This is a genomic window from Microcella sp., assembly GCF_025808395.1.
Lineage (GTDB): Bacteria > Actinomycetota > Actinomycetes > Actinomycetales > Microbacteriaceae > Microcella.
The window spans coordinates 396,448-452,936 of sequence record NZ_CP075524.1; the positions used below are offsets into that span (position 1 = coordinate 396,448).

The following is a 56,489-nucleotide window of genomic DNA, read 5'->3' on the forward strand; positions in this document are numbered from 1 at the left end:
AACGCCACCTCGCAGCGCACTCGCCACGTGCAGGCGCTCGCGCAGAACGTGCGAGTGCTGCACCCGAAGGCGCTCATGATGGCGCTCACGGGCACGCCACTCATCAACCAGATCGAAGACTTCAGGATGATCTGGAAGTTTCTCGGCTGGATCGATGACAAGAAGCCGTTGGGCCGCTTGATGGCGTCGCTCGAAGACACGGGGCTCACGCCCGCCGATCCCGGGTTCTTCGCTGCTGCGCGTCAGTGCGTCATCGACATGGGCATCGTGCGTCGCAAGAAGGTCGATGTCGCTGCCGATATTCCGGCTCGTCGCATCGCTGACATCCCGGTCGAGCTCGATGACGATGTCGCCCGTTCAATTCGGGCTTCGGAGGAGGCGCTCATCGGCCGCCTGGTCGAGCGCTACCGCCGCGTCGTGGCGGCGCGCGAGGTGCCGCCGATCGGCATCGACCGCGATCTCATCCGTCTCGTCGCTTCGGCTGAGCTCGAAGAGTCGAAGCAGGCTGCGAACGGCGACAACGTGTTCACGATGGTTCGCAAGATCGGTACGGCGAAGGCTGTGCTTGCGGCCGACTACACGGCCCAGTTGGCGCGCAATGTCGGCAAGGTCGTGTTCTTCGCGAAGCACATCGACGTCATGGATGCCGCTGAGGCGCACTTCGCTTCGGTGGGCTTGCGTTCGGTGAGCATTCGCGGCGACCAGTCGCCGAAGGCGCGTCAGGAGGCGATCGACGGCTTCACGAACGACCCCGACGTGAGCGTCATCGTGTGCTCGCTCTCGGCGGCGGGTGTGGGGGTGAATCTGCAGGCGGCGTCGAACGTGGTGCTCGCCGAGCTCTCGTGGACTTCTGCCGAGCAGACGCAGGCGATCGACCGCGTGCACCGCATCGGTCAAGAGCTGCCGGTGACGGCGTGGCGCATTCTGGCTGCGCAGACGATCGACGCGCGCATCGCCGACTTGATCGACGCGAAGGCGGGGCTCGCGGCGCGAGCGCTCGACGGCTCTGACGAGCAGGTGTCGGCTGAAGGAACCGTGCAGGTGCAGGCGCTCATCGCCCTGCTCACCGACGCCCTCGAGCAGCGCGCCGCGGCCTGATCCGCGGTTCGACTGCGGCCTGCTGGGGAGTGTGCTCGCCGGTGCAGGCTCGGTCAGGTGTCGTCGCAGCGATCTGCTTGCAGCAGCGCGACGTGGCGGGCGACCGCCAGACGGTCACCGCTGCGATACGCGGCGGTGCTCCAGTGGATGCTGGGCTCTCGTGGCTCTGAGATCGACCATCGGCGTGCCAGTAGTGCTGTGCCGGGGATGCGCGGCTGGTTGCTCACGACGCACACGTGCAGTCGCCCGTCGTCGCTGAGGTCGCCGAGGGTCAGCGTGGTGGGTTCGCGGCCGCTGTCGAGGGCGTCGTAGTACGCGAGGGCGCTGACGCAGGCGAGTGGTCCGCCGAACCTCCAGGCGAGGCGGTTCACGTCGGGCAGTGACGGGTGGCAGTGCCAGCCCTGCCGCACTGCTTGCAGCGAGCCGTAGTAGCGCAGCAGTTCGAGGTGGGTCTGGTCGACGTGCACTGAGCGCAGTTCTGAAGTCGAGACGATGCCGCCGTGCCGGTGCAGCAGCCGCAGCACGGAGTTCGGAAGAAAGCCGGTACCCCGCGGCGCACCCGAATAGCTGTTCGTCGGACGCCTCTTCGCGCGTCGCTCGCTCACTTCTCGTCGCATCACCACACTCTCGACGAGCGCGTCGTCGCGCGGGCTTCCCTGTCGCCGCACCATGCCGCGCGCACGGCTTCACACCCCCTGGGGAGGAGTCGCCCGTCCGCTCCGCCCGCTGCGCCCGCTCGCTCCGCCCGCTGCGCCCGCTCGCTCCGCCCGCTCCGCCCGCCCGTGTCGCCCGCCTGCGTAGCCCGCCCGCTCCGCCCGCGCCAACCGTCTTCGGAGCAGGGGAGTTCTTCTTTCGCCAGACTCCCGAACTGTAGGACTTGTGCGCCCTCACAGGCCGCCACGTTCCTACAGGTCTGCAGACTCCCGAACTGTAGGAGGTTGACTCGCTGAGGTGGCGCGAGGTTTCTACAGTTCGGGAACGTTTCTGGAGGGAGCACACTCCCGGCGGCGCGGCGCGGCGCGGCGGGGCCGGTCGGGCAGGGCGCGGCGAGTCGGCGCGGGGCCAAGCAGCAGCGCGCCGCGGCGTGAGCCAGACCAAGTCTGGTGCTGCTCGTCATCTGCGAGTACAGTTCACCATCAACACGAACAGTCGGCTACTCGAGCCTGTTCGGGCATCATGCGCGGTTCCTGCTTACCCGAGGGAGTACCCGATGTCCATCAGTTCACGCACGTCTGCCTCGCGGTGGCAGACGATTCTGGCCGCCGTCGGCATCGGGGTGCTCGTCGCCTCAATTGCGGCTCCCGCCCACGCCGACACGGTCGTCATCTGGGATGGCAGCACCGACGACTTCGACCTCGTGGTGACCGCTGACGATCCTGCCGTCGCGTTGTACGCGGTCGACATCACCAACCTCACCGGTGAGACTCAGCACGTGGGGTTCGGTGCCGACCTTCGCGTGCAGGGGGTGACTGAGTACTTCTGGGAAGAGCAGTGGGGGCCCTTCGTGCAGCAGGGGCAGATCGTGCTCGAGCCTGGTCAGTCGTATCGCGAGAGCTTTCTGCCCGGGTGGTCGGGCATGACCTACTCGTTCTTCCGCTCCATCGATAGGCAGCCCGAACTGATCGGCGAGTTCGTCGTCGCGGGTCGCTACCTGCCGTTCGACCTGATCACCGACGATGAAGAGTCGTTCCTGCGGGTGCAAGTCGGTCACCCGGTCATCGTCACACCTGAGGTCGCACGAGCCGGCGAGTCGGTCTGGGTGCAGGCCGAGCTGGGTGACGGGTGGCCCCTGAGCGATGCCGAGGTATGGATCGGCAGCACCGATGATGTCGGCGACGACGACTGGGTGGGTGCGGCCCTCGCCCGTGGAGTCGAGGGCATCGCGACGGTGCTCGTCGACGAGCCCTCGCTCACCGACAAGCTCGAGCTGCTGGGAACACTGCCGGCGGCTTCCGACGCGGTCTCGGGCGCAGTGCTGCTGCCCGACGGGCTCGTCGAGGGCACATACTTCGTGTTCATCGGCGATGCATCCCTCGGGCTGTGGCCCGCAGGGCCCGCATTCACGGCGGGTGGTGAAGACCCCGGCAGTCTCGAGGCAGTGGTGACGATCGAGCATGGCCCGCCCCGCGGCAGCACCGAGCCAGGCACCTCCGTCACCGTCGCTCCGCTCGACCAGTTCGGTTCGACCCCGGTCACCTTCACGTTCGACGAAGTGACCGAAGGGGGCGTCACCACTGTGACCACGTCGACCACTGGCCCCTCGCCGACGTCGTTCACGCTGCTCGGCGGCGCCAACGCCGTGTACTACGACTTGCAGACGACCGCGCAGTTCGTGGGCAGCGTGACGGTCTGCCTGTCATACGATCCGACCGGCCTCAGTGCGGTCGAGCAGAACGCCATCGAGCTGTACCACTTCACGGACGGCGCATGGGTGGTGATCACGACCTCGAGGTCGCCCGGCCTCGTGTGCGGCGAGACCGACTCGTTCTCGCCCTTCGTGCTCGGGCTGCCGCAAGACCCAGACGTCGACGATCCTGATCCCGTCGTGCTGACGGCGAAAGCGCAGTGCATGAAGGGCGGCTGGTCGACGAGCACGCACCCGGTGTTCACGAATCAAGGCCAGTGCGTGAGCTACTTCGCCACGGCGAAAGCCCGGCGATAGCAGCCCCTGACGCAGACTCGCTCAGCGCTTCGCGGCGCGCTCGGGCGAGACGAGGTAGGCGACCGCGGCGAGCGGAATCGGCAACCAGGTGGGTCGGTTGCGCGCCTCGTACATCGCCTCATAGACGGCCTTGTCGAGCTCGAAGGCGTCGAGCAGAGCGCGATGCTCACGAAGGTCGATGCCGCTCGCGCTGATGTATCCGTCGAGAAAAGCCGCGCGGGCATCGTGCGCCCACTCGGCACGAGCGTCTTCTTCGGCTTGAGAGGCGGGGGCGGCGGCGGCCGGGGTGGTGTTGCGCAGGGATCCGACGACGTAGTCGAATGAGCGCAGCATTCCGGCCACGTCGCGCAGCGGAGAATCGACGCGCGTGCGCTCATCAAGGGGGCGAAGAGGCTCACCCTCGAAGTCGACGAGCAACCACTCTCCGCTCGCGCGTCGCAGCACCTGCCCCAAGTGGTAGTCGCCGTGAATGCGCTGCAGCGCCGGCCACGGCGCCTCGCGAGCCGCGTCGTACACGGCCTCGATCTCAGGCCGCAGCTCGCGCAGCTGCGGCACATCAGACATCGCCACCGCGAGGCGCTGATGCCATCCGGCGACGAAGCCCACGATGTCGCCGAGCGTCGCCTCGCGCGACGGCATGCATTGCTGCAGAGCCGTGTGCACCTCTGCGGTGACGACACCGAGCCGCTCGGCATCGGCCGCGAACGAAGAACCCGCCGCCGCGGCCTCGAGAGCCAGGGGCCACCCGTCGCGCACCGCCGTGATGAACTCTTGCGCGAAAGCGATGTGCCCGCTCGCCGGCTCGTCGGAGTGCGTGTGCGAGCCGTGCGGGTCGACCCAGGTGGTCGACAGCGAGCCGAGCATGCGGGGCACAGAACGATTGCCGGCCGCCGTCAGCGCCGACTGCAGCACCACATCGGGGTTCTCGCCCGCGTGCACGAGACGGAACAGCTTCACCACGAGGGGAGCCTCATCACCCTCGTCGAAGATGATCGAGGTGTTCGACTGCTCGCCCGTGTGCACTCGAGACCACAGATCTGAGCGCTGCAACCCCAGTCGAGAGAGAATCTCGCGCGTGTACGCCTCATCGTGGGCGGCGTCGAACAAGTAGTCGCCGTGCTCGTCACGCCCGATGAACGTTCGGCCCGAACCGCGGGGGATCGTCGACCGCAGCACCACCGGCACGTGATACAGCGACGGCGGATTGCTCGCCGTGTCGCGCACCAGCATCACTGCGATGCGGGCGTCGTCGTCGTCGCACTGCCACTCGACGCGGCTCACCTGCACCAGGTGCGGCACGCGGCCCTTGCCCGCGTACCACCTCTGGCGCGACATCCAGTCGGTGAGGCACTCCAGCGTGCTGTGCATTCTTCGACCATACACACGGCCGATGAGCGTTCACTCAAGACCGACGAGACCGCAGAAACCCGTTCATCGTCGCCGTGAGCGCAGCATCCACCGTCATCGCCGCACCATCGATGGCGCGCACCGGCGCGGCGTGCCGCACGCTCGAGACGAGCCACACGGCATCGGCGCCGCGCAGATCGTCGGGCGTGAGCGGCTCGACGATCGCCTCGAGACCCCAGTCGGATGCCGCATGAAACAGGTCATCTTGCGTGGTTCCGGGCAGAATGCCGAACTCGCTCGGCGGAGTCGACAGCCGTTCACCTCGCTTGGCGAGCACCGTCGACGTCGGGCCTTCGAGCACGAGACCGTCGGTCGAGACGAAGATCACATCGTCGGCCCCGCGCCGCTGCGCCTCGCGCACCGCCGCCCGATTGACCGCGTAGGAGAGCGTTTTGGCGCCTGCAAGCAGCCAGGGGCTTGACTGCGCTACGTCGCTGCGGTAACCGCGATCGAGCAGCACCACACCGAGGCCTTCAGTGCGCTCGCGCCTGAAGTCGGGCGACACGGTGCCGTACACCCACCCGGTCGGCAGCGGCTGCCCCTCGATGCCGCGCGACAGCACCGTCTTGATCCACGACTCCTCGTACTCGGCCAGCCGTTCGGCCACCGCGAGAATCGCGTCGCGCCACACTCCTCGATCGGGAGCGGGCAGATCGAGCATGCGCGCGGAGCGCTCGAACCTGCTCAGGTGCGCTTCGAGGGCTTGCGGGTGCCCCGAGGCGACGCTCAGGGTCTCGAAGATGCCGTCACCGCGCGTCGCCGCGACATCCATGACCGCGAGCTGCGGAAGCCCGGCATCGGCCTCGACGAGGTGCGGTGTCGTCTCGGCACCGGAGTGCACGACGAGAAGCAGGTGCTGCGCGAGAGTCATGCGCTGAACGTATACCCGCACTCGTCGTTGCGGCACTCCAGGCTCGGCGGGTCGACGTCGTGAACGACACCGCCCAAGGCGATCTCGCCGCGCAGCGCAGCGCGAATGTGGTGCGGCTCGGGGTAGCCGTAATGTATCGGGAGCGCGCCGTCGGTTCCGCAGTGCGGGCACCGCGCCACTCCCGGCCCAGGGGCGGTGTCGGTCATGTTCTCACTGCACCGCACACCACTGACATTCATTCAGATCAGCGCAAGTCTGAGCGCACCACCGCGATCTCGCCCGTGTTGCGACGGCCGTGACCCACACCCCGCACGCCTCGTGTGTGCGCGCGATTGATGATCACGGCGAGTGCGGCGAGGCTGATGATGAGAGCGGCGATCCCCACGACGTAGATGACGATGCCCATGACGCCGTTGGGGCCGTCTGGCTCGAGGAAGGGGTAGGGGTACCAGCCCGTCAGGTGGCCCCGCGTCAGCGTGATCGCCACCCAGGTGAGCGGAAAGCTCGCCGCGAGCAGCAGCGTCGACCAGCCGATGCGCACGCGGCCCGGGGTCAGCAGCCAGTCGACGGCGATGTAGATCGGAATCCACACGTGCAGCGACTCGTTCGGCCACATCGGCCCGACGTAGCCGTCGGCATTCGGCACGTCACGCAGCAGCAGGTTGTAGACCACGGCCGTCACGAGCGCATACGAGAAGACGCACGCGCGGATCGCCGTGTAGAGCTGAGTGTCGCGCTCGAGCCGCAGGGCCATGACGCCGCCGACGAACAGCACGACGATGTTGATCATCGCCGTCTGAATTGTGAAGAACGCGAAGTAGTGCGTGGGCTCGAAGCGGCCGACCGAGATCTGGTCGGTGATCTGCGTGATCAGGGCTCCGAGCACGACCGCGGCGGCGATGATGCTGAGGACTCCGGCGATGTGCCGAAGCGTCGACAGGCGGGCGGTGGCGGCTTTTTCGCCGAGGGGGGAGGGCGCACTCACTTGCCTCACGCTAGCAAAGGTCGTCGATGCTCACGCATACTTTTTCGCGAGCATCTCTCGTGTGGTGTCGCCGCGGTGGCGGGTGAGATGGGCGGTGCGGAGACACTCCCGAACTGTAGGAGGTCGCCGATGAGCGGGCAAAGCAGCTTCCTACAATTCGGGAACGAATCAGGGGAAGGACCGCTCGCCGGCCCCGACGGCGACGTGCCGAGCGCCGGGCAGCGTGGGACGGCCGGGCGGCGTGCGGCGCCTCCGCGACGCGTGCCGTCGCCCACGCGGCGACTCTCAAGCGGCCTGCTCGTCGCGCTGTGACGCGAGCCCCAGCACGTCGAGCAACCACGCGATCTCGATCGCCCGTTGCCTCCACGCCGAGTAGCGGCCGCTCACTCCGCCGTGCCCGGCCTCCATCTCGCAGCGCAGCAGGGCGTCGGCTCCGACGTCGCGCAGTCGCGCCACCCACTTCGCCGGTTCGACGTAGAGCACGCGCGTGTCGTTGAGGCTCGTCACCGCCAGAATGCGCGGATACCGCTGCTCGACGACGTTCTCATACGGCGAATAGCCCTTCATGTAGGCGTAGACCTCGGGGTCGTGCAGGGGGTCGCCCCACTCATCCCACTCGATCACCGTGAGCGGAAGCTCCGGCATGAGAATGCTCGTCAGCGGGTCGACGAAGGGCACGTCGGCGAGAATGCCGGCGAACAGCTCGGGGGCAAGGTTCGCGACGGCACCCATGAGCAGGCCGCCAGCACTGCCGCCCTCGGCGACGAGGCGGTCGGGTGCCGTCACCCCCGAGTCGACGAGGTGCTGCGCGACGGCGACGAAATCGGTGAAGGTGTTGGTCTTGCTGAGCATCTTGCCGTTCTCGTACCAGGCGCGGCCCAGCTCGCCGCCGCCGCGCACGTGCGCGATCGCGAAGACGACGCCGCGATCGAGCAGCGACAGGCGCGGGATGCTGAAGCCGGGGTCGATCGACGCCTCATAGCTGCCGTAGCCGTACAAGTGCAGTGCGTTCGGCTCAGCAGTGTCGTCCCCGTCGAGCCGCGGCGCCATGCCCTTCTTCCACACGAGCGAGATCGGCACACGCGTGCCGTCGGGCGCCACGGCCCAGTCGCGTCGTTCGGCGTAGTCGGCCGAGCTGTAGCCGCCGAGCACCGGCTGCTGCTTGAGCACGGTGACGGCGGCGGCTCCCTCGTCGAGCCGGGCGACATCGAGGCTCGCCACCGTCGACGGCTCGGTGAAACTCGTGTAGCCGATGCGGAGCGTGGGCTGAGTCCACTCGGGGTTGCCGCGGGCTCCGATCGAGATCAGCTCTGCACTGTCGGCGAGCGGAACGACGATGTCTCTCCACTCGAGCGGGGCACCGGTCAGCCGCGCGATCGCCGTCGCCGGCAGGCCGTCGCGCCGGTAGTCGAGCACCAGAAAGCGCGAGAAGGCGTCGACCCCTTCGACTCTGCGGCCCGGTTCGTGCGCGATGAGGGTGTCGGGGGGCGAGAGGGGAGCATCCACCGGCACCGCCTCGATCTGAAAATCGGGTGCCTCGTGGTTGTGAGTGATGAGCCAGAGGTCGCGGCCGTCGATGCGGGCATGCTCGAGGTCGTATTCGACTCCGGCGCGGCGGGGCCACACCACCTCGAATTCGCCTTCGGGCGTCGACGCGTCGAGCACGCGGGCTTCGCTCGTGATGCTGCTCGATGCTTCGATGACGAGGTAGGCGCGGCTTCGGGTGCGGCCGGCGCCCACCCAGAATCCGTCGTCGGGTTCGTGAAAGACAACGACGTCGTCGGCGGGGTCTGTGCCGACGCGGTGCCGCCACACGGTGTCGGGGCGCCACGACTCGTCGACGGTCGTGTAGAAGACGAACTGGCCGCTGGGGTCGAAGAAGGCTCCGCCGCTGGTCTGCTCGATCGTGTCGGGCAGCGTCTCGCCCGTGGTGAGGTTGCGAATGCGCAGCGTGTAGCGCTCGTCGCCCTCGGTGTCGACGCCGAACAGCAGCCACTCGCCGTCGTCACTGACGTCGAAGGTGCCGAGTGAGAAGAAGTCGTGCCCGGTCGCTTCGACGTTGCTGTCGAACACCACCTGCTCGCCGTCGCGCGGCAGGCTCGGGTCGGGCAGTGGCGGCGGGGGAGCCCACGCAGCCGGGTCGTCGGGGTTCGCCGGGTCGAGGGGCGCCGCGGGTACGCGGCACTGGATGCCGTACTGCAGCCCTTCGACGGTGCGGCCGTAGTACCACCAGTCGCCTTCGCGCACGGGAATACCCATGTCGGTCTCTTGCGTGCGGCTCGTGATCTCACCGACGATCGAGTCGCGCAGGCCGTCGAGGTGCGACATGCGGGCGTCGGCGTAGGCGTTCTCGGCGGTGAGGTGCGCGATGACCTCGGGGTTGTCTTTCTCGCGCAACCACTCATAGGGGTCGAGCACGAGGTCGCCGTGGTGCTCGCGCCGTGTCGGCTGCTGCTTCGGGCGGGGTGCGGCGGGGGTGTCGGGCCGGGCTGCGGGCTGGGCGTCTGGATGCGTGCTGCTGAGGTCGGTGCTCACCTGCCCAGCGTAGGCTTCTCGCACCATGTCTGATTCCCCCCTGGCTGCGAACCCCTATGAGGTGCTGGGGGTGTCGCCGACGGTGTCTGACGAAGAGCTTCGCAAGGCATACCGGGTGGCGCTGCGCAAGGCGCACCCCGACACGGGCGGTTCGGCGAGTCAGTTCGACGCCGTGCAGCGGGCTTGGCAGCGGGTGGGCACGCCGGCGGCGCGCTACGCCTACGATTCGGGGGCGGATGCTGGCTCATCGTCACTCGCCTGGTCGCAGTCGGGCGGCGCTCGTGGGGGCGCCCAACGTTCTCAGGCGCGGCAGCCGGCGAGGTCGCACGGGCACCCCGGCGGCTGGTTTCGCGAGCAGTATCTCGACCACGTGCGCGAGTGGGTGGGTCGGGGGGTTGACCTGCCCGACCCCTTCGATGCGGCGCTCGTGCGGTCTGCGCCGCGGCAGATCAGGCACTTGCTGGCGGCGGCGATCGCCGAAGAACGTTCGGCGGCGGCGCTGGCGACGCTCGGCATGGGGTTCACGGTGTGGCACGACGTGCTCGCCGGCCCCACGCGTGACGACAAGCTCGACCACGTCGTGCTGGGGCCGACCGGCTTGTGGGCGGTGCTCAGTGAAGACTGGGGTGCGCCGGTGTCGGTGAAGCGCGGCGAGGTGATCGGTGAGGGTCTGGCGCCGGGCGAGAAGCCGCTCGCGCTGCTCGGCTCGCGGGCGAGGGTGCTGGCGCGTCAAGCGCGCGTGAAGTTCTCGGCGCTCGTGATCGTGGTCGAAGACGACCAGTCGCCGCAGTCGCTCATCGAGTTGAGCTCGGTGCGCGGAGCCCAGGGGCTGCTCGTGCAGCGCTCGCGCCTGGTCAATGTGATCCGCACGGGTCTGCCCGGGGTGGGGGTCGGCGGCACCGACTTGTTCGAGGTGCGCACGCGCCTGCAGTCGGCGGTGCGGTTCGTGTAGCCGCGGCGCGATAGCCTTGTGAGCGGGGGCCGGTCGCAGTCGTGCGAAGCCCCTGTGAGGGAGTCACGTGGTCGCCGGGTCGGTTTCAGAGGAGTGCATCCACGGTTTCGAGCCGGGCATGTGCGCGAGTTGTTTTCCGCCGGCGCCTCCGGCGGTGCCGCTGCCGGTGAAGCGCACTCCTCGGGTGGCGACGCGCAGTCTGCGCAGCCCGGCGCCGGGCAGCACGGGCAAGGCGGCTGAGGTTCGCCCGCCGAATCTTCCGCACCGCATCTTTCACGTGACGCACGTGAGCAATCTGCCGCTCATTCTCGAGGCGGGCGAGTTGCTGCCGTCGTCGCAGGCTGAGCCTGAGCTGCGGTTGTCGAGTGACATCACGCACGAGCTGCGCGCGAGCGCCCCAGTGTCTGAGGGTGTGTCGGTGCTCGACTGCGTGGCGTTCTCGTTGAGCCCGCTGGCGACGTGGTGGGGCGAGGTGCAAGACGGTGCCGCGGGCCCGACGTGGAGCGATGCGGCGGGGGCCGCATCCACGATCGATTTCGTGGTCTTGGGTGTCGATGTGGCGGCTGTCGCGAATTCGCTCGTGGTCTCTGATGGCGATGCGGCGGCGAAGGTGACGAGGCTGGGTTCTGGCGCTGACGGTCGTGACCGGATGCTCGCGCGAGCCGCAGCGAGCCCTTGGGCTCTGCAGGCCGCTGAGGCGCTGGTGCCCGGCTCGGTGTCGCTCGACCTCGTCGCGCTGGTGGCGGTCGCGAACGACCGCCGCCGCGACGAGGTGCGTGCGCTGCTGAAGTCGGCGGGAGTCTCGGCGAAGGTCGCCGTCTACCCTCCGTGGTTCGTGCCGCAGGTCGGCGAGTAGCTCGTGAACCGAGCATGAGCACACTCTGAGGCGTCGCGGCAAGCCCCTGTCGCCGAGCGACGGCACCCGGCATCGTGGAGGCATGCCTCGTTTTCGCGCACCGTGGAGCGCCCGCCGCAGTCTCGATCGAGTGACGGATGCCGCGGATGATCCGACGCTGGTCGCCCCTCCGGCACGACGGCGCGAGGTGCTGCCGGGCTGGGTGCACCGCGCCGACCGGGCGATCGTGAGGCGGCTCAACGAGGGTCAGTCTCACCCGCGAGTCGACCGGGGTTTACGCATGCTCTCGCGTGCCGCCGACCGCGGGTTGCTGTGGTTCGGCATCGCCTTCTCGCTGTCGGCAGCCGGGCGCTGGCGGGCGGGGATTCGCGGTGTCGCGAGCCTGCTGACCGCGAGCGCGGTGGCCAACCTGGTCGGCAAGCGCATCTTCGGCGGGGAGCGCCCCGACCACACGCTCGTGCCGGTGGTCCGGCGTATTCGTTCGCTGCCGACGTCTCCGTCGTTTCCGTCGGGGCACTCTGCGAGTGCGGCGACGTTCGCTGCGGGGGTCGCCCTTGAGCGCCCGGTGGCGGGGGCCGTGATCGCTCCGGTGGCGGCGGCGGTCGCCTACTCGCGCGTGCACACTGGTGCGCACTGGCCCTCAGACGTGGTGGGCGGCGTGGCGATCGGGCTCGCGGCGGCGGGCGCGTCGACGCTCGTAGCGCGCACCGCGCGCTCGGGCAGGCGTGTGCCGGGGCCGGCGGCCCCGGCCATCCCGCTGCCTGCTCTTCACGAGGGGCGCGGACTGGTCATCATCGTGAACCCGGTTGCGGGTATCGGGGGAGACGTGAGTGGCGAGCTGCGTCGACGGCTGCCCCGCGCGCACATCGTGCGCACGACGCCGAACGCTGACGTGCAGAAGCTGGCGAAGCGTGCCGTGCGGCGTCGCGGGTGGGCGCACGGGGTGCTCGCGGTCGGCGTCGCGGGTGGCGACGGCACGGTGTCGGCGGTGGCGCAGGTGGCGCGTGAGCTCGACCTTCCACTCGCCGTGTTCGCGGCGGGCACACGCAATGCGTTCGCGCGCACGGCGGGGCTCACGACCGTGTCGGATACCGTTGGATCCGTCACGTCAGGATCGGGACTGGTGGTCGACGTGGCGGAGGTGCGCGTCGGGGGAGGGGCGCCCGAGACGGCGCTCAACACGGTGTCGCTCGGGGTGTATCCGCGCCTCGTCGACGAGCGTTCTCGGGCGGCGAAGCGCTTCGGCAAAGCGTGGGGGGCGATCGTGGCGGCGCCGCGCGTGCTGCAGCAGTCTGAGCCGTTCACCGTGGTCATCGACGGGCGCGCGGCGCACGTGTGGTCGGTGTTCGTGGGCGTCAACGACTACGGAACCCGTGAGCAGGGCCCGCTCTGGCGGGGCAGGTTGGATGACGCAACCCTCGACGTGCGCATTCTGCACGCCGGCCGTCGACGCGGTGCGACGCTCGCGTTGCGACGACTGGGCGGTCGACCGCGACGCGACGGTGGTCGTGCGCGCCGGCCGACGCTCGAGAAGTTTCACGCGCGGGAGGTGCGCATCTCGCTGCGCGACCAGACGCGCGAGCCCGGCTACGCCCGCGACGGCGAGGCGACGGTCGAGAAGCTCACCGGCGTGCTCGAGGTGAGCATGCGAGAGCGGGGGTTGCGGGTGTATGCGCCGGTGGAGGTGCCTGGTGGTGGCCGGTGACGGCTGCCGGCCAGGCGCTCGCCGACCGGGCGATGGATGCCCGCGAAGCAGGATGATCCGTGAGGGTCTCTACAAAGCGATCTCCGCTGACGGTACTTCGAGCGTCGCGACGATCGTCAAGGTTGCGCGGGCGCTGAGGTTTGCGATCTCGTTTCACGCCACTGCGTGACCGAACTGGATCAGCCCAGCACTCCTCCCCACTCACCATCAGTGGGTTGTCGAGAGCGCCCTCGAGAAGTTTCCTGTGAGAAGTGACTCGCACCCGGCACACTGCATCGCATGACCGGCGCCTTCCGCACCTACCAGCCCACCGTCACCCGCCCGATCACCGACGACGACCTGCAGACCCCCGAGGCTCAACTCGCACTCGCGCTCGGGCCGGCGATCCGCTGGCAGCTGTGGCTGTTCTTTCCGCCCGACGAGCACGGATTCGGCGGGCTCGCCATGCCCTGCGACGATCTGCCGCGCCGCGCGCCTGCCGATGCGCCAGACATGCTCTTCACCGTCGTCCACGCGGTCGCTGAGCACGCGGGGGCCAGCGAGCTCATCATCGGCCTCGAACGGCGAGGCGGCCCCGACCCCGGCCGCCTCGATCGCGAATGGATGCTCGCCGCAGCCACCGCCGCCGACCGAGCCGGCGTGCGCCTGCGCTCGGTGCTCATCAGCCACACCCGCGGAGTGCGCGAACACGCACCGCCCCCGCCCACGCTCACCGGAACCGACGTGCCGGGCAGGCACCCAGATGGTTAGTTCACTACACTTAGTTCACATGGTGGATCAGGTGAACGTGCACGAGGCGAAGACACGGCTGTCTGAGCTGGTGGCGCGCGTCGAGCGGGGTGACGAGATCGTCATCGCACGTGGCGGGCTGCCGGTCGCCCGACTCGTGGCATATGATCTGCCGACTGAGCGTGAGTTGGGGTTTCTGCCAGGGCTCGACACCCCAGCGTCATTCTTCGAGCCGCTGCCCGAATCTGAGCTCGCCGCTTGGGAGGGCGCTCTCGGTTCACCAGCATCAGCGACGACGCTGTGACGCTGCTGCTCGACACCCACGTGCTGATCTGGGCGCTGGGCGCCCCTGAACGCATCCCGCCGCCGGTGCGCGCTCGGCTCAATGACCGACGAGAACACCTCGTGGTGTCGGCGGCGAGTGCATTCGAGATCGCCACGAAGCACCGCCTCGGCAGATTGCCTGAAGCGGCGGTTCTCGTGCAGGCCTTCGACTCGCAGTGCGCGAGGCTCGGTGCCGACGTCATGCCGATCACCGCTCAACACGCTTCGACCGCAGGCTCTCTCGACTGGAGCCACCGCGACCCCTTCGACCGGCTGCTGGCGACGCAGGCCATGAGCGAAGGCTGCGAGCTCGTGTCAGCCGACGCAGCGTTTCAGTCGCTCGCCGGGCTGACCGTGCTGTGGGCCTGAGCCCTCTCGCGCACCCGAGCAGCAACGGTCGCCCACCACAGCAGCAGCAGCGCCATCGTGAACGCCCAGAAGACGCCCGACATGCCACTGCTCGCCACCACCGGCAGGGCGATCGCCAGCAGCACCAGCACGACTCCGATCCACACGTCTCGCTTCATGCAGATCGACGCTAGACCGGGCGCGCGCGTGCCGACAGGGGCTTGCGCCGCACCGGATGCCCCGCTACGGCACCCCGAATCGTCTAGTCGTCGAGCACGAACGTGACCTCCATGGTCACCTGGTAGGCAGCAACTGTGCCGCCCTCGATGTGCAGCTTCTGCTCTTTCACCCAGGCTCCGCTGACGTTGCGCAGCGTGCTGTTGGCGCGGTCGATGCCGACGTGCACGGCGTCTTCGAAGCTCTTCTCAGAGCGAGCAGTGATCGTGGTGATGCGGGCGACGCTAGACATGGTGACTCCACTTCGTTGTGCGTGACTGGAGGGTTCAGTCAACCGCTGAACTCGACCGGCGTCTAGGGGTTGCGCCTCTCACTGTCGCACCTCTCCTCTACCCTGATCAGACCCCTGGCCGGAGGAGTCCCCCTGTGTACCTGACCACGACCGAGAACGGCGAGCAACTGCTCGTCACGTCGGCGAGCGACCTCACGCGCGCCGCAGAGTGCGAGTTCAGAGTCGCCCGCGATCTCGACGCACGGCTCGGGCGCGTCGCGGCCGTCGTCGACGAGCCCGACGCGATGCTCGACCGCACCGCGAAGCTCGGCACCGCGCACGAAGAAGCGATCATCGCCGACTATGTCGCCGAGTTCGGCCCCGACGACGTCGTGCAACTCGCCCGCGGCGGCAGCGGGCTCGACGAGATCGCACCGTTTGTCGCGCAGACACTCGAGGCCCTGCACCGCGGCGTGGCCGTCATCACGCAAGCCACCTTCCTCGACCTCAACCACGCCCCGGCGGCACCCGGCGAGCTGGCGATCGCCTTCGTCGGCTACGCCGACTTTCTCGTGCGCACGAACGACGGCGCCTACCGCGTGCAAGACAGCAAACTCGCACGGCGCGCGAAAGTCACCGCCCTGTTGCAGCTCGCCGCCTACGCCGAGCAGCTGCAGAAGCTCGGCGTCGACATCGACCCCGAGGTCGACCTGATTCTGGGCACGCGTGAGCTGAGCATCCACCGCCTCGATGACATCGCGCCCGTGCTGCGCGCCCGCCGCGCCCCCCTGCACCGCCTGCTGCGCGAGCGCGCCGCCGCCGACGAGCCGATCGCCTGGCGCGACCCCAGCGTCACCTACTGCCGGTCGTGCGCGTGGTGCACCGCCGAGATCGAGCAGCACGACGACGTCAGCCGGGTGGCCGGCCTCACCGGCGCGCAGTGGAGCAAGCTCGGCTCCGCCGGCATCGAGACTCTTGAGCAGCTCGCCGCACACGACGACCGGGCGGCGGCCGAGACCGCGACCGAAGCGGGCATCTCGCGCAGCACCCTCGACACCCTGCGCCTGCAGGCCGAACTGCAGCGCCAAGCACAAGGCGCCGAGCCGGGCACCGCCCCGCCCGTGCGGGTGCGCGACTCTGCCGTGCTGCACGCGCTGCCCGCCCCGAGCCCCGGCGACCTCTACTTCGACTTCGAAGGCGACCCGCTCTACACCGAGACCGACCCGACGCGGTGGGGCCTCGACTACCTGTTCGGCTTCGTCGATGCCGAGGGCGTTTTCACCCCCTACTGGGCGCACAGCTTCGCCGAAGAACGCGAAGCCCTGCTCGCCTTCCTCGCCGACGTCGAAGCCCGCCGCGCGCAGCACCCCGACCTGCACATCTACCACTACGCCGCCTACGAGCGCACGCACCTGCGGTCGCTCACCGCACGCCACGGCGTCGGCGAAGACGTCGTCGACGACTGGCTGCGCAGCGGCGTGCTCGTCGACCTCTACCCGGTAGTGCGCAAAGCGCTGCGCGTCGGAACCCCCAGCTACTCGATCAAATACCTCGAGCCCCTCTACTGGCCCGAGGCGCGCGACGGCGCCGCGGTCGCGCGAGGCGACGACTCGGTGGCCGAATACGTGCGGTCGTGCGAACTGCTCGAGCAGGGCGACGCCGACGCCGCGCAGCAGATTCGCAACGACATCGCCGACTACAACGAGGTCGACTGCCTGAGCACGCTGCGCCTGGCTGCGTGGTTGCGAGGGCTCGCGGCAGAGCATCCGTCGCCGCCACCGGCGTTGTTCGACGATGAGCCCGCGCCTCGAGAGGTGCCCGATTCTCCGCTGCGCACGGCGCTGCTCGAGCTCTCTGCCGACGCAGACGGCGCGCCCACAACCGAACCCGATCGCAGCCCCGAGCAGCGTGCATACGCCTACGCCGCCGCGGCCATCGACTACCACCGTCGCGAGCACAAGACCTTCTGGTGGGATCACTTCGACCGGCTCATCGCGCCCCTCGACGAGTGGGCAGACACGCGCGATGTATTCGTCGTTGACACGGATGCTGCGCACGAGTCGACCGACTGGAACAAGTCGGGCAAACAGCGGTCGCTGCGCCGCACGCTCACCCTGCACGGAACCTGGGCCCCCGGCTCACGCCCCGGCGTCACCGGGCGCCCCGGCCCCTTCGCCGTCTATGAGCAGCCCGCGCCCCTGCCGCCGAGCAGCCGCGACCCGCTCGCGCGCGCGGCGCGCAGCATCACGCTCGAGGTCGTCGCCGACGACCACGTCGTGATCACCGAGACGCTCGCCGCCGGCGTTTCGCCCTACAACGACCTGCCGGTTGCGCTGACCCCCGCAGCGCCCCCGCCGGCGGGGCAGCAGAAACCCGCCATCGAAGAGTGGGGCGCGGCACTCGTCGACGCCCACCCCGAATGGCCCGCCGAACCCGTCGGCGACCTGCTGCGCCGAGTGGCGCCCCGCACCCGAAGCGGTGCGCCACTCGCTCGCGTCGAGCACGACGACGCGGGCGAGCCCGACCGCGTCGCCGCCGTCGTCGCGAGCCTGCTCGACCTCGACCGCTCGTACCTCGCCGTGCAGGGCCCACCCGGCACGGGCAAGACCTACCTCGGCGCGCACGTCATCGCCGAGCTCGTCGCGACCCACGGCTGGAAGGTCGGAGTCGTCGCGCAAGGCCACGCCACCGTCGAGCACCTGCTCGACGGCGTCGTCGCAGCGGGGCTCGACGGGCGTCGAGTGGGCAAGGCTCCGAAGTCGAGTGCCGACCCGAGCGACTACGCGACCGCGCGTTGGACGGTGCTCGGCGACGCCAACGACCTCAGCACCTTCACCGCCGACCACCCCGAAGGCTTCGTCATCGGCGGCACCGCCTGGAACTTCTCAGACCCTCAGCGCGTCGGCCGCCGCAGCCTCGACCTGCTCGTCATCGACGAGGCCGGGCAGTTCTCACTCGCCGCCACCATCGCCGCGAGCGTGTCGGCGAAGAATCTGCTGCTGCTCGGCGACCCGCAGCAACTGCCGCAAGTGAGCCAAGGTACCCACCCCGAACCGATCGACGGCAGTGCCCTCGGCTACCTCGCCGCCGGGCACGACGTGCTGCCGGCAGAGCTCGGCTACTTTCTGGCCGAGACGCGCCGACTGCACCCCGCCCTCGCCAAACCCGTGTCGCACTTGAGCTATGAAGGCCAGCTGCACGCGCACCCGAGCAGCTCGGTGCGCGAGCTCGACGGCGTCGCGCCCGGGCTGCACCCCGTGCCCGTCGAGCACCACGGCAACGCCACCGAGTCGGTCGACGAGGCAGAAGCAGTGGTGGCGATCATCCGTCGCCTCATCGGCACCTCGTGGACGCCGGGTGCGGGGCGCAGTGCTCGGCCGTTCGCCGACGACGACGTCATCGTCGTCACGCCGTACAACGCGCAGCAGCAGGTCATCCGGGCACACCTCGACGCCGCACGCCTGCACGGCACCCGGGTCGGCACGGTCGACAAGTTTCAAGGGCAAGAAGCCGCGGTCGCGATCGTGTCGCTCGCCGCATCGAGCTCGCGCGACGCCCCGCGCGGCATGGAGTTTCTGCTCAACCGCAACCGGCTCAACGTGGCCATCTCGCGCGCGCAGTGGGCCGCCTACCTCGTGCACTCGCGCGGGCTGCTCGACTCGCTGCCCTCGAGCCCCGCGGGTGTGGCCGAGTTGAGCGCGTTCATCCGGCTCACCGAGGGGCGACCCGCGGGGTGAGCTGGCGGCGCGCTACGACGCAGTCGCCCCCGACTCGAGCGCGAAGCTGAACACGCCGGGCAAGCCCGACCACGTCACGCGCACGAGCGCCACGGGCCCCACCTCGTCGTAGGCCGTGCACACGAACGAGGCACCGACCGCCGCCGTCGTCTCGTCGGGGCACAGCACGGTGTAGTCGACCCCCTGCTGCTGCAGTTCAGTCGTGATCGTCGACTCGACCTGGCGCAGCTCGGCGAGGCTCGCATCGCGCGGCAGCAGAGCGCCGAGCGTGCCGGCCGCCGCACCGACCACGATGCTCAAGACCAGATACACCCAGGTCGGTGCAACCCCGCGACCCGCGGTGCGGTAGACGTGAATGGCGCGAGCCACCAGATACATGAGCGGGCCGAGCAGAATCCACAGAATCGAGGGGCGGTACTCGTGCCCGAGGGCGCCGAGGCGTCGGTAGTCGGCCACAGCGCCGAGCACGACCCACAGCACCGCCACGAGAGCCAGACCACCCGCGACCAGGCTCGTCACGGCTGAGGTTCCGCCGCCCGAGAGCACCCACCCGAGGCCGAGCAGACCCACCTGGAAGAGGGGAGAGAGGGCGAGCATCCAAGCGCCGGCAGTCGTCACACCCGTGACCGTGCGGGTTGCCGACCCGCTGCGTGCCGCGCCCCACGAGCGCACCATCGGCTCGTAGTCGACGCTCGCGAGATCGACCGAAGCCGCAGGCTGCGCGAAGCTCGGCGACGACGTCCACGGAGTGCTCGCCGACGGCGGCGCCGGTGCCACCGAGGCGAGCGGCGCGGCCGCGAACGACCCGGGTGACAGCGGTGCCGCCCCGAACGAGCCCGACTCAGCAGCACCAGACGGCAGAGGGGCAGCGCCGGGAAGGGCGGCCGAGGTGGGCGGCACGAGCCGCACCGGTTCAGAGATCGGCAACGAGGGCGACGAGCTGCCGCGCGCGTCGCGCCGCGGGGGAGCCGCGTCGGCCATCGGCGGAACGAACGGCGCAGCCGCCATCGGCAGCTCGGGCGCGGGCGACGGCGTGGGCGCTGGCGTCGGCGTCGCGGCCGGCGCCACGGTCGGCGACGCGGCGGGCTCGGCGAACGGCGGCGGCACCGGCGCAGACGCGCTGATCGGCGCCGCGAACGGCGGCGGCTCGGCGGTGGCCGTGCTCGACACGTAGGCGGGGTTCGGCTGCGTGTGGTCGCTCCACATCGAGCCATCCCACCAGCGGATCAGGGCAGGGTCGTCGGCGTCGGCGTACCAACCCGGTGCAGGTGCGCTCACATCCCCCCGCTCTCTCCACCCTGTTGCGCGTGGTGGTGGTGTGGAGAGAGTCTAAGCCTGAGTTGCTCTCAGGCCTACCCGTCGGCGCAACGCCAGCGGCTCAGCCGGGTGCCTCGGGCTGCGGCGGCGGAGCGCCAGCATCCTGTCGTTCATCGGCAGCGTGCTCAAGATCGTCGCTCGTCGCCTCGTCATCGTCGACGCCGTGCGCACCCGAGTGAGCTCCGTCGCCCTCGGTGAAGTCGTCTTGGCTGGGGCTGACGCGCCCCTCGTCGAGCACTTGCTCGCCGGCGACGATGTCACCCGAGTCTGCCTCGCGCTCATCGATGTCGCGGGCGATCGGGTCGCCCTCGCGGCCGTTCGACTGCTGCTCGCTCATGCTGGCCTCCTGAACTGACGTGGTGGGCGGGTGCCCGATCTCCCCGTGATGACGGGCACCCTGAGCCGACGGTGACGCTTCACTCACCCTCGGCCTGTCGTGCGGGCAGAGCGGCTAGATCGCCGCGTTCTCGCCCTGGTCGTCGTCGCCGGTCACGCGACGCGGCTGCTCGTCGCCTTCGACGAGCGCGTCTTCATCGACGGTGGGGTCGTACTGCGGGGTGCCGTTCTCGCCCGAGTCGCCCTGGCCGGCACCGAAGTCGCCTTGCGCGCCCGGGTTCTCGCCCTGCGTGACGTCGCCGTCGTGTGCGGCGATGCCGCCGTTCTGGTCGCTGCTGCTCATGGTCGAGCCCCCTCGTCGTCGTCACCCGGCGGTGTGCCGTGGTGTGCCTCCACTCAATCGCGCCCCGAGGTCAGCCACCAGGGGTTGCCACCGGTGTGGGCCCGGGCTATGCTCCGCCGCGATGAGACGAGTCGCCGGCATCGCAGCTGACTACCTCTATGTGGCGCGGGCGCGGCTGCGGTACTACCGCTACGGGTCGCGGCCGCCAGCGCCGTCAGAACCGGCACCGGATGCTCCGCCTCCCGTACTTCTCATCCCCGGCGTGTTCGAGACCTGGCACTATGTGAAACCCATCCGCGACCGCCTCGAAGCGCTCGGGCACCCCGTGCACAGCGTGCCCGAGCTCGGCTTCAACCGTCACCCGATTCCCGAGATGGCCGCGCTGCTCGCCGCCTATGTCGAGCACCGCGACTTGCGCGGTGTGCGCATCGTGGCCCACAGCAAGGGCGGGCTCATCGGCAAGCTGCTGCTCGTCGGCGACGCCGCGCGGGCAGACGAGGGGCGGTTCGACCGCATGATCTCGATCAACACGCCCTACCTGGGCAGCCCGCTCGCGCGCTTCGGCATCGGGCCGTGGCGCGAGTTCTCGCCGACCCGCGCGGTCATCGTCGAGCTGCGCGACGCCCTCGGCGTCAACGCGCGCATCACCTCGCTCTACAGCGAGTTCGACCAGTATGTGCCCGTCGGGCATGCCGCCCTGCCGGGCGCCGAGAACGTGCGACTGCCGCACATCGGGCACTTCAGAGTGCTCGGCATCGCCGACGTCATCGACGAGGTCGTCAGCCGGCTCGACGCCTAGCTGCTGTTCGCCTCTTCGAGCGGGTTCTCGTCGTCGGAGTCGACGGGCTCGTCTTCTCCGGCGACGTCGAGCGGAGCATCCGGCCCCATGCCGTCATCAATGGGCTTGCCGTTTTCGTCGACGTTCGGCGGATCGCTGCGCGGATCGATGCTCGTCGTGTCGTCTCGAGAGCGCGCCGCGTCGCCCGTCGGAATCTGCTCGCCGCCCGTGGTGCTCATGGCTGGTCTCCTTCTCGCGCGTTGTCGTCGATCGAGCCGCCGATGGCGCCCCCGCCGAGCTCGCCGTCGCGGTAGCGGTCGTCGGCGCCCTGGCCGCCCGACTCGGCCGTGTCGCTCGCCCCGGGCACCGTGATGTCGGGGTCGGCGCCCTGCACGGCGTCGCGGTCGGCCTGGTCGTAGTCGGCGCTGTCGAGCTCGTCGGCGTCAGGTGCGGTGTTCTCGCGTTCGTTCGTCATGCGGCCAGTGAACCGGTCTGCTGCCGTCGCCACAACCGGGTTGACATCGGGGGTCGCAGCGTGATTCTGCCGGTTTGATGAAGCGCGCTTCAGCGATGACCCAGCGTGAGCCGCGCTCGACCTGACAGAATCAGCGCATGCCTGCCGCTGACGCCGTGCCCGTGACAGACGACCGCCGAGCGTTGAGCCTCAAGCTGCTGCCGGCGGCCATCGTGGCGACGAGCGCCATACCGCTGTTCGGCTTCGAAGAACGACTCGTGGGCTACCCCTGGCTGGTCATCGGCCTCGTCGTCGCCTACTTCGTCGACCGCGAGCTCATGCGCGATCTCGGCATCATCGCCGCCGGGCTCATCGTCGTCAGCACCGTGAGCGTCAAGGCCGACATCTCGTGGCCCAACTTCTTCTTGCTCGGCTTCGTGCTGAGTCTCGCCGTGGTGGTGCCGTTCGTCATCGATCGCTTCGTGTTCAAGCGTCGCGTGATTCGATTCCCGTGGCGCAGCGGGCAGAAGTGGCAGCGGTGGGAGAAGTCATATCTGTTCGCCGTGCCGTTTCTCGGCTGGCTGATTCTGCCGTTCTACTTCATCACGTCGGGCACCTACCAGAACTGGCCAGCGGTTTCAGAATTCTCAGAAGTGGCTCGCCTCTTCGTGGGCGTCAACGCCGTCGGCATCTGGGACGAGCTGTTCTTCATCTGCACCTGCTACGTGCTGCTACTGCGGCACTTTCCCGTCTTGACGGCCAACATTCTGCAGTCGATCATCTTCGTCAGCTTCTTGTGGGAGCTCGGCTACCAGGCCTGGGGCCCGCTCATGACCATCCCCTTCGCGCTGCTGCAGGGCTGGATCTTCCACCGCACCAAGTCGCTCACCTACGTCATCATCGTGCACCTGCTGTTCGACCTCGTGGTCTTCCTCGCCATCGTGCACGCCCACAACCCCGGAGTCTTCCCGTTCTTCTTGGTGCAGAGCCCCGGCAGCTGAGCCGCGCTGCTCGCGGGGCCGAGACTCGCGCGGCGCGCGTCGACAATTCAGGACAACGGGATGCTCGCCGCGCGCAGACACGCGGCGCGAGCATCCCGTGCCGACCGCAGTGAGCCGTTCGTCCTGAATTGTTGACACGAACCAGGGCTAGACGTGGCCCTGCGTGCGGTCGTGCTCGTCGTCGGTCTCGGCGGCGTGGTCTTGGTCGCCGGCGGCCTCGTCGCGCGACTCGTCGACGCTGCGCACGTCGTCGGGCGATCCCGAGAGCTCGTCGTCTTCGCCGCCACCGCGACCGACCTGCCCGCGAATGACGCCTCCCGCCATGATGCTCTGCTCGTCGGCGTCGGTGATGCTGTTCTTGTCGTCGCTCACGTCGTGCTCCTCTCGTCAGAGAACCGCGCCCGGTTGCGCGACCCTCGCTCGACGAGTCAACCGAGAGCGGGCGGGTGCCGAAAGGCCTTGACAGGCGTTCCACGTTCATCCGAAAACTCTTGTGATGCGTCAGGCGTCGACGCCGTACGACGCGAGCGACGCCGTCAGTGCGGCTCGCGCCGCCGCATACCGCGAGCGAACTGTCGACGACGACACTCCGACCACCGCCGCGATGTCGACGAGCGGCAAGCCTTCCCAATGGTGCAGCTGCACGACCTCGCGCTGCGCGACGGGCAGGCGCGCGATCGCGTCGCGCACATCGATGGCGAGACCCTCGTTGTCGGCGTGCAAGTCGGCGGCTGATGTCTCGAGCATGGCGCGCAGGCGCTCGACTTCGGCCGAGCGACGCCCGCTGCGGCGCCCGGCGGCGGCGAGGGTCGTGCGGGCGATGCCGAACATCCACAGCCGCCCCTCGATCGGGTCGTCTGGCACTCGCGCGCGATCGCGCCACAACACGAGCAGCACCTCGCTCAAGCAGTCGGCGGCGTCGGCGGGCTGGGCGACGCGTCGCTCGAAGTAGCGCAGCACGTCTCGCGCGTTGGCACTGATGAGTCTCTCGAGCTCGTCAGGCGTCACGGCCCGACCGGAACCGTCAGTGGTCCATCGCACTCGGCAGCGCCGTCGAGTGACACCGAGTCTGGGTCGAAGCCGGCCGCCGCGACCGCGTCGCGAACGTGGTCTGAGAGGGCCACGAACAGCGCAAAGCTGTCGGTGTAGGCGCCGGTGGGGGCCCACGGCTCCCCGCCCTCGACGTAGTCGGCGTTCGCGAGCTCAGGCTCGAGTTCGCGCAGCGTCTCGCTCAGGTCGAGCGACTCGAGGTCGACCTCGACGAGCGCGGCACGGGCGATCTCGAGTGCCGCGGGGTCGGTCACGCGCTCGGGCGTGGCCGAGACGCGGAAGCCCTGCGTGCACACGGTGCCGTCGCGCGTCAGCTGCATCGTGGAGTTCTCGGCCCACCATCCCAGGTGGGTGAGCAGCTGAGGGCCTGCGGCCGCCGCGGTGCCGGTCGCGAGCACGAGCGCCCCGCCTGCAGCGAGAGCGGTGAGCGTGCGCCGCCTGCTGCGCGGCCGTGAGGCTCGTGCGACGGCGGCCACGGCGTCGTCGACGTGGTCACCCTCTGCCGTGGCGCGTGCAGATGTGTCGAGCAGGCGGGTGAGCATCCGGTCGTCCATGGGGTCTCCTCGTCAGTGGGTCTCACACGGTACATGTCGGCTCGCGCCCGAAACGTCCATTCTCGCCGTCAACAATTCAGGACAACGGGATGCTCGCCACGCGCCGACACGCGCTGCGAGCATCCCGTGCCCCCGTCTGCGAGCAGTTCGTCCTGAATTGTCGACACGGCCGGGTGGGGCAGACTCGAGGGGTGACCCTGCTCGAGCGCATGCCCAACCCCTACGAGGCGGGGGCCGCGTTCGACGCGATCGAGAACTGGGTGGTCGACGAGCGGGGTCTGTCGCTGTATCCGGCGCAAGAAGAGGCCATCTTCGAGCTCGTCGCCGGAGCGCACGTGGTGCTCGCCACCCCGACGGGCTCGGGCAAGAGCCTCGTCGCGGTCGCCGCCCACGCGATCGCCCTCGCGCAAGGGCAGCGCACCTACTACACGGCGCCGATCAAGGCGCTCGTGAGCGAGAAGTTCTTCCAGCTCGTCGAGATCTTCGGCGCCGAGAACGTCGGCATGGTGACGGGCGACAGCGCTGTCAACGGCGATGCGCCGATCATCTGCTGCACGGCCGAGATTCTCGCCAACCAGGCGCTGCGCGAAGGCCCCGACCTCGCGGCGGGCATCGTCGTCATGGACGAGTTTCACTACTACGCCGACGTCGACCGCGGGTGGGCGTGGCAGGTGCCGCTGCTGACGCTCACGAACGCGCGCTTTCTGCTCATGAGCGCGACGCTCGGCGACGTGACGCCGATCGCCGCCGATCTGCAGCGCCGCACGGGACACCCGGTGAGCGAGGTGACGCACACTGAGCGGCCGATTCCGCTGACGTTCGAGTACGTTCGAACGCCCGTGCACGAGACCGTCGAGACGCTGCTCGGCGACAGACAAGCACCGATCTACATCGTGCACTTCAGCCAGGCCGCGGCGATGGAGCGCGCGCAAGCCCTGTCGAGCATCCGGGTCGTGTCGAGAGAGCAGCGCGACGAGATCGCCGCCGCCATCGGAGACTTCCGCTTCTCGACCGGGTTCGGCACGACGCTCAGCCGCCTCGTGCGCGCGGGCATCGGCGTGCACCACGCCGGCATGCTGCCGAAGTACCGCCGGCTCGTCGAGGTGCTCGCCCAGCGCGGGCTGCTGCGCGTCATCTGCGGCACCGACACCCTCGGTGTCGGCATCAACGTTCCCATTCGCACCGTGCTGCTGACGGCGCTCAGCAAATATGACGGCGTCAGGATGCGCCAACTGAGCGCTCGCGAATTTCACCAGATAGCGGGTCGCGCCGGGCGCGCCGGGTATGACACGGCCGGGCTCGTCGTGGTGCAGGCTCCCGATCACGAGGTCGAGAACCACCTCGCGACGACGAAGGCCGGCGCCGACCCGAAGAAAAAGAGGAAGATCGTGCGCAAGTCGGCACCCGCGGGCTTCGTGACGTGGAGCGAGACGAGCTTCGAGCGGCTCATCGGTGGCGCGCCCGAACCGCTCGAGAGCCGCATGCAGGTGTCGGCGGCGATGCTCATCAACCTCATCGCCCGCGGAGGAGACGTGTTCGGCAATGCCCGCGCGCTGCTCACCGAGAACCATGAGCCGCCGCAGCGGCAGCGCGAGCTCGTGCGCCGGGCGCTCGGCATCGCGAAGACCCTCGTGCGCGCCGGCGTCGTCGTCATCGACCGCGCGAGTGTCAACAACTCAGGACGATCTGCTGCGAACACGTCTGAGCGCGCCCCCAGCGCGGGTGCACCTGACGATCGTCCTGAGTTGTTGACACCGCAGGTGCGGCTCACGGTCGACCTGCAGCCCAACTTCGCGCTCAACCAGCCGTTGAGCCCGTTCGCGCTCGCCGTCATCGGGGTGCTCGACCACACCGACCCGAACTACCCGCTCGACGTCATCAGCGTCATCGAGTCGACCCTCGACAACCCGCGGCCGGTGCTCGCCCAGCAGCAGTTCGCGGCGCGTGGTGAGGCGATCGGCGCGATGAAGGCCGAGGGCCTCGACTACGACGAGCGCATGGAGGCACTCGACGAGGTCGAGCACCCGCAGCCCCTCGCCGAGCTGCTCACCGCCATGTTCGACACCTTCGCGAGCACCCAGCCCTGGATCCGCGACGTCGAGCTGCGCCCCAAGAGCGTCGTGCGCGACCTCTACGAGAAGGCCATGACCTTCACCGAGTACGTGAGCCACTACAAGCTGGCGCGCAGCGAAGGGCTGCTGCTGCGCTACCTCAGCGACGCCGACCGCGCGATTCGGCAGACCGTGCCAGACGAGGCCAAGACCGACGAGCTGCGCGACATCATCGAATGGCTGCGCGAGCTCGTGCGGCAGGTCGACTCGAGCCTGCAAGACGAGTGGGAGCAGCTCAGCAACCCCACCGCGCCCATGAGCGACGAGCCCCTGCTGCCGCCCCCGCCGCCCGACGTCACGACCAATCGGCGGGCGTTTCTCGTGCTCGTGCGCAACGAGCTGTTTCGGCGGGTGCAGCTCGTCGCGCTGCAGCGCGACGACGACCTCGAGGCGCTCGACCCCGACGCGGGCTGGCCCGAGGCGCTCGACGCCTACTACGCCGACCACGACGAGGTGCTGACGGGGGGCAACGCGCGCAGTGCATCCCTCGTGCAGATCGATGAGCGCCCTGATCATGAGGGGGCGGGGGATGCTGGGGGCACGTGGGCGGTTCGCCAAGTGATCGACGACCCGGCCGGCGATCACGACTGGGGCATCGACGCGGTCGTCGACCTCGCGGCGAGTGCGGCCGAGGGTGTCGCGGTCGTGCGGGTGCTCGGCCTTCGCCGGCTATAGGGCGGTCTAGAAGACGATCGTGCGCAGCACCCCGAGCGCCGGGGTGAAGAGCCCCACGTTGACGAGCACGGCCGTCAGCCCCAGGTTGACGAGCAGCGGCCACCAGCCGGCGCGCGTCGTGCGGCGCACGACGATGGCGCGGGCGAACAGGTAGCCGAGGGCGCCGAGAAAGGCCCAGCCCCAGTGCGCCCGACGCACGTGGCCCCACTCGTAGAGCGTGATGCGGTCGCGCCGCACCCAGATGATGATCCAGAGAATGGGCAGCACGGCGGCGCCGACAATCCAGATGAACGGGGTCGACTCGAACCCGGTGAGCAGCACGGCGGCCGCCTGCGCGAGCACGGTGACGAGCGGCGTGCAGGCGAGCGCCCAGGATGCGCCGGTGAGCGAGCGCTCAGGCGCGTAGTCGACGACGGTGGGCGCTGGAGGCACTGATGCCGAGGTCGGGGCTGAGGGAGACCACGAGTACGGCGCCGAGAAGCCGTAGGGCATGGCCGCCGTCGGTTCGGCGATGGTCGCCGTCGAGCCGGTGGTCGTCGGCAGGGTGGCGGCTACGGGCTCTGCCGCGACCTGCTTGGCACGTGTGTGGGTCGTCCACTTGGCGCCGTCCCACCAGCGAAGGTGCAGGGCGCGCTCCGGGTCGTCGTACCACCCGGGTGCGGGGGAGTGGTGCTCAGACATGGGACTCCTGGGGGCGGGCCCGGTGCGCCAGTGCGGCGAGGTGTCAGGTGATGCTCCGGGCGGGTCGGGGTGGGTCAGGGTGATGCGGGTCGGGGTGGTGCGGGTGACACCTCGAGCAGGTCTATTCTACGAGGCGCATCGGTGCGGGGGCAGGGTCGGGCGCGCCCCCTTTGGGGTGACGAGGTGTTTCACTTTCTCGACGCCGCGGGCGGGTTCAGGCGCTCGACAGTCGACCCAGCATGCTCCACACAGTGGTGGTGAGCGCGGGGTGGTCGAGCGCGATCTGCCGCAGCAGTCGGTAGTCGCGCGCGGGGCTCGGCAGGCGGTCGCCGTCGGCGCGGATGCGTTCGGCCCGCAGCATCCACACCACTAGTTCGTCGACGGTGGGCAGTTCGCTCATGAAGCTCCACGGGTCTTCGCCGCCGCGGGCGCGCGCCATGATGACGGTCTGCAGCTCGTCGTGCGCTTCGGCGCGCAGCACTTCGAGGCTGGCGCCCCGTCGGTTGCGCGTCTCGTCCATCTCTCGAGACTACGACGCTTCGCCGAGAGGGTTCTCAGCGGTGCGGATGCCCTTCCGCGCGTCAGACGAGCCCGACGAGTGCGAGCACGGCGGCGGGGTCGACCAGCCACCAGACGGCGACGACGCCGGCCTGCACGATGAACCACACGTAGAGCGGCCACGGCGCCGAGCCGGTGGTGCGGGCCACACGCACGCCGCGCACCGCGAGGTAGATCGGCGGGGTCAGCAGCGCGGTGATCCACGGTGCGGTGCGCAGGTGCCCTGAGGCCTCCATGAGCCGCGTGTCTTGACCGGCGAGTGCGGCGTAGAGCACGAAGGGCAGCGCGACGGTCAGCGCACGCGTCCACGCCGAGCTCTCGGGCGGCAGCGAGCTGAACACCCAGTAGACGAGCAGCGCCTGGGTGATGGGCATGGTCGCCATCAGCCAGATCGAGACGGTGTGCACGCGCAGGCCGCTCTCGTTGCGCGATGCGCGGTGCGTCGAGCGTTCGAGCATCTCGGTGTTGCGGCGGTGCGAGAACGGCTCGTAGTGGCCGTGGTCTGAGCTGGCGGCGCTCGCGGGCGAGGTCGTGGTGGCCGGCGAGAGCGTCGAGTACGGTGCGGCGGCGGCGACCTCGTGAGCGATCCGGTCGCGACGCGCGCCGACGGTCTGCACCGCGTGCAGCGGCATGCTCTCGGCGACACGGGCAGAGTCGCTCGGGCTGAGGGTGGTCGGTGCGCTCGACACGGCGGTGGTGCTGACGGCGGGTCGGGCGGCTGCGGGCGCCACGGGCTCGATCGGCGCGGTGTGATGCGTCCACGCGGTGCCGTCCCACCAGCGTCGCTGCGTGGCCTCGCCGGTGGCCGTGACGGTCACCGGGTCGGCGTACCATCCGGCCGCAACCTGCACGGTCGTCGTCATCGTTGTTCCCCCATGTGCTCCTGGTCCCCCGACCAGGTCGTGCTTCTGATTATGCGTCGATCAGTGCCGGTGCTGCTCTGTCGGTATTCGCTCAGCGAACCACGCTGAAGATTCCCCAATCGTCGACCTGCCAGGCGATCCATCCGTTCGAGCGCTGCAAGCTCACGGTGACCACGATCGGGTCGCCCGACGAGTTCACGGCGGGGCAGCGCAACTGCTGCCCGATGAACAGCGGCGGCGTCGCCGGGCACGTGGCGTCCATCGAGGCGCCGATGCTGCGGGCGTTGAGCTCGATGCTGTTCGATGCTTCGGCCGCGAAGGCGGCAGGGAACGCGGCGATGACGAGCCCGGGCACGGCGAGCACCGAGGCGCCGATGAGCCCGGTCAGCAGCAGTGCGACACCGATCGGGCCGTAGCCGGCGCCTGAGATGCGGCTGAGGCGAACGGCGCGCGCTGTTAGGTAAATGGGGCCTCCGAGCAGGGCCGCCCAGCCCGTGATGGGGCGATCGACTCCGCGACGGTGCAGGGTGCGGGCGTCGAAGAAGGCCAGCAGCACGATGATGGGCAGCGGGCCGAGCCAGATGGCGGCCATGAACGCCACGCTGGGCCCGGTCGAGAACGCTGCGACGACGAGGAGGCTCAGCAGCAGCTGCAGCATGGGCAGCAGGGCGATGGCCCAGGCTTCGATGGTCTGCAGGTTGGTCGGCGTCGTTCCGAGTGTCTGGTGGGTGCCACGTCGGCCGGGGTCTGAGGCAGAGACCGGAGACTGCGTCCACGAGGGCACCGCGGCGGGCGCGCCGGGGGCCGAGCCGTAGCCGGGCGCCGAGCCGTAGCCGGGAGCCGAGCCGTACGCCGGCGAGCCCTGCTGCGGTGCCGAGCCGTACGCTGTCGCGCTGGCGCTGACGGGCGCAGATTCTTGCTGGTGCGCGACCCACGGCGACGCCGTGCGCTGCGCCTCGGCGCGCGCCGCTTCGGCGGCGAGGTCGGCGAAGGCGGCTGCGGCGAACGCGTCGGCGGCACTGGGGGCCGAGCTCGCGGCCGGGGCTGAGCCTGCTGCCGGAGCCGAGCCTGCTGGTTCAGCTGCCGAGGGTGCGCTCGGTTCGACGAGGGGCGTCGCCGCCGGAAGGGTGTCGTCGGTCGAGGGCGGTGCCAGCTGCCGCAGGCTCGCGGCCGTCGGCTGGTCGACGGGGAGGTCGTCGTCGATCGGGGCAGATTCGGTGCTGCGGCGCTCGCGGCGCGTGGGCAGTTCTTCGTCTGCGTAGAGCGTGGGTGCGGCGGTCTGCGTGGGCATCATCGGCTGACGCGCGTCAGAGACGTGCTCTGTCCACGCGTGGTTGTCCCACCAGCGCAATTGCGGCAGCCCGAGCGGGTCGGGGTACCACCCCGCCGGCACTCGTCCGTATTCGTCGTCTGCCACTGTGCTGCCCCCTTGTGCGCCGGCCCCGAATCCGGCGTCGTCAGTCTATGGTGCGACGCGCCTGTGAGGGGAGGATCTGTCACCCCCCGAGATGGTGTCCCCCGGTCGGGGTACAAACCTATTCGACGGCGCGACGACGCTCTCGCCGCACTCGAATCGCGTCGATGAGCAGCCCGACGGCGATCGCGACGACGATCGACACGGCGACGGCGACGACGGGGTAGTCGCCGAGCCAGGCGCCGAATGCGGCCCCGAGGGCCACGTTGTAGACCGCCCAAGCGGTGCAGGCGAGCGCGCTGAGGGGCAGGAATCGACGGTAGGCGAAGCCGGTCGCGCCGGCGACGAGGTTGACCGCCACCCGTCCGAAGGGAATGTACCGGGCGATGAAGATGACGAGTGCGGCGCGGCGCTCGAGGGCGATGCGCGCCCACTCGAACACCGACTGCACGCGCGGCGATCGCACCCGTGCCAGCAGGGGAGCACCGAGGCGGCGGCCGAGGGCGAAGGTGAGGCTGTCGCCGATCATCGCCGACACCGCCGCGACGACGATGAGGGCCACCATATGGGGTGATCCGCTCGACGCCGAGAGCGATCCGAGGGCGACGACGATGGTCTCGCTCGGCACGACGACGAGAAAGGCGTCGGCGACGGTGAGCAGGGCGACGGCCGGAAACACCCAGATCGACGCCGCAGCGTCGAGCACCCACTGCGTGATCGCGTCCACGCCGCTCAGGGTGGCGCCGTCAGGTGAACAGCAGGCAACCGGATGCCCCGCTCACCCCGCCCGCCCTCACCTCTGCGCGAGCGGCGTCTCGGCGGCCTCGAGCCAGGCGCGGCCTTGAGCGGCGCGGCGCGGCGGCGCGAGGGCCGGAGCATCCACCCAGTTGGTCGCCGCCCGCAGCCCGTGCAGCGCACTCAGCACCCAGACCTCGCAGCCTGCGAGCTCGTGGGGCCGCGCGCGTTCTTCGGCGAGCGGCACCCCTTCGGCGCGCGCGGCGTCGAGCACGAGCCCCGCGGTGACGCTCGCGATGCGCGGCAGTGAGTCGTCGGGCCGCACGAGCACGCCGTCGCGCCACCACAGCACGGCACTGTATGCGCCTTCGACGATGTGGCCGTACTCGTCGACGATGACGGCTTCGCCGGCGCCGAGCGGCTGCACCTCTGTGCGCAGCGCCTGCAGCGCGTCGAGGTCGGGCCCTTTCACGAGGGGCTGGGTGCGCACATCGCGCGGCGAGGTCGCGAGCACGACCTCGGTGCTCGTCAGGGGAGTGGGCCGCAGTCGGTACCAGAGCTGCGTGTCGTCGCCGCGCTCGCGCAGCTCGATGCGCGGAAACCAGTCTCTCGTTCGGGGGAGGGCATCGACGACAGCGGCGATGAACGAGTCGGCAGCAGGCAGGGCGTTCGGCCGCTGCTGCTCGACGCCGTGCAGAAACCGCGCCCGATGGCGATCGAGCCCGCGCACGCGTGCGTCGACGACGCGCCACGAGTCGGCGACGAGCGCGGCACCGTCGTGCGGGTCGCACCAGTCGACGAGCTGCCAGCCGTCGCGCACCCAGGCGTGGAGGCCGGGCTCTGCGGGGTGCCCTTCGCCCTCGACCATAAGATTCAGCGTATGCGGCCCGGGGTTCTTGAGTGTGCGATCGAGCCGCCGGTCGACCCCGAGGTCGCCCTCGAGGTGCTTGAGGCGCTGCACCCGGGGGCCGACGGCACCGTGTGGCTCGACAGCGGGGTCGGGGCGCGCACCGGTCAGAGTCTGGTGGCGATCGGCGAGCGGGTGCTGCTCGATGACGCGCAACCCGTGCTGCCGCGGCTGCGCGCCGAGCTCGACGCGCTCGCCGTCGAACCGAGCGACGCGACGCTGCCGCTCGGCCTCATCGGATGGTTCGGCTACGAACTGCGGGCCGAGACCATGGGCATGCGGGTTGATGAGGTGCCGAGCCACCACCGCGCCGCGTGGCTGCACGTCGACCGCGGCGTGACGGTCGACCACACGACGGGCGAGTGCCGACTGATCGCGCTCGACCCGTCACGCGCAGGGCAGTGGAGCGGCGAGCTCGACGAGTGGCGGAAGCGCATGCTCGGGGCGTTCTCAGGCGAGGGGCGAGCATCCGGTGCTGAGAGCGCACCGCTCGGGCCGGTCGTCTGGCGCGACACCGACGAGCACTACGCCGACCTCGTGCGCGAGTGCCAGCGCAGCATTCGCGACGGCGACGCCTACCAGTTGTGCCTCACGACCCAGGCGCGCGTCGAAACCGTCGATGGCGCGCCCCTCGACGCTGCTGCCATCTACCGGCGACTGCGGCGCTCGAGCCCCGCGCACCACGGAGCGCTCGTGCGCATCGGCGAGACGACGCTGCTGAGCGCGAGCCCCGAGACCTTTCTGCGCGTCGACAACGGAGTCGTGCAGACGCGACCCATCAAGGGCACCCGACCCCGCGGCGCTGATGCCCGCCGCGACGCCGAGCTCGCGGCCGAGCTCGCGGCGAGCGACAAAGAGCAGGCCGAGAACCTCATGATCGTCGACCTCATGCGCAACGACCTCTCGCGCGTGTGCGAGGTGGGCAGCGTCACCGTGACGGGGCTGCTCGAGGTCGAGAGCTACGCCCACGTGCACCAGCTGGTGAGCACGATCGAGGGGCGCCTACGTTCTGGTCTCGATGCTCTGGATGCTGTCGCCGCATGCCTGCCCGCGGGCTCGATGACGGGCGCACCCAAGCGACGCGCCATCGAGTTGCTCGCCGAGCTCGAGGCCGGCCCCCGCGGCGTGTACTCGGGAGCCTTCGGCTACCTCGGCGCCGATGGCAGCGCCGATCTGGCCATGGTCATCCGCAGCATCGTCGTCGAGGGCGGCACGGCCACGATCGGGGCGGGTGGCGGCATCACGGCGCTCAGCGAGCCCGAGGCCGAGGTGGCCGAGATGCGGCTGAAGGCCGCAGCGCTGCTGCGAGCGCTCGGTGCCGACTCCGGTGCCGACTCCGGTCAGGGCACGCGGTAATCTGAGAACTTCGGGCGCTCGCCGCCCGACGCCCCTGCCGCCACCCCAGCACCCATGTGAATCGAGATCCGCAGTGACCGACGAGTTGCCCGACGAGAACGCCTACGACTTCGCCCGCATCGAGGCCCGCTGGGCTCCTGTGTGGGATGAGCTGCAGCCGTTCACCGTCGACGACCCGACCGACTCGAAGCCGCGCAAGTACGTGCTCGACATGTTTCCGTACCCGAGCGGCGACCTGCACATGGGTCACGCCGAGCAGTACGCACTCGGCGACATCGTGGCGCGCTACTGGCGCCAGCAGGGCTTCACGGTGCTGCACCCCATCGGCTGGGATTCGTTCGGCCTGCCCGCCGAGAACGCGGCCATCAAGCGCGGCGCCGACCCTCGGTTGTGGACGTACGAGAACATCGAGCAGCAGAAGGTGTCGATGAAGCGGTACGCCGCGAGCTTCGACTGGACTCGCGTGCTGCACACCTCTGACCCCGACTACTACCGCTGGAACCAGTGGCTGTTCTTGACGATGTACGAGAAGGGCCTCGCCTACCGCAAAGACAGCTGGGTCAACTGGGATCCGGTCGACCAGACGGTGCTCGCGAACGAGCAGGTGCTGCCCGACGGCACGAGCGAGCGCTCTGGGGCCGTCGTCGTCAAGAAGAAGCTCACGCAGTGGTACTTCAAGATCACCGACTACGCCGACCGCCTGCTCGACGACCTCAACCAGCTCGAGGGCTCGTGGCCGGCCAAGGTGCTGACGATGCAGCGCAACTGGATCGGCCGCTCGACGGGCGCCGACGTCGACTTCGTGATCGAGGGGCACCACTCGCCCGTGACGGTCTTCACGACTCGCCCCGACACGCTCTTCGGCGCGACCTTCATGGTCGTCGCCCCTGATAGCGATCTTGCTGCCGAACTCGCGGCTGGCTCGACTCCCGAGGTGCGCATGGCGTTTCAGGCCTACCTCGAAGAGGCGCAGAAGAAGAGCGAGATCGACCGCCAAGACACCTCGCTCGAGAAGACCGGCGTCTTTCTCGACCGCTGGGCGATCAACCCCGTCAACGGCGAGCGCATCCCCGTGTGGGCCGCCGACTACGTGCTGGCCGACTACGGCCACGGCGCGATCATGGCCGTGCCCGCCCACGACCAGCGCGACCTCGACTTCGCGCGCACCTTCGACCTGCCGGTGCGGGTCGTCGTCGACACGAACGCTCCCGTCACGGGCGCGATTCCGATCATCACGCCCGAGATGCTCGAGTCGGGCGACACCGGGCCGGCCGACGCACCGCTCGACCCGGTCGCCACGGGTGAGGCGCTCACGGGCGACGGCCGCATGATCAACTCGGGGCCGCTCGACGGCTTGAGCAGGTCGAACGCCATCAAGCGGGCGATCGAGCTGCTCGAATCACGCGGCACGGGGCGGGCATCCAAGACCTATCGCCTTCGCGACTGGCTCATCAGCCGGCAGCGCTATTGGGGCACGCCGATTCCGATCATGTACACCGACGACGGCGCCGAAGTGCCCATGCCGATGGATGCTCTACCGCTCGTGCTGCCCTACGAAGAGGGCATGGACCTCAAGCCGAAGGGCACCTCGCCGCTCGGCGCGCTCGACGACTGGGTCGCGACGACCACGCCAGACGGCCGCCCTGCGCGCCGCGACACCGACACGATGGACACCTTCGTCGACTCGTCGTGGTACTTCTTGCGGTTTCTCTCGCCGAACGACGACACGCAGGCCTTCGACCCGCGTGAAGCCGAGAAGTGGGCGCCCGTCGACCAGTACGTGGGCGGAGTCGAGCACGCGATTCTGCACTTGCTCTACGCGCGCTTCATCACGAAGGTGCTCTTCGACCTCGGCTATGTGAGCTTCACCGAGCCGTTCAGCGCGCTGCTCAATCAGGGCATGGTCGTGCTGAACGGCGCCAAGATGTCGAAGTCGAAGGGCAACATCGTCACGTTCACCGAGGGGGTCGACCGCTACGGTGTCGACGCCGTGCGCTTGACGATGGCCTTCGCCGGACCGCCCGAAGACGACATCGACTGGGCCGACGTGTCGCCGACCGGCTCGCAGAAGTTTCTCGCGCGCGCCTGGCGGCTCTCGGGCGAGGTCGCGTCGCCCGTCGGCGCCGACCCCTCGAACGGCGATCTCGCGCTGCGCCGCGCGACGCACCGCTTCTTGGCCGAGGTGCCGCCGCTCATGGAGAGCTTCAAGTTCAACGTGGCCGTTGCCCGCACCATGGAGCTTGTCAACGTCATCCGAAAGACGATCGACTCGGGGCCCGGCGCCGCGGACCCCGCCGTGCGCGAGGCCGTCGAGACGGTCGCGATCGCTCTCTCGATCTTCGCGCCGTACACGGCCGAAGACATGTGGAGCCGACTCGGCCACGGCGGCGACGGCAAAGACCACCTCGTCGCCTTCGCGGGCTGGCGCAAGGCCGACCCGCTGCTGCTCGTCGAAGAGTCGGTGACGGCGATCGTGCAGGTCGACGGCAAGGTGCGCGACAAGTTCGAGGTGAGCCCCACCATCGGTGGCGCAGAGCTCGAAGCGCTCGCTCGCGGGTCAGAGAACGTGGCGCGCGCGATCGGCGACCGCGAGATCGCGCAAGTGATCGTGCGGGCGCCGCGAGTCGTCAACATCGCGACCGTGAAGTAGCGACTCCCCGGTTCTCACTCCTCGGCGCGTCGCTGTCGGAGGTCGGCCTAGCCTGCGTCGGTGACTGAGGCAGACGCTGCACCCCGGCGGTCGGTGCGCGTGCGCGCAGCACTGGGTGGCGTCGTCGTGCTCGCGCTGCTGGGCTTCGGCTCGGCCGTGCTCGTCGCCATGCTGACGCCGGGCGGGCAGACCGTCGAGGTGGCCGTCGCGACACCCGTCGACGGTGGGTCTTCGGTGATCGCACCGGAGGTCGTCGTGCTGCACGTGCACGGCGCCGTCGTCGAGCCCGGCATCGTCGAGCTGCCGCTCGGCAGCCGCGTCGTCGATGCGATCGCCGCCGCTCGAGGGCCGAGCGACGACGCCGACCTCGGCGCCGTCAACCTCGCGCGCGTCGTCGCCGACGGCGAGCAGCTGTACGTGCCGCGCCTCGGCGAGGTGCCCCCACCGAGCGCGGGGGGCGGCGGCACCGACGCGCAGGGCCGCGTCAACCTCAACACGGCCGACTCGACTGCGCTGCAGACCCTCGCGGGCGTCGGCCCCGCGCTCGCCGCGCGCATCATCGCGTGGCGCGAGCAGAACGGCCCCTTCCGCAGCGTCGACGAGCTCATCGCCGTCTCGGGCATCGGCGCCAAGATTCTCGACGGCCTGCGCGATCAGGTGACGGTGTGAACGACCCGGCGATTCGACTCGTGGATGCCCGCCTCGCGCTGCCCGCCCTCGTCGGGTGGCTGGCAGCGGTGGGGCTCATCGGCGTTCCGGGTGCTGCGTGGGCGGTGGCGGGCGCGGCGGCCGTCGTGGCGGCGGGGCTCGCGGCGTCGCCGGCGCGGGCGCGCGGGGTGGTCGCGGCGAGCATCCCGAGTCTCATCGCGATCGCACTGATCGCCGCAGCCGTCGCGCTGGCCGCCCCGGCCCGCCTGCCGCCCGCGGTCCACGCCGTGATCGAGTCGGGCGAGGCGGTGACGGCGCAGTTCGAGCTCGAGCAGACCGTGACGCCGACGGTGGCGAGCGCGTGGGGGTCGAGTGCGCGTGCCGCACTGGTGTCGCTCGACGTCGAGGGGCAGCAGGTGGCGGTGCGGGTGCCGGTGCGGCTGCTGGGGCTCACGGCCACTGAGCGATGGCCGCTCGGCACGCGCCTCGAGGGCACCGTGAGACTCATCGGGCTCGAGCCCGCCGACGAGCGAGTGGCCCTCGTGCGATCGGTGTCGCCGCTGCAGCCGGTCGGTGCTCCCGCGCCGCTGCTCGCCGTGACCGACGACCTGCGGGCAGGGTTTCTCGACCTCATGCAGCCCTTCGACGGCGACGGGGCCGATCTGCTGCCGGGGCTCGCGATCGGCGACACGACCGCGGTGAGCGACGAGCTCGACTCGGCGATGAAGCGCAGCGCGCTGAGCCACCTCGTCGCCGTCTCTGGGTCGAACTGCGCCATCGTCGTCGGGCTCGTGCTCGGGGTCGGCACGCTCGCACGGTGGCCTCGACCCGTGCGCGTGGTCGTCGCGCTGCTCGCGCTCGGCGGGTTCGTCGTGCTCGTCACCCCCGAGCCGAGCGTCGTGCGCGCGGCCGTCATGGCCGCGGTCGTGCTGCTCGCGCTCGTGAGTGGAAGGCCCGCGCGGGGGCTGCCGGTGCTGGGGCTCGCCGTGCTCGGCATCGTCGCGCTCGACCCGTGGATCTCGCGGGAATACGGCTTCAGCCTCTCGGTGCTCGCGACCGCGGCGCTGCTCGTGCTCGCAGGCCCCATCGCCGAGAAGCTCAGGCGCGTCATGCCTGCACCGGTCTCGCTGTGGATCGCCGTGCCTCTCGCGGCGCAGCTCGCCTGCCAGCCCGTGCTCATCATGCTCGCGCCCGAAGTGCCCCTCAGCGGGGTGCTCGCCAACATTCTCGCCGCCCCAGCGGCGCCCATCGCGACGATCGTCGGCATGATCGCGTGCCTGCTCGCCCCCATCGTGCCGCCCATCGCCGCACTCGTCGCCGCGATCGCGTGGGTGCCCTCGGCGTGGATCGCCGGCGTCGCGCACGTGAGCTCGGGGCTGCCGGGGGCGCTGCTGCCGTGGCCCGAAGGGCTCGGCGGTGCACTGCTGCTCGGGGGCCTCACGGCGGCGGGGCTGCTCGCAGCCGGGGTGCCCGCTCGACTCGGAACTGTCGCGGTGCGGCGGGCGATCGCGGCACTGCTCGTCGTGTCGATCGTCGTCATCATGGGAGCGACCGCGGGGGTCGCGGCGCTGCGCACCCTCGGGCGCCCGCACGACTGGGTCTATGCGCAGTGCGACGTCGGGCAAGGCGACGCCGTGCTCGTGCGCAGCGGCGATGAGGTGGCACTCATCGACACCGGCCCCCGTGCTGAGCCACTGCGGTCGTGCCTGTCGGCACTGGGCGTGCACCACATCGACCTGCTCGTGCTCACCCACTTCGACCTCGACCACGTCGGAGCCGTCGACGTCGTCGCTGGCCGGGTCGATCGCGTCATCGTCGGCCCGACGGGGCGCGAGTTCGACGAGGGAGTCGTCGCGGCACTGCTCGACGCAGGCGCACAGGTCGACACCGTGGCCGATGGTGAGCGCGGCATGCTCGGCGACTGCGCGTGGCGGGTGCTGTGGCCTCCGACGCATCGCGGCATCGACCCGGGCAACGACGCGAGCATCGTGCTCGCGATCGGCGGGCCGGGTTCGTCATGCCCGAGCATGCTCGCGCTCGGCGACCTCGACGAGACGACCCAGCGCATGCTCGCGAGCACGCACGACCTCGGCCGGTTCGACGTCGTCAAGGTGAGCCACCACGGCTCGCCCGACCAGTATCTCGAACTGTATCGGGCGGTGGCGGCACCCGTCGCCCTCATCGGCGTCGGGGCGGGCAATGGCTACGGCCACCCCGCTCCCGGGCTGCTCGCTGAACTCGAAGGGCTCGGCGCAGTGCTCGGCCGCAGCGACGAGCACGGGCTTGTGCTCGTGTCGACGGGCGAGGCGGGGCTGCGCGTGTGGCGCGAGCGGCTCTCGAGGGTCAGACCAGAGAACTAGTCTGAGAGAGCACACGTCGACGCCGAGAGGAGCCCCATGGCTGCGCCGAAGAAGTCATCGAGCGCGCGGGCGTCGGCGAGCATCCCGCAGGTCGCCTGGCACCAGATTCGCGCAGCACCGATCGTGCTCGTGAGCGGCCCCGAAGGGTTTCTCGCCGAGCGGGCGAGTCGTCAGTTGCGCGATGCCCTGCGTGACGTCGACGCGAGCCTCGAGGTGCACGATGTCATGGCCGATAGCTATGCGCCGGGCGAGCTCATGACCCTCGCGAGCCCGTCGCTGTTCGGCGAGCCGAGGCTGATCAGGGTCGACGGGGCGTCGACGATGAACGACGCCTTTCTGCAGGAGGCGCTGGAGTATCTCGAGGCTCCGGCCGACGACACGGTGCTGCTCATCCGCCACGGCGGGGGAGTGCGCGGCAAGAAGCTGCTCGACGCCATCAGGTCGGGGGTCGGCGGCGGCATCGAGGTGGTCTGCGCCGAGCTCAAGCGCGACTCAGACCGCGCCGATTTCGCGGCCGCCGAGTTTCGGCACGCCGGGCGCCCCATCGCGCCCGCCGCGCTGCGCGCTCTCGTCAGCGCGTTCACCGACGACCTCGCCGAGCTGGCCGGAGCCTGCCAGCAGCTCATCGCCGACACCGACGGCGACATCACCGAGCAGACCGTCGCCCGCTACTACGGCGGACGCGTTGAGACCAACGCCTTCGCGGTGGCAGACGCGGCGATCGCGGGGCGGCACGGCGAAGCACTGGGGCTGCTGCGGCACGCGCTCGCGACGGGAGCAGACCCCGTGCCGATGGTCGCCGCGTTCGCCATGAAGCTGCGCACGATGGCCAAGGTCGGGGGCACGCGCGGCGCGGGCGGCCAGGTGGCGTCGACGCTGGGCCTCGCACCGTGGCAGGTCGACCGCGCCCGGCGAGACCTGCAGGGCTGGGACGAAGCGGGACTCGGGCGCGCGATTCTCGCCGCCGCCGAGACCGATGCTGCCGTCAAGGGCGCGAGCCGCGACCCGGTCTACGCGCTCGAGACCCTCGTGCGCACGGTCGCGGCCCGAGGGCACGAGCTGTAGAAGCGCTCGAGTAGCGCCGTCCGCTCGCCGCGAGCATCGCGCATCGCGCACGGGGTTCGCTCGCCGCCCGCCCGCCCGCCCGCCGCGCACGTTGCCTGCTCTCCGCACGTGTCACGAGCGGCTCGTGTCGCCCATCGCGTGTCAACAAGTGCGTCGATCGGGCACTTGTTGCGCTGGTTGCCGGTGACCGACCCAACAAGTGCCCGATCGACGCGCGAACTGGCGCGGTGCGAGTCGAGCAGTAATCCCACGGCAAGTGCGCGCACCCTCCCGTCGCCCCGCGCACCAGCCCCCGCCCCGCGCGCCCTCGCGTCGCCCCGCCCAACAGCCCCCGCCCCGCCCAACATCGCCCCCGCGACACAACAACGCCCCCGCCGGGCGAACCGGCGAGGGCGTTGAGTCGTGCGGGTGAAACTTAGAGCGCTGCGACCTGCTTGGCGATTGACGACTTGCGGTTCGCCGCCTGGTTCTCGTGGATGACGCCCTTGCTCACAGCCTTGTCGAGCTTCTTGGTCGCCGTCTTGAGCGCGGTCTCGGCCGTGGCCTTGTCGCCTGCGGCGATGGCCTCGTTGGTGCGGCGGATCGCCGTCTTGAGCTCGCTCTTGATGGCCTTGTTGCGCTCTTGCGCTTTGAGGTTGGTCTTGATGCGCTTGATCTGCGACTTGATGTTTGCCACGTGTGTGCTTTCTTCTTCAGGAACGGTGTGAGTGTGGCGGCGGGGAGGCGAACTGATCCCAGCCGCATTCCGTGTCGAAAGAGAGAGGGCTTTCTGACACGCAAGCCAACAGACGACATTACCAGGTGCATCGTGCGATCGGCCACTCGCACGCATGGGAGAATGGTCGGCAATGTCTCCCCGCGCCCACACCGCTCTCGCCCCCGCCGCGACCGACCCGACGCTGATTCGCAACTTCTGCATCATCGCGCACATCGACCACGGCAAGTCGACCCTTGCCGACCGCATGCTCGGCATCACGGGCATCGTCAGCGACCGGCAGGCCCGCGAGCAGTATCTCGACCGTATGGATATCGAGCGCGAGCGCGGCATCACGATCAAGTCGCAAGCGGTGCGCATGCCGTGGGCGCTTCTGCCGGCAGACGGCGGCAAGCCCGTCACCTACGCCCTGAACATGATCGACACTCCTGGCCACGTCGACTTCACCTATGAGGTGAGCCGCAGCCTGGCGGCCTGCGAGGGTGCGATCTTGCTCGTCGACGCCGCGCAGGGCATCGAGGCTCAGACTCTGGCGAACCTCTACTTGGCGCTCGAGAACGATCTGACGATCATCCCGGTGCTCAACAAAATCGACTTGCCTGCAGCCGACCCCGAGAAGTATGCGAAAGAGCTCGCGAGCCTCATCGGCGGGTCGCCTGACGATGTGCTGCGCGTGAGCGGCAAGACGGGTGAGGGTGTGAGCGAGCTGCTCGACACGGTGGTCGAGCTGATTCCGGCACCGAAGGGCGACCCCGAGGCTCCCGCCCGCGCGATGATCTTCGACTCGGTCTACGACGCCTACCGCGGCGTCATCACCTATGTGCGCATGGTCGACGGGCTGCTGAGCCCGCGCGAGCGCATTCAGATGATGTCGACGCGCGCCACTCACGAGCTGCTCGAGATCGGGGTGAGTTCGCCCGAGCCGGTGCCGAGCAAGGGTTTGGGGGTCGGCGAGGTCGGCTACCTCATCACGGGTGTGAAAGACGTGCGCCTGTCGAAGGTCGGCGACACGATCACGAACGCGCAGAAGCCGGCGACTGAGGCGCTGCCCGGCTACACCGACCCGAAGCCGATGGTGTTCTCGGGGCTCTACCCGATCGACGGCAGCGACTATCCGGTGCTGCGCGAGGCGCTCGACAAGTTGAAGCTCTCTGACGCGTCGCTCAACTATGAGCCTGAGACGTCGGTGGCGCTCGGCTTCGGGTTCCGTTGCGGGTTCTTGGGGCTGCTGCACCTCGAGATCGTCACGGAGCGGCTCGAGCGCGAGTTCGGCCTCGATCTGATCTCGACCGCGCCGAGCGTGACCTACGAGGTGACGACGGACGACAAGAAGCACTTCACAGTGACGAACCCGAGCGAGTTTCCGACGGGCGCGAAGGTCGCGTCGGTGCGCGAGCCGATGGTGAAAGCGGCCATTCTGGCGCCGAAAGACTATGTGGGCACGATCATGGAGCTCTGCCAGAGCCGCCGCGGAACCCTCATCGGCATGGACTACCTCGGTGAAGACCGGGTCGAAATCAAGTACACGATGCCGCTCGGCGAGATCGTCTTCGATTTCTTCGACCACTTGAAGAGCAAGACGGCCGGCTACGCGAGCCTCGACTATGAGCCTTCGGGCGATCAGGAGGCCGACCTCGTGAAGGTCGACATTCTGCTGCAGGGTGAGGCGGTCGATGCGTTCAGTGCGATCGTGCACCGCGAGAAGGCCTATGCCTACGGGGTGCTCATGACCGAGCGGTTGAAGAAGCTCATTCCGCGGCAGCAGTTCGAGGTGCCGATTCAGGCGGCGATCGGGGCGCGCATCATCGCGCGCGAGTCGATCAGCGCGATGCGCAAAGACGTGCTCGCCAAGTGCTACGGCGGTGACATCACCCGCAAGCGCAAACTGCTCGAGAAGCAGAAAGAGGGCAAGAAGCGCATGAAGATGGTGGGCCGAGTCGAGGTGCCGCAAGAGGCGTTCATCGCGGCGCTGTCTGGTGACGTCGAGAAGGCGAAAGAGAAGAAGTAGGGCAGGGCTCGTGGATGCTGCGCCGAGGCCCCCGCTGACCTACACGCCGCACGGCGGCAGTCTCGACCTCGACCCGGCGAGCGTGCCCGAGGGGTTTCGAGTCTTTCGGCACGAGGCCGTGATCGGCTCGGGGCCCGAGCGGTGGGCCTCGGCAGCGGATGCCGTGCTCGAGTGGGCGCTGCAGCGTGGGGCGGGCATCCGCGTCAGCACTGCCCGTGTCGAAGTCGGTGACGATGTCACGCTCAAGATTCCGGTGCTGGGAGTTATTCCGCTGCGGGCATACGCTCGCGTGCTGGCGACCGTCGACGAGCCCGACCGCCGAGGGCTCGTCTACGGAACCCTGCCGGGGCACCCCGAACGTGGCGAAGAGGCCTTTCTCGTCACGATCGACGATGCGGGGTCGGTGCGCCTCGTCGTGCAGGGATTCTCGCGACCGTCGCCGGGCATCTGGATGCTCGGCGCGCCCCTGCTGCGCCTCGTGCAGTCGATCTACACGCGTCGCTACCTGCGCGCACTCGCGTCGCACTGACATGCACCGACCACCTCGCGCCCGGAGAGCGGGGTTCCCGGTGCCCCTTGCAGTTGTTCCCGAACTGTAGGAAGGGGGTGGGCGGCGTAGCTCGCCACAATCCTACAGTTCGGGAACAACTCCGAGACGATCGCGCTCCTCTCCGAGAACCGCGCACGTCTCCGAAACGAGCGAGCCTCTCCGAGACAAGCGCGCACCCCTCCGCAGTCTCGCGCGCCGGCTGCGCGCTCTACGCTGAGACTTGTGAGCATCGATCGCCAGCGCCTGCAGCAACCGGTGACCTATGCCGCCGTCGGGGCCAGCCAGGCGCCTGACCTCATGCAGTACCCGCCGGCGGGCTATCGTCCGCTCGAGCGTCGGGGGCGCGTCGGCCATGGCGACGAGCGGTGGGCGCATGCTGTCGACGAGCTGCTGACCGGGGGCGTGTATCGCGGAGCGGGCATGGGCGTGCGCATCACGCCCGTCGCGGCGACGGATGCTCAACTCGAGTATCAGCCCGTCGAGTTCGACGGCGCGGGCGAGCCCGTCGAAGCCGCACAGGTCGGCACGATCGACGAGGTCTACACCGGCCGAGGTGACCGTCAACTGCGCCCGGGCGACGTCATCGTCGTGGGCTGGCAGGTCGGCCGGCAGATCTGGTTGCCGCTGCCCACTCGCGTCGTGCTGCTCGAGCATGAGACCGAGCGCGTCATGTACGCCGTCGGAACCCTGCCAGGGCATCCATTCTCAGGGGAAGAATCGTTCACGCTCGACCAGACCGACGACGGCTCGGTGTGGCTCACCGTGCGCAGCTTCGCGCGGCCGGCCTCCTGGTGGGGGTGGCCGCTGCTGCCCGGCCTGCTGCTGGCCCGAGCGCTCATCGCCCGCCGGTTTCTGCGCGCCCTCAGCGGCCCGATCACGACACAGCAAGCCTGACGTACGCTGTAGCCGATGATCGACGAACCCCGCCCGACCAGTGCCGGCATCGGCCGCGTGCTCATCGCCGTCTACGCGATACTCGCGCTCGCCGCACTTGGCCGATCTGCCTACCAGATCGCCACCAAGTTCGACGAAGCGCCCCTCGCCTACGCGCTCTCGGCGCTCGCCGCCCTGGTCTATGTGCTCGCCACCGTCGCCCTCATCGCCCGAGGCAGAGCGTGGTTTCGGGTCGCCGTCATCGCGATCGCCTTCGAACTCGTGGGCGTGCTCGCCGTCGGCGCTGTGAGCCTGCTGCAGCCCGAACTCTTTCCGGCAGACACCGTGTGGTCGGCGTTCGGGCGCGGCTACCTGTTCATACCTCTCGTGCTGCCCGTGCTCGGGCTGCTGTGGCTGCGTCGAGTGGCACGAGCGACCTCGACCCCGAACACCGCCGCGGTGACGACATGACCGGCCGCGTGATCTACGGCATCGACACCCTGCCGCACGACAGCCGGCCGAGCGCCGTCACCATCGGCAAGTTCGACGGCGTGCATCGCGGGCACCGAGCCGTGCTCGAACGCCTCACCGCCGACGCCGCCGGGCGCCGCACCGTCGTCATCACCTTCGACCGGCACCCCGACGCCGTGCTGCGTCCCGAGACGGCGCCCGAACCGCTGCTGAGCATCGACCAGAAGACCGAAGCACTCGTCGACACCGGCGTCGACCTTGTCGTCGTGCTGCCCTTCACCCCAGAGTTCGCCGCGCTGACCGCCGACGAGTTCGTCGATCGGGTGCTCGTCGACGGCCTCAGCGCCGCCCACGTGCTCGTCGGCGCCGACTTCCGCTACGGCTCGCGCGGCACCGGCACCGTCGACACCCTGCGCGCGGCCGGCGAGCGAGCGGCGTTCACCGTCGCCCTCGTCGACGACGTGTGCGAGCACGACGGCACGCGCATCTCATCCACCGGCATTCGCGGCATGCTCGCCACCGGCCTCATCGCCGAAGCGACCGAAGCGCTCGGCCGGCCGCACCGCATCCGCTCGCTCGTCGTGCACGGGCACCAGCGCGGGCGCGACCTCGGCTACCCGACCGCCAACCTCGCGCACGACGCCGAAGGCTACATTCCCGCCGACGGCGTCTACGCCTGCTGGCTGCACGTCGGCGGCGAACGGTACGGCGCCGCCGTGTCGATCGGCAACAACCCGACGTTCGGCGACGTGCCCGAGAAGACCGTCGAAGCGCACGCGATCGACGCGCATCTCGACCTCTATGACCAGCGCGTCGAACTCGAGTTCGTCGACTATGTGCGCCCCATGCACAAGTTCGCCTCGGCTGACGCGCTCGCCGAGCAGATGGGCCGCGACGAGCTCGTCATTCGCTCGACCCTGGGGCTGCCAGCGCCACGTTAGGCGTCGTCGGCCCCCGCCTCAGGCAGCGCGTGCGGGGGTACGCCACCGCGCCCCGCCAAGAACAGCACGATCGACGCGGCCGTCGCTGGCAGCTCGGGGCCCCGGCCCACTCGCCAGTCGCCGTCGACGGCGACCAGTGTGCGAGCCGTGACGACGCTGCGACGCGGGTGCGGGGCGCGCACCGCGAGGTCGAGAGCGACGGCGCCGCTCACGAAGGGGTCGACATCGATCGACGCACCGATCGACGCCCGCAGGTCGAGAGCCAGCACGAGCACCGCACCGAGCTCGCGCACGCTCGAGCGCGCACGCGCGGCCGACCGCGCGAGCGCTTCAGCCTGCACCGCGTCGGCCAGCTCGGCGTCGGGCAGAGCTGCCGTCTCGGGGCTCGCCGACTCGACGGCGCCGATGCGCGCGGCCGCCCGCTGCCAGCGGGTCGACCGCAGCTGCACGAGCAGCTCTCGCACCGCCTCGGCCACCGAGACCTCGGGGCGCAGGGTGGGGTGAGCGAGCACCTCGGGGCGAGCATCCAGCACCGCGGCGACGCTCAGCAGCATGCCGCTCGCCGCTCGCGACCAGTTGCGGCTCACGTGCGATTCGTCACCGCGGTCGCGGTTGCTCAGCGGCAGGAAGCGGGCCCAGTCGGTCACGGCCTCCACTGTAGGCGCACGATGCGGCGCGCGCCCGAGCCTAGGATGGTGCGAGTGACCGACGCGCCCCTCAGCAAGCGCTCGGGGGTCATGCTCGGCATCACCGGCATTCTGCTCATCGCCGCCACCCTGCGGCTGCCCGTCGGGGCGCTCTCGCCCCTCGCCGTCGCCATCGACGCCGACATCGCCCTCTCGGCGACGGCCCTCGGCGTGCTCGGCATGCTGCCGCCGATCGGATTCGCGATCGCCGGGCTCACCGCGCCGAGCGTCGCGCACCGGCTCGGGCTCGAGCGCACCCTGTTGCTCGCGATCGTCGTCATGATCGCCGGAACCCTCGTGCGGGCCGCAGCGCCCGACTTCATCGCGCTCACCCTCGGCAGCCTGCTGCTGCTGCTCGGCGCCGGGTTCGGCAACGTGCTGCTGCCCTCAGCCGTCAAGCGCTACACGCCAGGCTCGATCGGCCCCATGACGGCGGCCTACGCCACGCTCATGTCGATCGGCTCAGCACTGCCCCCGCTGCTCGCCGTGCCGCTCGCCGACACCGCGGGGTGGCGCGTGTCGCTCGCCAGCTGGGCGATCATCGTCGGCGTGGCGCTCGTGCCGTGGATTCTGCTCGTCGTGTGCGCCGCGCGCACGAGAGTCGCAGCCCGCGCCGCCGCCGCGAACGGTGACGCGCTCGACGACATCGCCGAGCCCGACACTCACCGCTTCGCGCAGCTCGCGCGGTCGCGCACGGTGTGGGGCATCACGATTCCCTTCACGATCTCGAGCATCTCGGCCTATGTCACCTTCGCGCTGCTGCCCGTGATGCTGCAAGACCTCGCAGGGGTGACGGCCGCTGAAGCGGGCAGCCTGCTCGCGCTCTTCGCGATTCTCGGCATGCCGCTCGCCCTCGTCGCGCCCGTGCTCGCCGCGCGGTTGCGCACGCCGACCCCCATACTGTTCACCTCGATGCTGCTCTTCGCGATCGGCTACGGCGGTCTGCTCGCCGCCCCGGCCGCGGCGCCCGCGCTGTGGGTTGCCGCGATCGGGCTCGGGCAGATCACGTTTCCGATGTGCCTCGCGCTGTTCTCACTGCGCACGGCCTCTGCCGAGAACGCCGCCAACGTCAGCGGATTCGTGCAGACCGTCGGCTATGCGGTCGCCGCCGTCAGCCCGCTCGCGATCGGAGCCCTGCACGAGCTCACCGGGTCATGGGCGCCGAGCCTCATCGTGCTGCTCGCCATCGTGGCGCTCACCGTGCTCGCCATGCCGCTGCTCGCGAGGGGCAGCCTCGTCGAAGACGACCTCAGCCGATGAGGTCGGCGCGGTGCACGAGCGCCGCGGCACCGACGAGAGGCCCATCGCCGCTCAACCCCGAGGCCACGACGCGCGTCTTGGTGACGAAGCCGAAGTCGCTGTGCTCGGTCACCGCACGCTGCACGATGGCGATGTAGTCGTCGCTCACGTGGCTGAAGCCGCCGCCGATCGCGACGACGTCGAGGTCGACGAGCGCACTCGCGCTCGCGATCGCGCGGCCCACCGCGGTGGCCGAGCGCTCGATCGCCGCGAGCGCGGTCGCATCGCCCTCGCGGGCGGCGGCCGCGAGCTGCTCGCCCGTCTCGCCCGAGAAGCCGTGCTCGCGCGCCCACGCGACGGTGCGCGGGCCCGAGGCGATCGCCTCGAGGCAGCCGCGCGCTCCGCACGCGCAGACATCGTCGTGGTCCGCGACGGCGACATGACCGATGTGCCCGGCGTTGCCGGTCGGCCCGGCGACGACGCGGCCGCCGAGAATCAGCCCGCCGCCGACACCGGTCGACACGATCATGCCCATGACGTTCGACTCGCCCTGGGCGGCGCCGAGCCACACCTCGGCGAGGGCGATGCAGATGCCGTCCATGCGCAGCGTCACGGCGACCCCGGGCACCTGCTCGGCCACCAGGTCTGCGAGCGGGTAGTTCCTCCAGGCGGCCAGGTTCAAGGGCGAGACGTTGCCCGTCGTGCCCGCGATCGGGCCCGCGCTGCCGATGCCTGCGCCGAGCAGGGTCGCGTCGGCGGGCAGGGCTGCGAGGGCATCCCGCACCGCATCGGTCACCGCCGTCGCGAGCTGCTCAGACGTCGACGAGCCTCCCGTCGGCCGGCGGTGGCGCGACCCGGCGAGCACGGCGCCGTGCGCGTCGACGAGGCCGGCCTCGACCTTGGTGCCGCCGAGGTCGACGGCGAGGGCGTAGTCGGTCACGCAGGGTCCTTTCGAGAGGTCGGGCTGTCGTCACCAGCGTACTGAGGGTGGCGGGTGCCGCGATCGACCGGGATGCTCATCTGAGCACTCAGGCAACATATGTTGCTCATGCCGCACCGCCCGCCTAGCCTGAAAGCACCGCCGAGCACGACTGGAGTCTTCATGCCGCCCGCCGACAGCACCGCAGCCTCAGAGCTGCTCGCCGTGCGCGCCGCCGAGCTGTACTACGAAGAGAACAAGACGCAAGACGAGATTGGCGCCATTCTGCGCGTCACGCGGTGGAAGGTCGGCCGACTGCTCGCGCAAGCGCGCGAGCGCGGCATCATCCGCATCGAGATCGTGCACCCGCGTGCCCGCCGACTCGCGCTCGAGCGCGAACTCACCGCTCGCTTCGCGCTCAACGACGCCGTCGTCGTGCCGGCGCCGGTCGACGAGGTCGAGCTGCAGGCGCGCGTCGCCGAGGCCGCCGCCGACTACCTGGTGAGCCACCGGCCGATTCCGCGACTGCTCGGCGTCAGCTGGGGCCGCACGCTGCACCAGGTGGCCGAAGCGCTGCCGGTGGGCTGGTCGACGGGCGTCAACGTCGTGCAGATCAACGGGGGAGTCAGCCTCAGCAAGCGCCCCGGCACGGCCGCGAGCACCGCCGTCATGATCGCCCAGAAGGCCGGGGGGCAAGCCACCCTGCTGCCGACCCCCGCCATTCTCGAGCGGCTCGAGACGAAGAAGGCGATCGAAGGCGACCGCACCGTCAGCGGCGTCGTGCAGATGGCGCGCGGAGCCAACGCCTACCTCTACAGCGCGGGCGTCGCCGACACGAGCTCGGTGCACGTCGACAGCGGCTACCTGACAGCCGCCGACATCGCGCGGCTCGTCGAGCGCGGCGCCGTCGGCGACGTCATCGGTCGGTACATCACGGCTGACGGCACGATCGCCGACCCCGAATTGGATGCTCGCACCCTGGGCCTCAGCCTCGAAGAACTGCGTGCCTCACGCACGAGCATCCTCGTGATCGGCGGTGAGGCCAAGCACCCCGTCGCTCGCGCCATCGTCGCGCACGGTCTCTGCTCGGTGCTCGTCACCGACGAGCACACCGCCCGCGCCCTGCTCGGGCACGACGACGCGCACTCTGACGACCCCACCACTGACTCCAGCACCGCCTCTCGAGAGGACGCCTCATGACCATCGCCCATCCCGTCGGCCTCGCGCCGACGGATCGCGCCGAGCGGCTGCTCGGCGGCGACCTCACCGAGACCGCGCTGCGGCTGCACCTCGAAGGCCTCAGCGGAGTCGACGCCGTCGGTCTCGAGCAGCGGGCCGCGGGCCTCAGCACCCGGTCGATCAAGACCACGTCGAAGGCGTGGGCCCTCGACACCATCATTCGCACGTGCGACCTCACGACCCTCGAAGGGGCAGACACGCCCGGCAAGGTGCGGTCGCTCGTGGCGAAGGCGATCACGCCAGACGCCACCGACCTCACGACGCCGAGCGTCGCCGCAGTGTGCGTCTACGGCGACATGGTGCCCTACGCGGTCGAGGCGCTTGGCTCGCGCCACGGCGACCCCGACCAGGGCCTCGTGAGCGTCGCCGCCGTCGCCACGGCCTTCCCCTCCGGTCGCGCGAGTCTCGCGATCAAGCTCGCCGACACGCGCGAGGCCGTCGCGGCCGGTGCCGACGAGATCGACATGGTCATCGACCGCGGCGCCTTTCTCAGCGGGCAGTACGGGGTCGTGTTCGACCAGATCGTCGCCGTGAAAGAGGCCTGCGCGCGGCCCGACGGCTCGAGCGCACACCTCAAGGTCATTCTCGAGACCGGCGAGCTGCAGACCTACGACAACGTGAAGCGGGCATCCTGGTTGGCGATTCTCGCCGGAGCCGACTTCATCAAGACCTCGACGGGCAAGGTGAGCCCCGCGGCCACGCTGCCCGTCACGCTGCTCATGCTCGAAGTCATTCGCGACTGGCACCGCCTCACGGGCGAGAAGGTCGGCATGAAGCCCGCCGGCGGCATCCGGTCGTCGAAAGACGCCGTGCGCTACCTCGTCACGGTCGCCGAGACGGTCGGCGAAGAGTGGCTCACACCGCACCTGTGGCGGTTCGGGGCCTCGAGCCTCGTCAACGATGTGCTGCTGCAGCGGCAGAAGATGCGAACCGGTCACTACAGTGGCCCCGACTACGTGACGGTGGACTGATCATGGCCTTTCTCGAGTATGCGGCGGCCCCCGAGTCGCCCTCGATTCTGAACCTCAAGGCGCAGTACGGCCTCTTCATCGACGGCGAGTTCGTTGACGGCCACGGCGACGTGTTCGACACGATCTCACCGGCCACCGAAGAGGTCATCGCGAGCATCGCGCAGGCCACGGCGGGCGACGTGAACACCGCCGTTGCCGCCGCGCGCCGTGCCTACGAGAAGACGTGGTCGCGCATGTCGGGCAGTGATCGGGGCAAGTACTTGTTCCGCATCGCGCGGCTCATCCAAGAGCGATCGCGAGAGCTCGCCGTCGCTGAGAGCCTCGACAACGGCAAGCCGATTCGCGAGACGCGAGACGTCGACGTGCCGCTCGTGGCCGCCTGGTTCTTCTACTACGCGGGCTGGGCAGACAAGCTCGACTACGCGGGCCTCGGCCCGAACCCCCGCGCACTCGGTGTGGCCGCGCAGGTGATTCCGTGGAACTTTCCGCTGCTCATGCTCGCCTGGAAGATCGCTCCGGCGCTCGCGGCCGGCAACACCGTCGTCATCAAGCCCGCCGAGACCACGTCGCTCACGGCGATGCTGTTCGGCGAGATTCTGCAGCAGGCCGACCTTCCGCCCGGCGTCGTCAACATCGTGACGGGCCCCGGCCCGACCGGTCAGGCGCTCGTGACGCACGACGACGTCAACAAGGTGGCGTTCACCGGCTCGACGGGCGTGGGGCGCATGATCGCGCGCCAGGTCGCGGGAACGAACAAGAAGCTCACCCTCGAGCTCGGTGGCAAGGCCGCGAACATCGTCTTCGACGACGCTCCGATGGATCAGGCGATCGAGGGCATCGTCAACGGCATCTTCTTCAACCAGGGGCATGTCTGCTGCGCCGGCTCGAGGCTGCTCGTGCAGGAGAACGTGCACGATGAGGTCATCGACCGGCTCAAAGCGCGGCTCTCGACGCTGCGCATGGGCGACCCGCTCGACAAGAACACCGACATCGGTGCGATCAACTCGGCGGCGCAGCTCGAACGCATCCGCACGCTGAGCGACACGGGCGAGAACGAGGGCGCCGAGCGCTGGACGGCCGACTGCCGTATTCCCGACAAGGGCTTCTGGTTCGCGCCGACGATCTTCACCAAGGTGAGCGCGGCGCACACGATCGCCCGTGAAGAGATCTTCGGGCCCGTGCTGTCGGTGCTGACCTTCCGCACGCCGGCCGAGGCGATCACGAAGGCGAACAACACGCCATACGGCCTCTCGGCGGGAATCTGGACGGAGAAGGGCAGCCGCATGCTGGCCCTCGTCGACCAGCTCAAGGCCGGCGTCGTGTGGGCGAACACGTTCAACCGGTTCGACCCCGCGTCGCCCTTCGGCGGCTACAAAGAGTCGGGCTACGGCCGCGAGGGCGGCCGGCACGGCCTGGCCGCCTACCTCGAGTCGAGCGGGTGGGAGGCGCCCGACGCGGTCAGAGCGCCCCAGAAGAAGCGAAAGGCGGTCGCGAAGTGAGCCGACTCACCGTGCCCAAGACCTACAAGCTGTACATCGGCGGCAAGTTTCCGCGCAGTGAGAGCGGCCGCACCTACGAGGTGCTGTCGGCGTCGGGCGACTTCCTCGCCAACGCCGCTCAAGCGTCGCGCAAGGATGCTCGCGATGCCGTGGTCGCGGCTCGCGGCGCCGTCTCAGGGTGGGCGGGCGCCACGGCCTACAATCGCGGCCAGGTGATCTACCGCATCGCCGAGCTGCTCGAGGGGCGTCGCGCGCAGTTCGTCGACGAGATCGTGCAGTCTGAGGGCGTGTCGGCCGCCGTCGCGGCCGCTCAGGTCGATGCGGCGATCGACGTGTGGGTCTGGTACGCCGGGTGGGCCGACAAGTTCGCGCAGGTCGCCGGCAACGCGAACCCGGTGTCTGGGCCGTACTTCAACCTCTCGGTGCCCGAACCCACGGGAGTGGCGGTGAGCGTCGCCCCCCAGGCTCCGACGGGTGCGTCGCTGCTGGGCCTCGTCTCGGTGGTCGCACCGATCATCCTCACGGGCAACACTGTGGTCGTGATTGCGCACGAGCAGGCGCCGCTGTCGGCGATCTCGTTGAGCGAGGTGCTCGCGACCTCGGATGTTCCTGGGGGAGTCGTCAACATTCTCACAGGCTCGCCCGCCGAGATCATGCCGTGGCTCGCCGCGCACGCCGACGTGAACGCGCTCGACCTGGCGGGAGCCAGCGAGCTCACCGGGTCGAAGGGCGAGACCTGGGTCGACCTGCAGCTCGCGGCAGCCGAGACGCTCAAGCGGGTGCTGACGCCCGTGCAGGGCGTGCCGGTGCCGTCGCTCGACCGCATCTCGGCGTTCGTCGAGACGAAGACGGTCTGGCACACCAAGTCGATGGCGTGAGGCTCTGGACCCGCAGCACGTTCAGCGACGATTGAGCAGATCTCGATAGCGTGGTGTGACCGACGCTACTGAGGGGGAATGCTCGATGCTCGACGGCCTGCGCGACTGGACTGATGCGACCGACCCGGTGTGGCAATGGGTGGTGGTGATGATCGCGGGGGCGATTCCGTTCGTCGAGTCGTACTTCGCCGGCCCGCTCGGAGTGCTGGCAGGCATGCTTCCCGCCCTCGCCATCGCGGCCGCCATTGTCGGCAACATCATCTCGATGGTGCTCGTCGTGCTGCTGAGTGGGCGCGTGCGCTCGGCGACGGGTGCTGATGAGCGCGAGCTCTCGCCGCGGCGCGAGCGCTTCAAGCAGCGGTTCGACCGCTGGGGGGTTCCGGGGGTGAGCCTGCTCGGCCAGACGCTGCTGCCGAGCCAGATCACGTCTGGCCTCATGGTCGGGTTCGGCGCCTCCCGCCGACAGGTCATCATCTGGCAGATTGTGTCGATCGCCCTGTGGGGCATCGGGTTCGGGCTGCTCGCCGTCGGTGGAGTCGCCCTGCTCGAGATGCGCTGAGTCGCCCTGCCGGCAACCACCTCTGCGCACCGCGCACCTGCCCCGCACCGCACCTCGCCCCTGCCGCACCCCGCACCTGCCGCACCTCGCACCTCGCACCTTCGACCCTCGCCCCTCGCCCGTTCGCCCCTCGCCAGGGACGCTGCACTCATATCCCCGCCTGTCTTTCCCAGACTTCAACAACTACGGAACGATATGAATCGTGTTCATCTACCTCCGTAGTTGTTGAAGTCTGTCTCGGGGTTGGCCTTCCTCCCGCGGGCGCGCCGAAGACCGCTGCCGCTGTCGCGGCCACGTGCGCAGCCGAAGCCGTCATCGCAGCCGGCGTGGATGCCCGCTGCGTGAATGCCCGCTGCGTGAATGCTCACTGCATTGCAGGGATCACCGCAACGACTTCGCATGGGTCGAGGAACCTGCCTGACCGCTCGACGTCGTGCACGAGACTCACGAGCGCCGCGTTCACCGGCGTCGGCACAGCGTGGCGGGCGCCGAGGTCGACGATCACGCCGTTGATCGCGTCGACCTCGGTCGTGCGACCGCGGCGGATGCTCTGCAGCATCGACGCGGGGTTGGGCACGTCGCCCATACCGGCGGCGAGCTGCTGGGCGAGCGCAGCGGCCGCGGCGATGCCGCCCGAGCGCACGGCGGCGACGGCATCAGCATCCACCGCTCCGATGCGGCCCCAGCGCACGCCGACCGCGTCGCCGACCGCGACGGTCTCGACCATGCCGCGAGCGAGCACGCCGCGCAGGGACGGGTCGCCGACCGTCTGCTGCACGCTGAGGCCCGTGATGGCGGGCAGCGCATTCACCTGGTTGACGAGCAGCTTCGTGAACTGGGCTCCGTGGATGTCGTCGGCGACGACGAGCTCGGCGGGCAGCGCGGCGCGCACGAGAGGCTCGGCGACGGCGACGGCGGCCGGGTCGCCGCCGAGGGTGAGCCCGTTCGGCCCGGTCACCGAGATGGGGCCGGGGCCTACGAGGCTCACCGCGAAGAGCGCCAAGCCGATCGCGACGGGGGAGTGCGGCAGGGCGCTCCGCACCGCCCGCTCACCCTCGAGGCCGTTCTGCAGCACGAGCACCGGCGTGCCGTCGTGCGCGGCCCAGGGTGCGAGCGCCTCGACAGAGTCGTGCGCCTTCGTCGCCAGCACGAGCAGGTCGAGAGGCGGGTTTGGGATGCTCGAGACAACCTGCACCGACGCCACCCACTCGCCCCACCCGCCGTCCACGCGCACCCCGTCTCGGGCGATCGCCTCTGCATGCTCGCCGCGCGCGCTCACGAGCACCTCGTGCCCCGCACGCGCGGTCAGAGCGGCCATGAGGCCGCCGACCGCGCCTGCTCCGATCACCGCGATGCGCATGCTCGCCAGCCTAGGCCGGGCAGCCGCGCTACCGTTGATCTCGTGACCACCGGCCTGCTGCTCGTCGACAAGCCGCAGGGCCTCACGAGCCACGACGTCGTCGCCCGCGCACGTCGAGCACTCAGCACGCGCAAAGTCGGCCACGCCGGCACTCTCGACCCCATGGCCACGGGGTTGCTCACCCTCGGAGTCGGCCCCGCCACGCGCCTGCTCACCTACCTCGTCGGGCTCGACAAGACCTACGAGACCACGATGCTGCTCGGCGCCGCGACGACGACCGACGACGCCGAGGGCGAGGTAGTCACGACGGCCGACGCCGCGACCGTCGCCGCGGTCACCGACGACCAGGTGGCGGTGGGCATCCGCGCCCTCACCGGCGAGATCGACCAGCGGCCCAGCTCGGTGAGCGCGATCAAGGTCGACGGGCGCCGGGCTTACGACCGCGTTCGCGCGGGCGAAGCAGTCGAGCTCGCGTCGCGCCGCGTCACCATCAGCACGTTCGACGTTCTCGCCGTGCGTCGAACCGCGTCGGGCATCGAGGTGGATGCTCGCATCGACTGCAGCTCGGGCACCTACATCCGCGCCCTCGCGCGCGACCTCGGGGCCGCCCTCGGCCTCGGCGGGCACCTCACCGCGCTGCGGCGCACGCGCGTGGGCCCCTTCGACGTGGCCGACGCGGTGAGCCTCGAGGCGCTGGCCGAGGGCGGTGCGAGCCTGCTCGAGTCTCCGGCTGCGGTCGCCGCGCGCCTGCTCCCGGTGCTCGAGGTCGACGCCGCGCAAGCCCGCGACCTCGGGCACGGCAAGCTGCTGGCCCTGCCCGGGCATTCCGACACCGAGCCGGTCGCCGCCGTGCAGCGGGGTGCCGGCGGCGAGCATCCCGACCGCCTCGTCGCGCTCATCAGCGTGCACGAGGGGCGCGGTCGTACGCTGGTCGGGTTTCCGCACGACAGCGCTCAGGAGGCCCCGCAGTGATCGAGTGGTTCACCACGATCGCCATCATCGTCTCGCTCATCGCCGGCCTCGCGGCGCTCGTGCTGGGGGGCATCGGCCGCAAGCCAGACGACTACA

56 protein-coding genes (2 of these 56 only partly in view) are annotated in these 56,489 nt (G+C 69.9%); 30 read left to right on the forward strand and 26 right to left on the reverse strand.

All coding sequences use genetic code 11. The features are described from left to right. Positions 1–1,098, forward strand: partial view of a DEAD/DEAH box helicase gene (locus KIT89_RS01965; protein WP_297602806.1) — the 3' portion only. It extends 1,044 nt beyond the left edge of the window; only the last 1,098 of its 2,142 coding nucleotides appear in the window; its start codon lies beyond the left edge, outside the window; the stop codon is at positions 1,096–1,098. Positions 1,099–1,151: 53 nt separating this feature from the next. Here the strand turns inward: KIT89_RS01965 and KIT89_RS01970 are convergent, their stop codons facing one another. Then, on the reverse strand, positions 1,152–1,715 hold the full coding sequence (locus KIT89_RS01970; protein ID WP_297602807.1) for a hypothetical protein: 564 nt from the start codon (positions 1,713–1,715) through the stop codon (positions 1,152–1,154). A 593-nt stretch (positions 1,716–2,308) separates the two neighbouring features. Between KIT89_RS01970 and KIT89_RS01975 the strand changes: the two genes are divergently transcribed. Then, positions 2,309–3,760 (forward strand): hypothetical protein, encoded by a 1,452-nt coding sequence (locus tag KIT89_RS01975; RefSeq protein WP_297602808.1) that lies wholly within the window; start codon positions 2,309–2,311, stop codon positions 3,758–3,760. A gap of 21 nt (positions 3,761–3,781) precedes the next feature. Here the strand turns inward: KIT89_RS01975 and KIT89_RS01980 are convergent, their stop codons facing one another. From KIT89_RS01980 to KIT89_RS02000, 5 genes are all read right to left on the reverse strand, one after another. Further along, the gene (locus KIT89_RS01980; RefSeq protein ID WP_297602809.1) at positions 3,782–5,128 is read right to left on the reverse strand and encodes an aminoglycoside phosphotransferase; all 1,347 of its coding nucleotides are present in this window, start codon (positions 5,126–5,128) and stop codon (positions 3,782–3,784) included. A 34-nt stretch (positions 5,129–5,162) separates the two neighbouring features. Further along, on the reverse strand, positions 5,163–6,038 hold the full coding sequence (locus KIT89_RS01985) for an aminodeoxychorismate lyase (RefSeq protein WP_297602810.1): 876 nt from the start codon (positions 6,036–6,038) through the stop codon (positions 5,163–5,165). Then, positions 6,035–6,244, reverse strand: a complete 210-nt coding sequence (locus tag KIT89_RS01990; protein WP_297602811.1) for a hypothetical protein — start codon at positions 6,242–6,244, stop codon at positions 6,035–6,037. Before KIT89_RS01990 ends, KIT89_RS01985 begins: the two co-directional genes overlap by 4 nt. Before the next feature lie 38 nt (positions 6,245–6,282). Then, positions 6,283–7,023: a Pr6Pr family membrane protein gene (locus tag KIT89_RS01995; RefSeq protein ID WP_297602812.1), complete on the reverse strand. Its 741-nt coding sequence runs from the start codon at positions 7,021–7,023 to the stop codon at positions 6,283–6,285. 285 nt (positions 7,024–7,308) lie between these two features. After that, positions 7,309–9,558 carry a S9 family peptidase gene (locus tag KIT89_RS02000; protein WP_297602813.1) on the reverse strand — a complete coding sequence of 750 codons (2,250 nt, stop codon included), beginning with the start codon at positions 9,556–9,558 and terminating at the stop codon, positions 7,309–7,311. A gap of 25 nt (positions 9,559–9,583) precedes the next feature. On the opposite strand from KIT89_RS02000, the gene KIT89_RS02005 reads away from it, so the two are divergent. From KIT89_RS02005 to KIT89_RS02030, 6 genes are all read left to right on the forward strand, one after another. Next, positions 9,584–10,510 carry a DnaJ domain-containing protein gene (locus tag KIT89_RS02005; RefSeq protein WP_297602815.1) on the forward strand — a complete coding sequence of 309 codons (927 nt, stop codon included), beginning with the start codon at positions 9,584–9,586 and terminating at the stop codon, positions 10,508–10,510. A 118-nt stretch (positions 10,511–10,628) separates the two neighbouring features. Beyond that, positions 10,629–11,366 carry a DarT ssDNA thymidine ADP-ribosyltransferase family protein gene (locus tag KIT89_RS02010; RefSeq protein ID WP_297602816.1) on the forward strand — a complete coding sequence of 246 codons (738 nt, stop codon included), beginning with the start codon at positions 10,629–10,631 and terminating at the stop codon, positions 11,364–11,366. Positions 11,367–11,448: 82 nt separating this feature from the next. After that, entirely contained in the window at positions 11,449–13,071 is a 1,623-nt protein-coding gene (locus KIT89_RS02015) for a phosphatase PAP2 family protein (protein ID WP_297602817.1), read from the forward strand. Between the two features lie 279 nt (positions 13,072–13,350). Further along, positions 13,351–13,821 carry a hypothetical protein gene (locus KIT89_RS02020; protein ID WP_297602818.1) on the forward strand — a complete coding sequence of 157 codons (471 nt, stop codon included), beginning with the start codon at positions 13,351–13,353 and terminating at the stop codon, positions 13,819–13,821. Positions 13,822–13,840: 19 nt separating this feature from the next. Then, complete coding sequence (locus tag KIT89_RS02025) at positions 13,841–14,104, forward strand: type II toxin-antitoxin system Phd/YefM family antitoxin (RefSeq protein ID WP_297602819.1); 264 nt, start codon at positions 13,841–13,843, stop codon at positions 14,102–14,104. Further along, complete coding sequence (locus KIT89_RS02030) at positions 14,101–14,493, forward strand: type II toxin-antitoxin system VapC family toxin (RefSeq protein ID WP_297602820.1); 393 nt, start codon at positions 14,101–14,103, stop codon at positions 14,491–14,493. The genes KIT89_RS02025 and KIT89_RS02030 overlap by 4 nt, the downstream gene beginning before the upstream one ends. Here the strand turns inward: KIT89_RS02030 and KIT89_RS02035 are convergent. Further along, positions 14,457–14,651: a hypothetical protein gene (locus KIT89_RS02035; protein ID WP_297602822.1), complete on the reverse strand. Its 195-nt coding sequence runs from the start codon at positions 14,649–14,651 to the stop codon at positions 14,457–14,459. The two genes, KIT89_RS02030 and KIT89_RS02035, sit on opposite strands and share 37 nt — an antisense overlap. 83 nt (positions 14,652–14,734) lie before the next feature. Continuing rightward, the gene (locus KIT89_RS02040) at positions 14,735–14,941 is read right to left on the reverse strand and encodes a dodecin family protein (RefSeq protein WP_297602823.1); all 207 of its coding nucleotides are present in this window, start codon (positions 14,939–14,941) and stop codon (positions 14,735–14,737) included. 134 nt (positions 14,942–15,075) lie between these two features. Between KIT89_RS02040 and KIT89_RS02045 the strand changes: the two genes are divergently transcribed. After that, a complete protein-coding gene (locus KIT89_RS02045; protein WP_297602824.1) occupies positions 15,076–18,657 on the forward strand; it encodes a bifunctional RecB family nuclease/DEAD/DEAH box helicase in 3,582 nt (1,193 codons plus the stop codon). A 12-nt stretch (positions 18,658–18,669) separates the two neighbouring features. Here KIT89_RS02045 and KIT89_RS02050 read toward each other — a convergent pair whose 3' ends face one another. The 3 genes from KIT89_RS02050 to KIT89_RS02060 form a co-directional block, all read right to left on the reverse strand. Then, entirely contained in the window at positions 18,670–19,935 is a 1,266-nt protein-coding gene (locus KIT89_RS02050) for a DUF2510 domain-containing protein (RefSeq protein ID WP_297602825.1), read from the reverse strand. Positions 19,936–20,035: 100 nt separating this feature from the next. Next, on the reverse strand, positions 20,036–20,311 hold the full coding sequence (locus KIT89_RS02055) for a hypothetical protein (RefSeq protein ID WP_297602826.1): 276 nt from the start codon (positions 20,309–20,311) through the stop codon (positions 20,036–20,038). Between the two features lie 114 nt (positions 20,312–20,425). Then, positions 20,426–20,653, reverse strand: a complete 228-nt coding sequence (locus tag KIT89_RS02060; RefSeq protein ID WP_297602827.1) for a hypothetical protein — start codon at positions 20,651–20,653, stop codon at positions 20,426–20,428. Positions 20,654–20,774: 121 nt separating this feature from the next. On the opposite strand from KIT89_RS02060, the gene KIT89_RS02065 reads away from it, so the two are divergent. Then, the gene (locus KIT89_RS02065; RefSeq protein ID WP_297602828.1) at positions 20,775–21,452 is read left to right on the forward strand and encodes an alpha/beta hydrolase; all 678 of its coding nucleotides are present in this window, start codon (positions 20,775–20,777) and stop codon (positions 21,450–21,452) included. Here KIT89_RS02065 and KIT89_RS02070 read toward each other — a convergent pair. Both KIT89_RS02070 and KIT89_RS02075 read right to left on the reverse strand, forming a co-directional pair. Further along, complete coding sequence (locus KIT89_RS02070) at positions 21,449–21,670, reverse strand: hypothetical protein (protein WP_297602829.1); 222 nt, start codon at positions 21,668–21,670, stop codon at positions 21,449–21,451. The two genes, KIT89_RS02065 and KIT89_RS02070, sit on opposite strands and share 4 nt — an antisense overlap. Continuing rightward, a complete protein-coding gene (locus tag KIT89_RS02075; RefSeq protein ID WP_297602830.1) occupies positions 21,667–21,906 on the reverse strand; it encodes a hypothetical protein in 240 nt (79 codons plus the stop codon). Before KIT89_RS02075 ends, KIT89_RS02070 begins: the two co-directional genes overlap by 4 nt. A 137-nt stretch (positions 21,907–22,043) precedes the next feature. Between KIT89_RS02075 and KIT89_RS02080 the strand changes: the two genes are divergently transcribed. After that, positions 22,044–22,886: a CPBP family intramembrane glutamic endopeptidase gene (locus KIT89_RS02080; RefSeq protein WP_297602831.1), complete on the forward strand. Its 843-nt coding sequence runs from the start codon at positions 22,044–22,046 to the stop codon at positions 22,884–22,886. A gap of 147 nt (positions 22,887–23,033) precedes the next feature. Here KIT89_RS02080 and KIT89_RS02085 read toward each other — a convergent pair whose 3' ends face one another. The 3 genes from KIT89_RS02085 to KIT89_RS02095 form a co-directional block, all read right to left on the reverse strand. After that, positions 23,034–23,258 (reverse strand): hypothetical protein, encoded by a 225-nt coding sequence (locus KIT89_RS02085; protein WP_297602832.1) that lies wholly within the window; start codon positions 23,256–23,258, stop codon positions 23,034–23,036. A gap of 129 nt (positions 23,259–23,387) precedes the next feature. Then, positions 23,388–23,894, reverse strand: coding sequence for a sigma-70 family RNA polymerase sigma factor (locus tag KIT89_RS02090; protein ID WP_297602834.1), 507 nt, complete (start codon positions 23,892–23,894; stop codon positions 23,388–23,390). Further along, on the reverse strand, positions 23,891–24,490 hold the full coding sequence (locus KIT89_RS02095) for a hypothetical protein (protein ID WP_297602836.1): 600 nt from the start codon (positions 24,488–24,490) through the stop codon (positions 23,891–23,893). The genes KIT89_RS02090 and KIT89_RS02095 overlap by 4 nt, the downstream gene beginning before the upstream one ends. A gap of 209 nt (positions 24,491–24,699) precedes the next feature. Here KIT89_RS02095 and KIT89_RS02100 point away from each other — a divergent pair, with 209 nt between their 5' ends. Next, positions 24,700–27,276, forward strand: a complete 2,577-nt coding sequence (locus KIT89_RS02100; protein WP_297603882.1) for an RNA helicase — start codon at positions 24,700–24,702, stop codon at positions 27,274–27,276. Positions 27,277–27,282: 6 nt separating this feature from the next. On the opposite strand, the gene KIT89_RS02105 is transcribed toward KIT89_RS02100, so the two are convergent. The 6 genes from KIT89_RS02105 to KIT89_RS02130 all read right to left on the reverse strand — a co-directional run bounded on the left by KIT89_RS02105 (position 27,283) and on the right by KIT89_RS02130 (position 32,395). Beyond that, the gene (locus KIT89_RS02105; protein WP_297602837.1) at positions 27,283–27,957 is read right to left on the reverse strand and encodes a DUF2510 domain-containing protein; all 675 of its coding nucleotides are present in this window, start codon (positions 27,955–27,957) and stop codon (positions 27,283–27,285) included. A gap of 214 nt (positions 27,958–28,171) precedes the next feature. Continuing rightward, complete coding sequence (locus KIT89_RS02110; RefSeq protein WP_297602839.1) at positions 28,172–28,477, reverse strand: tryptophan synthase subunit alpha; 306 nt, start codon at positions 28,475–28,477, stop codon at positions 28,172–28,174. Between the two features lie 61 nt (positions 28,478–28,538). Then, positions 28,539–29,378: a DUF2510 domain-containing protein gene (locus tag KIT89_RS02115; protein ID WP_297602841.1), complete on the reverse strand. Its 840-nt coding sequence runs from the start codon at positions 29,376–29,378 to the stop codon at positions 28,539–28,541. A 91-nt stretch (positions 29,379–29,469) separates the two neighbouring features. Next, positions 29,470–30,795 (reverse strand): DUF2510 domain-containing protein, encoded by a 1,326-nt coding sequence (locus tag KIT89_RS02120; RefSeq protein ID WP_297602842.1) that lies wholly within the window; start codon positions 30,793–30,795, stop codon positions 29,470–29,472. 118 nt (positions 30,796–30,913) lie between these two features. Next, positions 30,914–31,519, reverse strand: a complete 606-nt coding sequence (locus tag KIT89_RS02125) for a VTT domain-containing protein (RefSeq protein ID WP_297602843.1) — start codon at positions 31,517–31,519, stop codon at positions 30,914–30,916. A 66-nt stretch (positions 31,520–31,585) separates the two neighbouring features. After that, positions 31,586–32,395, reverse strand: a complete 810-nt coding sequence (locus KIT89_RS02130) for an aminotransferase class IV (protein ID WP_297602844.1) — start codon at positions 32,393–32,395, stop codon at positions 31,586–31,588. Between the two features lie 12 nt (positions 32,396–32,407). Here KIT89_RS02130 and pabB point away from each other — a divergent pair, with 12 nt between their 5' ends. The 5 genes from pabB to holA all read left to right on the forward strand — a co-directional run bounded on the left by pabB (position 32,408) and on the right by holA (position 40,513). Next, positions 32,408–33,790: an aminodeoxychorismate synthase component I gene (pabB, locus tag KIT89_RS02135; protein ID WP_297602845.1), complete on the forward strand. Its 1,383-nt coding sequence runs from the start codon at positions 32,408–32,410 to the stop codon at positions 33,788–33,790. A 73-nt stretch (positions 33,791–33,863) separates the two neighbouring features. Then, the gene (gene leuS / locus KIT89_RS02140) at positions 33,864–36,440 is read left to right on the forward strand and encodes a leucine--tRNA ligase (RefSeq protein WP_297602846.1); all 2,577 of its coding nucleotides are present in this window, start codon (positions 33,864–33,866) and stop codon (positions 36,438–36,440) included. Between the two features lie 60 nt (positions 36,441–36,500). Further along, positions 36,501–37,109 (forward strand): helix-hairpin-helix domain-containing protein, encoded by a 609-nt coding sequence (locus KIT89_RS02145; protein ID WP_297602847.1) that lies wholly within the window; start codon positions 36,501–36,503, stop codon positions 37,107–37,109. After that, the gene (locus tag KIT89_RS02150; protein WP_297602849.1) at positions 37,106–39,448 is read left to right on the forward strand and encodes a ComEC/Rec2 family competence protein; all 2,343 of its coding nucleotides are present in this window, start codon (positions 37,106–37,108) and stop codon (positions 39,446–39,448) included. Before KIT89_RS02145 ends, KIT89_RS02150 begins: the two co-directional genes overlap by 4 nt. A 36-nt stretch (positions 39,449–39,484) precedes the next feature. Continuing rightward, entirely contained in the window at positions 39,485–40,513 is a 1,029-nt protein-coding gene (gene holA / locus KIT89_RS02155; protein ID WP_297602850.1) for a DNA polymerase III subunit delta, read from the forward strand. Positions 40,514–40,928: 415 nt separating this feature from the next. On the opposite strand, the gene rpsT is transcribed toward holA, so the two are convergent. Next, entirely contained in the window at positions 40,929–41,189 is a 261-nt protein-coding gene (rpsT, locus tag KIT89_RS02160; RefSeq protein ID WP_297602851.1) for a 30S ribosomal protein S20, read from the reverse strand. 172 nt (positions 41,190–41,361) lie between these two features. Here rpsT and lepA point away from each other — a divergent pair, with 172 nt between their 5' ends. The 5 genes from lepA (at position 41,362) to KIT89_RS02185 (ending at position 46,071) form a co-directional block, all read left to right on the forward strand. Beyond that, positions 41,362–43,236 (forward strand): translation elongation factor 4, encoded by a 1,875-nt coding sequence (gene lepA, locus KIT89_RS02165; protein WP_297602852.1) that lies wholly within the window; start codon positions 41,362–41,364, stop codon positions 43,234–43,236. A 10-nt stretch (positions 43,237–43,246) separates the two neighbouring features. Beyond that, the gene (locus tag KIT89_RS02170; RefSeq protein WP_297602853.1) at positions 43,247–43,765 is read left to right on the forward strand and encodes a DUF1990 family protein; all 519 of its coding nucleotides are present in this window, start codon (positions 43,247–43,249) and stop codon (positions 43,763–43,765) included. Between the two features lie 243 nt (positions 43,766–44,008). Next, entirely contained in the window at positions 44,009–44,680 is a 672-nt protein-coding gene (locus KIT89_RS02175; RefSeq protein ID WP_297602855.1) for a DUF1990 family protein, read from the forward strand. A gap of 15 nt (positions 44,681–44,695) precedes the next feature. Continuing rightward, positions 44,696–45,130: a hypothetical protein gene (locus KIT89_RS02180; protein ID WP_297602856.1), complete on the forward strand. Its 435-nt coding sequence runs from the start codon at positions 44,696–44,698 to the stop codon at positions 45,128–45,130. Then, the gene (locus tag KIT89_RS02185) at positions 45,127–46,071 is read left to right on the forward strand and encodes a bifunctional riboflavin kinase/FAD synthetase (RefSeq protein WP_297602857.1); all 945 of its coding nucleotides are present in this window, start codon (positions 45,127–45,129) and stop codon (positions 46,069–46,071) included. The genes KIT89_RS02180 and KIT89_RS02185 overlap by 4 nt, the downstream gene beginning before the upstream one ends. Here the strand turns inward: KIT89_RS02185 and KIT89_RS02190 are convergent. Then, complete coding sequence (locus KIT89_RS02190; protein ID WP_297602858.1) at positions 46,068–46,718, reverse strand: hypothetical protein; 651 nt, start codon at positions 46,716–46,718, stop codon at positions 46,068–46,070. The genes KIT89_RS02185 and KIT89_RS02190 overlap by 4 nt on opposite strands. A 54-nt stretch (positions 46,719–46,772) precedes the next feature. On the opposite strand from KIT89_RS02190, the gene KIT89_RS02195 reads away from it, so the two are divergent. Then, the gene (locus KIT89_RS02195; RefSeq protein ID WP_297602859.1) at positions 46,773–48,017 is read left to right on the forward strand and encodes an MFS transporter; all 1,245 of its coding nucleotides are present in this window, start codon (positions 46,773–46,775) and stop codon (positions 48,015–48,017) included. Here KIT89_RS02195 and KIT89_RS02200 read toward each other — a convergent pair. Further along, the gene (locus tag KIT89_RS02200) at positions 48,007–48,936 is read right to left on the reverse strand and encodes an ROK family protein (RefSeq protein ID WP_297602860.1); all 930 of its coding nucleotides are present in this window, start codon (positions 48,934–48,936) and stop codon (positions 48,007–48,009) included. The genes KIT89_RS02195 and KIT89_RS02200 overlap by 11 nt on opposite strands. Before the next feature lie 162 nt (positions 48,937–49,098). Here KIT89_RS02200 and KIT89_RS02205 point away from each other — a divergent pair, with 162 nt between their 5' ends. The 5 genes from KIT89_RS02205 to KIT89_RS02225 are packed head-to-tail and all read left to right on the forward strand — an operon-like array spanning position 49,099 to position 54,061. Next, positions 49,099–50,115, forward strand: coding sequence for a sugar-binding transcriptional regulator (locus KIT89_RS02205; RefSeq protein WP_297602862.1), 1,017 nt, complete (start codon positions 49,099–49,101; stop codon positions 50,113–50,115). Continuing rightward, a complete protein-coding gene (gene deoC / locus KIT89_RS02210) occupies positions 50,112–51,125 on the forward strand; it encodes a deoxyribose-phosphate aldolase (RefSeq protein WP_297602863.1) in 1,014 nt (337 codons plus the stop codon). The genes KIT89_RS02205 and deoC overlap by 4 nt, the downstream gene beginning before the upstream one ends. Positions 51,126–51,127: 2 nt before the next feature. Continuing rightward, the gene (locus tag KIT89_RS02215) at positions 51,128–52,624 is read left to right on the forward strand and encodes an aldehyde dehydrogenase family protein (RefSeq protein ID WP_297602864.1); all 1,497 of its coding nucleotides are present in this window, start codon (positions 51,128–51,130) and stop codon (positions 52,622–52,624) included. After that, positions 52,621–53,502, forward strand: a complete 882-nt coding sequence (locus KIT89_RS02220; protein ID WP_297602865.1) for an aldehyde dehydrogenase family protein — start codon at positions 52,621–52,623, stop codon at positions 53,500–53,502. Before KIT89_RS02215 ends, KIT89_RS02220 begins: the two co-directional genes overlap by 4 nt. 55 nt (positions 53,503–53,557) lie before the next feature. Next, entirely contained in the window at positions 53,558–54,061 is a 504-nt protein-coding gene (locus tag KIT89_RS02225; protein ID WP_367275880.1) for a hypothetical protein, read from the forward strand. 364 nt (positions 54,062–54,425) lie between these two features. Here KIT89_RS02225 and KIT89_RS02230 read toward each other — a convergent pair whose 3' ends face one another. After that, entirely contained in the window at positions 54,426–55,421 is a 996-nt protein-coding gene (locus KIT89_RS02230; RefSeq protein ID WP_297602867.1) for a ketopantoate reductase family protein, read from the reverse strand. 42 nt (positions 55,422–55,463) lie between these two features. Between KIT89_RS02230 and truB the strand changes: the two genes are divergently transcribed. Both truB and KIT89_RS02240 read left to right on the forward strand, forming a co-directional pair. Continuing rightward, positions 55,464–56,393 carry a tRNA pseudouridine(55) synthase TruB gene (truB, locus tag KIT89_RS02235; RefSeq protein ID WP_297602868.1) on the forward strand — a complete coding sequence of 310 codons (930 nt, stop codon included), beginning with the start codon at positions 55,464–55,466 and terminating at the stop codon, positions 56,391–56,393. After that, a protein-coding gene (locus KIT89_RS02240) for a hypothetical protein (RefSeq protein ID WP_297602870.1) crosses the window boundary here: on the forward strand, positions 56,390–56,489 show its 5' end (the start). 278 nt of this gene lie beyond the right edge of the window; 100 of the gene's 378 nt are visible here — the first part of the coding sequence; the start codon lies at positions 56,390–56,392; its stop codon lies beyond the right edge, outside the window. Before truB ends, KIT89_RS02240 begins: the two co-directional genes overlap by 4 nt.

Coding starts and splice junctions, on each gene's coding strand:
- KIT89_RS01970 (WP_297602807.1), bottom strand. CDS start 1,715: ATGCGACGAGAAGTGAGCGAGCGACGCGCGAAGAGGCGTCCGACGAAC.
- KIT89_RS01975 (WP_297602808.1), top strand. CDS start 2,309: ATGTCCATCAGTTCACGCACGTCTGCCTCGCGGTGGCAGACGATTCTG.
- KIT89_RS01980 (WP_297602809.1), bottom strand. CDS start 5,128: ATGCACAGCACGCTGGAGTGCCTCACCGACTGGATGTCGCGCCAGAGG.
- KIT89_RS01985 (WP_297602810.1), bottom strand. CDS start 6,038: ATGACTCTCGCGCAGCACCTGCTTCTCGTCGTGCACTCCGGTGCCGAG.
- KIT89_RS01990 (WP_297602811.1), bottom strand. CDS start 6,244: ATGACCGACACCGCCCCTGGGCCGGGAGTGGCGCGGTGCCCGCACTGC.
- KIT89_RS02005 (WP_297602815.1), top strand. CDS start 9,584: ATGTCTGATTCCCCCCTGGCTGCGAACCCCTATGAGGTGCTGGGGGTG.
- KIT89_RS02010 (WP_297602816.1), top strand. CDS start 10,629: ATGTGCGCGAGTTGTTTTCCGCCGGCGCCTCCGGCGGTGCCGCTGCCG.
- KIT89_RS02015 (WP_297602817.1), top strand. CDS start 11,449: ATGCCTCGTTTTCGCGCACCGTGGAGCGCCCGCCGCAGTCTCGATCGA.
- KIT89_RS02020 (WP_297602818.1), top strand. CDS start 13,351: ATGACCGGCGCCTTCCGCACCTACCAGCCCACCGTCACCCGCCCGATC.
- KIT89_RS02025 (WP_297602819.1), top strand. CDS start 13,841: ATGGTGGATCAGGTGAACGTGCACGAGGCGAAGACACGGCTGTCTGAG.
- KIT89_RS02035 (WP_297602822.1), bottom strand. CDS start 14,651: ATGAAGCGAGACGTGTGGATCGGAGTCGTGCTGGTGCTGCTGGCGATC.
- KIT89_RS02040 (WP_297602823.1), bottom strand. CDS start 14,941: ATGTCTAGCGTCGCCCGCATCACCACGATCACTGCTCGCTCTGAGAAG.
- KIT89_RS02055 (WP_297602826.1), bottom strand. CDS start 20,311: ATGAGCGAGCAGCAGTCGAACGGCCGCGAGGGCGACCCGATCGCCCGC.
- KIT89_RS02060 (WP_297602827.1), bottom strand. CDS start 20,653: ATGAGCAGCAGCGACCAGAACGGCGGCATCGCCGCACACGACGGCGAC.
- KIT89_RS02065 (WP_297602828.1), top strand. CDS start 20,775: ATGAGACGAGTCGCCGGCATCGCAGCTGACTACCTCTATGTGGCGCGG.
- KIT89_RS02070 (WP_297602829.1), bottom strand. CDS start 21,670: ATGAGCACCACGGGCGGCGAGCAGATTCCGACGGGCGACGCGGCGCGC.
- KIT89_RS02075 (WP_297602830.1), bottom strand. CDS start 21,906: ATGACGAACGAACGCGAGAACACCGCACCTGACGCCGACGAGCTCGAC.
- KIT89_RS02080 (WP_297602831.1), top strand. CDS start 22,044: ATGCCTGCCGCTGACGCCGTGCCCGTGACAGACGACCGCCGAGCGTTG.
- KIT89_RS02095 (WP_297602836.1), bottom strand. CDS start 24,490: ATGGACGACCGGATGCTCACCCGCCTGCTCGACACATCTGCACGCGCC.
- KIT89_RS02100 (WP_297603882.1), top strand. CDS start 24,700: ATGCCCAACCCCTACGAGGCGGGGGCCGCGTTCGACGCGATCGAGAAC.
- KIT89_RS02105 (WP_297602837.1), bottom strand. CDS start 27,957: ATGTCTGAGCACCACTCCCCCGCACCCGGGTGGTACGACGACCCGGAG.
- KIT89_RS02110 (WP_297602839.1), bottom strand. CDS start 28,477: ATGGACGAGACGCGCAACCGACGGGGCGCCAGCCTCGAAGTGCTGCGC.
- KIT89_RS02115 (WP_297602841.1), bottom strand. CDS start 29,378: ATGACGACGACCGTGCAGGTTGCGGCCGGATGGTACGCCGACCCGGTG.
- KIT89_RS02130 (WP_297602844.1), bottom strand. CDS start 32,395: ATGGTCGAGGGCGAAGGGCACCCCGCAGAGCCCGGCCTCCACGCCTGG.
- pabB (WP_297602845.1), top strand. CDS start 32,408: ATGCGGCCCGGGGTTCTTGAGTGTGCGATCGAGCCGCCGGTCGACCCC.
- holA (WP_297602850.1), top strand. CDS start 39,485: ATGGCTGCGCCGAAGAAGTCATCGAGCGCGCGGGCGTCGGCGAGCATC.
- lepA (WP_297602852.1), top strand. CDS start 41,362: ATGTCTCCCCGCGCCCACACCGCTCTCGCCCCCGCCGCGACCGACCCG.
- KIT89_RS02180 (WP_297602856.1), top strand. CDS start 44,696: ATGATCGACGAACCCCGCCCGACCAGTGCCGGCATCGGCCGCGTGCTC.
- KIT89_RS02185 (WP_297602857.1), top strand. CDS start 45,127: ATGACCGGCCGCGTGATCTACGGCATCGACACCCTGCCGCACGACAGC.
- KIT89_RS02205 (WP_297602862.1), top strand. CDS start 49,099: ATGCCGCCCGCCGACAGCACCGCAGCCTCAGAGCTGCTCGCCGTGCGC.
- deoC (WP_297602863.1), top strand. CDS start 50,112: ATGACCATCGCCCATCCCGTCGGCCTCGCGCCGACGGATCGCGCCGAG.
- KIT89_RS02215 (WP_297602864.1), top strand. CDS start 51,128: ATGGCCTTTCTCGAGTATGCGGCGGCCCCCGAGTCGCCCTCGATTCTG.
- KIT89_RS02230 (WP_297602867.1), bottom strand. CDS start 55,421: ATGCGCATCGCGGTGATCGGAGCAGGCGCGGTCGGCGGCCTCATGGCC.